The organism is Kocuria cellulosilytica, assembly GCF_040981245.1.
Lineage (GTDB): Bacteria > Actinomycetota > Actinomycetes > Actinomycetales > Micrococcaceae > Kocuria > Kocuria cellulosilytica.
In genome coordinates, this window is the sequence record NZ_JAVFWZ010000004.1 from 282,346 (window position 1) to 339,273 (window position 56,928).

Annotated in this window: 52 protein-coding genes (2 of these 52 cut by a window edge); 39 read left to right on the forward strand and 13 right to left on the reverse strand. The window is 75.1% G+C overall.

Translation table 11 applies throughout. The annotated features are described in order from the left end of the window. The 5 genes from RCG67_RS08875 to RCG67_RS08895 form a co-directional block, all read left to right on the forward strand. Window positions 1-287: the 3' portion of a carboxylate-amine ligase gene (locus RCG67_RS08875; protein ID WP_368825774.1), read on the forward strand. It extends 859 nt beyond the left edge of the window; the window shows 287 of its 1,146 coding nt (coding positions 860-1,146); its start codon lies off the left edge, out of view; the stop codon is at window positions 285-287. Next, window positions 284-1,075 (forward strand): alpha/beta fold hydrolase, encoded by a 792-nt coding sequence (locus RCG67_RS08880; RefSeq protein WP_368825775.1) that lies wholly within the window; start codon window positions 284-286, stop codon window positions 1,073-1,075. Before RCG67_RS08875 ends, RCG67_RS08880 begins: the two co-directional genes overlap by 4 nt. Beyond that, on the forward strand, window positions 1,072-1,776 hold the full coding sequence (locus RCG67_RS08885; protein WP_368825776.1) for an esterase/lipase family protein: 705 nt from the start codon (window positions 1,072-1,074) through the stop codon (window positions 1,774-1,776). The genes RCG67_RS08880 and RCG67_RS08885 overlap by 4 nt, the downstream gene beginning before the upstream one ends. Before the next feature lie 144 nt (window positions 1,777-1,920). Continuing rightward, window positions 1,921-2,196 (forward strand): SHOCT domain-containing protein, encoded by a 276-nt coding sequence (locus RCG67_RS08890; RefSeq protein WP_368825777.1) that lies wholly within the window; start codon window positions 1,921-1,923, stop codon window positions 2,194-2,196. A 130-nt stretch (window positions 2,197-2,326) separates the two neighbouring features. Beyond that, entirely contained in the window at window positions 2,327-2,521 is a 195-nt protein-coding gene (locus RCG67_RS08895) for a DUF2795 domain-containing protein (protein WP_058874655.1), read from the forward strand. 134 nt (window positions 2,522-2,655) lie between these two features. Here the strand turns inward: RCG67_RS08895 and RCG67_RS08900 are convergent, their stop codons facing one another. Together RCG67_RS08900 and RCG67_RS08905 are read right to left on the reverse strand one after the other, a co-directional pair. Beyond that, entirely contained in the window at window positions 2,656-3,198 is a 543-nt protein-coding gene (locus RCG67_RS08900) for a DUF421 domain-containing protein (protein ID WP_368825778.1), read from the reverse strand. Between the two features lie 36 nt (window positions 3,199-3,234). Next, window positions 3,235-4,482, reverse strand: coding sequence for a cation:proton antiporter domain-containing protein (locus RCG67_RS08905; RefSeq protein WP_368825779.1), 1,248 nt, complete (start codon window positions 4,480-4,482; stop codon window positions 3,235-3,237). Between the two features lie 153 nt (window positions 4,483-4,635). Between RCG67_RS08905 and RCG67_RS08910 the strand changes: the two genes are divergently transcribed. From RCG67_RS08910 to RCG67_RS08925, 4 genes are read left to right on the forward strand one after another with little or no spacing between them, the layout of a single operon-like run. Then, a complete protein-coding gene (locus tag RCG67_RS08910; protein ID WP_368825780.1) occupies window positions 4,636-5,511 on the forward strand; it encodes a potassium channel family protein in 876 nt (291 codons plus the stop codon). A 45-nt stretch (window positions 5,512-5,556) separates the two neighbouring features. Further along, on the forward strand, window positions 5,557-6,477 hold the full coding sequence (locus RCG67_RS08915) for an NADP-dependent oxidoreductase (protein ID WP_368825781.1): 921 nt from the start codon (window positions 5,557-5,559) through the stop codon (window positions 6,475-6,477). A 56-nt stretch (window positions 6,478-6,533) separates the two neighbouring features. After that, on the forward strand, window positions 6,534-8,297 hold the full coding sequence (locus RCG67_RS08920; RefSeq protein WP_368825782.1) for a dynamin family protein: 1,764 nt from the start codon (window positions 6,534-6,536) through the stop codon (window positions 8,295-8,297). After that, on the forward strand, window positions 8,294-9,982 hold the full coding sequence (locus RCG67_RS08925; protein ID WP_368825783.1) for a dynamin family protein: 1,689 nt from the start codon (window positions 8,294-8,296) through the stop codon (window positions 9,980-9,982). The genes RCG67_RS08920 and RCG67_RS08925 overlap by 4 nt, the downstream gene beginning before the upstream one ends. 89 nt (window positions 9,983-10,071) lie before the next feature. Here RCG67_RS08925 and RCG67_RS08930 read toward each other — a convergent pair whose 3' ends face one another. Further along, window positions 10,072-10,884, reverse strand: a complete 813-nt coding sequence (locus RCG67_RS08930) for an IclR family transcriptional regulator (protein ID WP_368825784.1) — start codon at window positions 10,882-10,884, stop codon at window positions 10,072-10,074. Window positions 10,885-10,998: 114 nt separating this feature from the next. Here RCG67_RS08930 and leuC point away from each other — a divergent pair, with 114 nt between their 5' ends. The 6 genes from leuC (at window position 10,999) to RCG67_RS08960 (ending at window position 17,603) form a co-directional block, all read left to right on the forward strand. Continuing rightward, the gene (gene leuC / locus RCG67_RS08935) at window positions 10,999-12,489 is read left to right on the forward strand and encodes a 3-isopropylmalate dehydratase large subunit (protein ID WP_368825785.1); all 1,491 of its coding nucleotides are present in this window, start codon (window positions 10,999-11,001) and stop codon (window positions 12,487-12,489) included. A gap of 29 nt (window positions 12,490-12,518) precedes the next feature. Further along, window positions 12,519-13,118: a 3-isopropylmalate dehydratase small subunit gene (gene leuD / locus RCG67_RS08940; RefSeq protein ID WP_368825786.1), complete on the forward strand. Its 600-nt coding sequence runs from the start codon at window positions 12,519-12,521 to the stop codon at window positions 13,116-13,118. A gap of 172 nt (window positions 13,119-13,290) precedes the next feature. Beyond that, complete coding sequence (murA, locus tag RCG67_RS08945) at window positions 13,291-14,607, forward strand: UDP-N-acetylglucosamine 1-carboxyvinyltransferase (RefSeq protein ID WP_058874647.1); 1,317 nt, start codon at window positions 13,291-13,293, stop codon at window positions 14,605-14,607. A gap of 13 nt (window positions 14,608-14,620) precedes the next feature. Beyond that, window positions 14,621-15,370 (forward strand): lysophospholipid acyltransferase family protein, encoded by a 750-nt coding sequence (locus RCG67_RS08950; RefSeq protein WP_368825787.1) that lies wholly within the window; start codon window positions 14,621-14,623, stop codon window positions 15,368-15,370. After that, entirely contained in the window at window positions 15,367-16,488 is a 1,122-nt protein-coding gene (locus RCG67_RS08955) for an NAD(P)H-dependent glycerol-3-phosphate dehydrogenase (RefSeq protein ID WP_368825788.1), read from the forward strand. The genes RCG67_RS08950 and RCG67_RS08955 overlap by 4 nt, the downstream gene beginning before the upstream one ends. Then, complete coding sequence (locus RCG67_RS08960; protein WP_368825789.1) at window positions 16,485-17,603, forward strand: D-alanine--D-alanine ligase family protein; 1,119 nt, start codon at window positions 16,485-16,487, stop codon at window positions 17,601-17,603. The genes RCG67_RS08955 and RCG67_RS08960 overlap by 4 nt, the downstream gene beginning before the upstream one ends. Before the next feature lie 37 nt (window positions 17,604-17,640). On the opposite strand, the gene RCG67_RS08965 is transcribed toward RCG67_RS08960, so the two are convergent. Beyond that, window positions 17,641-18,237 (reverse strand): class F sortase, encoded by a 597-nt coding sequence (locus RCG67_RS08965; protein ID WP_368825790.1) that lies wholly within the window; start codon window positions 18,235-18,237, stop codon window positions 17,641-17,643. A gap of 141 nt (window positions 18,238-18,378) precedes the next feature. Next, window positions 18,379-19,092, reverse strand: coding sequence for a hypothetical protein (locus tag RCG67_RS08970; protein WP_368825791.1), 714 nt, complete (start codon window positions 19,090-19,092; stop codon window positions 18,379-18,381). A gap of 467 nt (window positions 19,093-19,559) precedes the next feature. Between RCG67_RS08970 and RCG67_RS08975 the strand changes: the two genes are divergently transcribed. Both RCG67_RS08975 and RCG67_RS08980 read left to right on the forward strand, forming a co-directional pair. After that, the gene (locus RCG67_RS08975; protein WP_368825792.1) at window positions 19,560-20,300 is read left to right on the forward strand and encodes an ABC transporter ATP-binding protein; all 741 of its coding nucleotides are present in this window, start codon (window positions 19,560-19,562) and stop codon (window positions 20,298-20,300) included. Continuing rightward, window positions 20,297-21,577, forward strand: coding sequence for an ABC transporter permease (locus tag RCG67_RS08980; RefSeq protein WP_368825793.1), 1,281 nt, complete (start codon window positions 20,297-20,299; stop codon window positions 21,575-21,577). Before RCG67_RS08975 ends, RCG67_RS08980 begins: the two co-directional genes overlap by 4 nt. Before the next feature lie 24 nt (window positions 21,578-21,601). Here the strand turns inward: RCG67_RS08980 and RCG67_RS08985 are convergent, their stop codons facing one another. Together RCG67_RS08985 and RCG67_RS08990 are read right to left on the reverse strand one after the other, a co-directional pair. After that, complete coding sequence (locus tag RCG67_RS08985; protein ID WP_058874639.1) at window positions 21,602-21,907, reverse strand: DUF4193 domain-containing protein; 306 nt, start codon at window positions 21,905-21,907, stop codon at window positions 21,602-21,604. A 131-nt stretch (window positions 21,908-22,038) separates the two neighbouring features. Then, window positions 22,039-22,530: a DUF3515 domain-containing protein gene (locus RCG67_RS08990; RefSeq protein ID WP_368825794.1), complete on the reverse strand. Its 492-nt coding sequence runs from the start codon at window positions 22,528-22,530 to the stop codon at window positions 22,039-22,041. A 64-nt stretch (window positions 22,531-22,594) separates the two neighbouring features. Here RCG67_RS08990 and thiL point away from each other — a divergent pair, with 64 nt between their 5' ends. The 5 genes from thiL to RCG67_RS09015 all read left to right on the forward strand — a co-directional run bounded on the left by thiL (window position 22,595) and on the right by RCG67_RS09015 (window position 29,040). Further along, a complete protein-coding gene (thiL, locus tag RCG67_RS08995) occupies window positions 22,595-23,701 on the forward strand; it encodes a thiamine-phosphate kinase (protein WP_368825795.1) in 1,107 nt (368 codons plus the stop codon). 22 nt (window positions 23,702-23,723) lie between these two features. Beyond that, on the forward strand, window positions 23,724-24,650 hold the full coding sequence (locus RCG67_RS09000) for a DAK2 domain-containing protein (protein WP_438612657.1): 927 nt from the start codon (window positions 23,724-23,726) through the stop codon (window positions 24,648-24,650). 12 nt (window positions 24,651-24,662) lie between these two features. Beyond that, window positions 24,663-26,960 (forward strand): ATP-dependent DNA helicase RecG, encoded by a 2,298-nt coding sequence (locus RCG67_RS09005; protein ID WP_368825797.1) that lies wholly within the window; start codon window positions 24,663-24,665, stop codon window positions 26,958-26,960. 64 nt (window positions 26,961-27,024) lie between these two features. Then, window positions 27,025-27,624 carry a 16S rRNA (guanine(966)-N(2))-methyltransferase RsmD gene (gene rsmD, locus RCG67_RS09010; protein WP_368825798.1) on the forward strand — a complete coding sequence of 200 codons (600 nt, stop codon included), beginning with the start codon at window positions 27,025-27,027 and terminating at the stop codon, window positions 27,622-27,624. 90 nt (window positions 27,625-27,714) lie between these two features. Further along, on the forward strand, window positions 27,715-29,040 hold the full coding sequence (locus RCG67_RS09015) for a UDP-glucose dehydrogenase family protein (RefSeq protein WP_368825799.1): 1,326 nt from the start codon (window positions 27,715-27,717) through the stop codon (window positions 29,038-29,040). A 28-nt stretch (window positions 29,041-29,068) separates the two neighbouring features. Here the strand turns inward: RCG67_RS09015 and RCG67_RS09020 are convergent, their stop codons facing one another. Continuing rightward, window positions 29,069-30,295: an aminotransferase class I/II-fold pyridoxal phosphate-dependent enzyme gene (locus tag RCG67_RS09020; protein ID WP_368825800.1), complete on the reverse strand. Its 1,227-nt coding sequence runs from the start codon at window positions 30,293-30,295 to the stop codon at window positions 29,069-29,071. 10 nt (window positions 30,296-30,305) lie between these two features. Beyond that, complete coding sequence (locus RCG67_RS09025) at window positions 30,306-31,667, reverse strand: wax ester/triacylglycerol synthase domain-containing protein (protein WP_368825801.1); 1,362 nt, start codon at window positions 31,665-31,667, stop codon at window positions 30,306-30,308. Between the two features lie 83 nt (window positions 31,668-31,750). Here RCG67_RS09025 and coaD point away from each other — a divergent pair, with 83 nt between their 5' ends. The 5 genes from coaD (at window position 31,751) to mutM (ending at window position 34,773) form a co-directional block, all read left to right on the forward strand. Further along, complete coding sequence (coaD, locus tag RCG67_RS09030; RefSeq protein ID WP_368825802.1) at window positions 31,751-32,218, forward strand: pantetheine-phosphate adenylyltransferase; 468 nt, start codon at window positions 31,751-31,753, stop codon at window positions 32,216-32,218. 170 nt (window positions 32,219-32,388) lie between these two features. Continuing rightward, on the forward strand, window positions 32,389-32,901 hold the full coding sequence (locus tag RCG67_RS09035) for a YceD family protein (protein ID WP_368825803.1): 513 nt from the start codon (window positions 32,389-32,391) through the stop codon (window positions 32,899-32,901). Window positions 32,902-32,903: 2 nt separating this feature from the next. Further along, complete coding sequence (rpmF, locus tag RCG67_RS09040) at window positions 32,904-33,107, forward strand: 50S ribosomal protein L32 (protein WP_058874629.1); 204 nt, start codon at window positions 32,904-32,906, stop codon at window positions 33,105-33,107. Window positions 33,108-33,112: 5 nt separating this feature from the next. After that, a complete protein-coding gene (rnc, locus tag RCG67_RS09045; protein ID WP_058874628.1) occupies window positions 33,113-33,811 on the forward strand; it encodes a ribonuclease III in 699 nt (232 codons plus the stop codon). A gap of 20 nt (window positions 33,812-33,831) precedes the next feature. Beyond that, the gene (mutM, locus tag RCG67_RS09050; RefSeq protein ID WP_368825804.1) at window positions 33,832-34,773 is read left to right on the forward strand and encodes a bifunctional DNA-formamidopyrimidine glycosylase/DNA-(apurinic or apyrimidinic site) lyase; all 942 of its coding nucleotides are present in this window, start codon (window positions 33,832-33,834) and stop codon (window positions 34,771-34,773) included. Window positions 34,774-34,794: 21 nt separating this feature from the next. On the opposite strand, the gene RCG67_RS09055 is transcribed toward mutM, so the two are convergent. The 3 genes from RCG67_RS09055 to RCG67_RS09065 all read right to left on the reverse strand — a co-directional run bounded on the left by RCG67_RS09055 (window position 34,795) and on the right by RCG67_RS09065 (window position 39,822). Further along, entirely contained in the window at window positions 34,795-35,976 is a 1,182-nt protein-coding gene (locus RCG67_RS09055) for an NAD-dependent epimerase/dehydratase family protein (protein WP_368825805.1), read from the reverse strand. Further along, a complete protein-coding gene (locus tag RCG67_RS09060; protein ID WP_368825837.1) occupies window positions 35,973-38,660 on the reverse strand; it encodes an alpha/beta fold hydrolase in 2,688 nt (895 codons plus the stop codon). Before RCG67_RS09060 ends, RCG67_RS09055 begins: the two co-directional genes overlap by 4 nt. A 136-nt stretch (window positions 38,661-38,796) precedes the next feature. After that, the gene (locus RCG67_RS09065) at window positions 38,797-39,822 is read right to left on the reverse strand and encodes a 3-oxoacyl-ACP synthase III (RefSeq protein ID WP_368825806.1); all 1,026 of its coding nucleotides are present in this window, start codon (window positions 39,820-39,822) and stop codon (window positions 38,797-38,799) included. A 372-nt stretch (window positions 39,823-40,194) separates the two neighbouring features. On the opposite strand from RCG67_RS09065, the gene smc reads away from it, so the two are divergent. Then, the gene (gene smc / locus RCG67_RS09070; protein ID WP_368825807.1) at window positions 40,195-43,872 is read left to right on the forward strand and encodes a chromosome segregation protein SMC; all 3,678 of its coding nucleotides are present in this window, start codon (window positions 40,195-40,197) and stop codon (window positions 43,870-43,872) included. A 33-nt stretch (window positions 43,873-43,905) separates the two neighbouring features. Here smc and RCG67_RS09075 read toward each other — a convergent pair whose 3' ends face one another. Then, a complete protein-coding gene (locus tag RCG67_RS09075; RefSeq protein WP_368825808.1) occupies window positions 43,906-45,141 on the reverse strand; it encodes an MFS transporter in 1,236 nt (411 codons plus the stop codon). Between the two features lie 81 nt (window positions 45,142-45,222). Here RCG67_RS09075 and ftsY point away from each other — a divergent pair, with 81 nt between their 5' ends. The 11 genes from ftsY to rpsP all read left to right on the forward strand — a co-directional run. Next, complete coding sequence (gene ftsY / locus RCG67_RS09080) at window positions 45,223-46,368, forward strand: signal recognition particle-docking protein FtsY (protein WP_368825809.1); 1,146 nt, start codon at window positions 45,223-45,225, stop codon at window positions 46,366-46,368. Between the two features lie 209 nt (window positions 46,369-46,577). Further along, window positions 46,578-47,891, forward strand: a complete 1,314-nt coding sequence (locus tag RCG67_RS09085) for an ammonium transporter (RefSeq protein ID WP_368825810.1) — start codon at window positions 46,578-46,580, stop codon at window positions 47,889-47,891. Between the two features lie 51 nt (window positions 47,892-47,942). Next, window positions 47,943-48,281, forward strand: a complete 339-nt coding sequence (locus RCG67_RS09090; protein ID WP_058874620.1) for a P-II family nitrogen regulator — start codon at window positions 47,943-47,945, stop codon at window positions 48,279-48,281. A 198-nt stretch (window positions 48,282-48,479) separates the two neighbouring features. Continuing rightward, entirely contained in the window at window positions 48,480-50,063 is a 1,584-nt protein-coding gene (gene ffh / locus RCG67_RS09095; RefSeq protein WP_058874619.1) for a signal recognition particle protein, read from the forward strand. Window positions 50,064-50,070: 7 nt separating this feature from the next. Further along, window positions 50,071-50,556: an NUDIX domain-containing protein gene (locus RCG67_RS09100; protein WP_368825811.1), complete on the forward strand. Its 486-nt coding sequence runs from the start codon at window positions 50,071-50,073 to the stop codon at window positions 50,554-50,556. Between the two features lie 70 nt (window positions 50,557-50,626). Further along, window positions 50,627-51,934 (forward strand): hypothetical protein, encoded by a 1,308-nt coding sequence (locus RCG67_RS09105; protein WP_368825812.1) that lies wholly within the window; start codon window positions 50,627-50,629, stop codon window positions 51,932-51,934. Between the two features lie 67 nt (window positions 51,935-52,001). Further along, a complete protein-coding gene (locus tag RCG67_RS09110) occupies window positions 52,002-53,513 on the forward strand; it encodes a sensor histidine kinase (RefSeq protein ID WP_368825813.1) in 1,512 nt (503 codons plus the stop codon). Further along, window positions 53,510-54,190: a response regulator gene (locus RCG67_RS09115; RefSeq protein WP_368825814.1), complete on the forward strand. Its 681-nt coding sequence runs from the start codon at window positions 53,510-53,512 to the stop codon at window positions 54,188-54,190. Before RCG67_RS09110 ends, RCG67_RS09115 begins: the two co-directional genes overlap by 4 nt. Before the next feature lie 157 nt (window positions 54,191-54,347). Continuing rightward, a complete protein-coding gene (locus RCG67_RS09120) occupies window positions 54,348-55,289 on the forward strand; it encodes an ABC transporter ATP-binding protein (protein WP_368825815.1) in 942 nt (313 codons plus the stop codon). Continuing rightward, the gene (locus RCG67_RS09125; RefSeq protein WP_368825816.1) at window positions 55,286-56,467 is read left to right on the forward strand and encodes an ABC transporter permease; all 1,182 of its coding nucleotides are present in this window, start codon (window positions 55,286-55,288) and stop codon (window positions 56,465-56,467) included. The genes RCG67_RS09120 and RCG67_RS09125 overlap by 4 nt, the downstream gene beginning before the upstream one ends. 180 nt (window positions 56,468-56,647) lie before the next feature. Continuing rightward, a protein-coding gene (rpsP, locus tag RCG67_RS09130) for a 30S ribosomal protein S16 (protein ID WP_058874613.1) crosses the window boundary here: on the forward strand, window positions 56,648-56,928 show its 5' portion. Its footprint extends 154 nt past the window's final position; only the first 281 of its 435 coding nucleotides appear in the window; the start codon lies at window positions 56,648-56,650; its stop codon lies off the right edge, out of view.

Sequence of the window (56,928 nt, forward strand, 5' to 3'; positions counted from 1 at the left end):
TGGGGCAGCTGCGCGCGTGGTCCTGGCAGGCCGGCGCCGCCGGGGTCGAGGGCGCGCTGGTCAGCCCGGGCTCCGGCGCGCCCGCGCCCGCCGCGGAGGTCGTGGCGGAGCTGCTCGACCTCGTGCGGCCCGTGCTCGCGCAGTGGGGCGAGGCCGGGCAGGTGGAGGCGGTGGTGGCCGGCATCCTGCGCGACGGCTCCGGGGCGCGGCGGCAGCGCGCGGCCTTCGCCGCCCGGCAGGACCCGCGCGACGTCGTGCGGGCGGCGCTCGAGGCGACCCACCGGTGAGGGCCCGGCGGCACCCCGCCCTCGAGCGGCGGCGTCTCGACGTCGGTGCCTGCACCGTGGTCGTGCGGGGGACCTTCCACCGGGGGCTGCCCCCGGTGGTCCTCGTGCACGGCATCGGGATGTCGGGGGCGTACTTCCTGCGCCTGGCGGACGTGCTCGCGGCCACGCACGACGTCTACGCCCTCGACCTGCCGGGCTACGGGGCGGCGCCGCGCCCGGACCGGCCCCTCACGGTGCCCGAGCTCGGCCGCGTGGTCGCGGGAGCGGTCGGGGAGCTCGGGCTGCAGGCCCCCGTCGTCCTCGGCCACTCCATGGGGTGCCAGATCGTCGTGGACACCGTCAAGGACCATCCCGGTCTGTGCGCCGGCTACGTGCTGGTGGGTCCGACCGTGGACGACTCCGCCCGCACCCTGCTCCGGCAGGCGTGGCGGCTGCTGCGGGACAGCCTGCGCGAACCGCCGCGGACCAACGCCGTGGTCGTGCGCGAGTACCTGCGGATGGGTCCGCTGCGCTATCTGCGCACTGCCCGGCACATGCTCCGCGACCGGATCGAGCAGGACATCCGGGCCTGCACGCCGCCCGGCCTGGTCGTGCGCGGGACCCGCGACCCCATCGCCAGGCGGGACTGGGTCCGCCGGCTGGCCCGGGCCGCTCCCGACGCCCGTCTCGTGGAGATCCCCGGTGCCCCGCACAACGTCCAGCACACCGGCCCGCGCGAGCTCGCCGCCGCCTGCGCCCCCTTCCTCGCCGCCTGCCGGCCCGGTGCCCGTCCCGGGAGCCCGTCGTGAGCCCGCGCCGGCCGGGCGGCGCGGGCGCCGATCTCGCGGTCTGGGCCCTGGACTACGTCTACGCGCTCCGCTGGCAGGCCGCCGGTCTCCTCGGCCGCTGGGACCCCGCCCACTACCGGGGCCCGGGAGCGCCCGGCAGGCCGCCCGTCGTGCTCATCCCCGGCATCTACGAGTCGTGGACCTTCATGCTCCCGGTCGCCGGGGTCCTGCGGGAGCACGGGCACGACGTCCACGTCGTCGAGGACCTGCGGTTCAACACCGGGACCATCGAGGAGATGGCGGCGCTGGTCGACGAGCACATCCGTCGGGAGGAGCTCGAGCGGTGCGTGCTGGTGGCGCACAGCAAGGGCGGGCTGATCGGCAAGCACCTGCTGGCCCACCACAACGCCCGCACCGTCATCCAGGGCCTCGTGGCCGTCAACACCCCCTTCTCCGGCTCGAAGCTCGCCCGTCTGCTGCCCCTCCCGGCCATCCGGGTGTTCCTGCCGCACTCCCCGGAGCTCACGGCGCTGACCACCCGCCGGGAGGTCAACCAGCGGATCGTCTCCGTCTACGGCCTGTTCGACCCCCACATCCCGGGGGGCAGCCGGCTCGAGGGCGCGCGCAACGTCCAGCTGGGAACGCGCGGGCACTTCCTGCCGCTGAGCGACCCGCGCGTGCACCGGGCGATCGTGGAGGGGGTCAGCGGGCTCGCGCGCTGACCCGCCGGGGAGCGGGCACCGGGCGGGGCCGGAACGGGTCCGGCCCGGCGTCGGAGCCGACTGCTACGCTTCCGCCACCGGGCGGCCCCGAGCAGGACGCCGGGGCAGGCACGACGGACGACGTCGGAGGGACGGGTGGGGACCGTGGTCGTACTGGGACTGACGCCCTTCCAGGGCTGGGAGGTGATCTCCTGGGCCCTGCTGCTCGCCGCCGCGGCCTGGACCGCGGCGCGGGGCGTCCGGTGGATCGTGCGCCGCTACGGGCAGAACACCCGCTGGGGCCGCAGGGCGCGCACCCGGCTCGGCCTGCGCCGGGCCCGCGACGGTCTGCTGGAGCGCCATGCGGCCGGGGAGCTCACCGAGGACGAGTACCGGGAGCGGCTGCGGCTGCTCGAGCAGGAGGGCCGTCCCGGTCCGTGACCGCCCGGCGGCGGGCCGGGCGCACGGGCGCCGCAGGGGGCTGACGGACGGCAAGCAGGCTGACAGACTGGAGGCGTTCGGGTCCCGCCGCGTGCGGCGGGACGAGACCAGGCGACGACAAGGAGTTCCCATGTCCGAGAAGCCCAACCCCATCGAGCTGCAGAAGCACCTCAGCGGCCTGGACTACCCGGTCGGCAAGGACGAGATCGTGCGGAGGGCCCAGGACTCCGGCGCGGACGACTCCGTCCTGGAGGCCCTGCGCGGCCTGCCGGACCGGCAGTACGAGAAGCCCACGCACGTGACCGAGGCGGTCTTCGGCGAGTAGGCCGCGCGGCCCGCGGCGGCGGGGGAGAGCGGCGCACCGGCGCGCGCCCCCGCCGCGCCGGTGCGCCGCCAGGTCCCCGGTGATCCCGCCGGGCTCGGCGCCCCGGCCGGCACCGCCCGGATCGAGCGCCCCGGTCAGTCCTCCCGGCCGCCGTGCTCCAGGTCCGCGATCCCGCGGATGTCCCGGAGCGCGGACCCGTCCCCGTACTTGCTCGACGTGATCACGCTGAACGTGCCGTTGGTCTCGAGCACGACCGCCTCCACCTGGGAGAGGTCCCCGGTGCCCTGCATCCGCACGGCCTGGCGCAGCTCGGACTCGGTCAGCCGGTTGCGGTGGAGCGCCTCGTGCCGGATCCTCCCCCCGGCCAGCAGCAGCGCCGGCTCGGCGGTGAAGACGCCGCGCATGCGCGGCCAGCGCGCGGAGATCCAGGCCACCAGCAGCTGCAGGGCGGCGAGCAGGGCGAGGGCGGTGATCCCCTCGCTCCAGGAGACGTCCGTGCTGAGGAAGATCGTGGCGAGGGTCGAGCCGAGGGCGACCGTGACCACGAAGTCGAAGACGTTGAGCTGCCCGAGGGTGCGCTTCCCGGACAGCCGCAGGATCAGCACGAGCGTCGTGTAGGAGGCGGCGCCCACGAGGAGGATGCGCAGGACGGCGGCCCAGGAGTCAAACCACACCACGACCACCTCCTGGGCCGGGGACGGTGCGCGACGGGGTCATGCGGAGGCCTCCTCCTTCTCCTTGAGCTCCGGTTCGCGGCGCTGCAGCCAGGCGCTCAGCGGCGCCGAGGTGAGCCCGTGGACGACCACGGAGGCGGTGATGGCCAGGGTGGCGTAGACGAAGATCTCGTGGTGGCCGGTGTGGCGCTCGGCCAGGGTGGCGTAGAACAGCGCCGAGACGCCCACGGGGGCGAACCAGCTCAGGAACGCGGTCTCGGAGCGGTCGTGAACGTCCTTCAGCAGCGGCCGCAGCGCCCACAGGGTCACCAGGCGGCGCACCAGCACGGCGGCGGCCACGACCAGGGGGACGATCCAGCCCAGGGCGGCCCACTCGCCGAAGGGCAGGGCGATGCCCAGCAGCAGGAACACCGGCAGCAGGAACAGGCGGGCCACGGCGTCGTGCACCTTGTCCTCCTGGGCCTCCTCCCGCTGCGGGATGACCTGGCCGAACACGGCCACCCCGACGAAGACCACCAGGATCGCGTCGGTGCCCAGCAGCTTGCCGGTCCCCAGCAGCAGCAGGGCCAGCGGGACGATGAACGCCAGGTAGGAGCTCTCCTCCATCAGCCCGTGCTTCCGCACGAGGACGAAGAGCCTCCCCAGCAGGTACCCGGCCACCGCGCCGATGACGGCGCCGGCGAGCACCTCCCACAGCAGCACCTTCGTGAGCAGCTCGTACCAGGCCCGGTCCGGTGCCGTCAGCAGCAGCACGGGCAGCATGACGAAGAGGTAGCCCAGCCCGTCGTTGATCCCGCTCTCGGCCGAGAGGTTGTGCCGGACCCGCTCGGTGACCTTCTCCTCGGCCATCGACCCCGTGACGATCGGGGTGGTGACCACCGGGTCGGTCGGGGTGATGATCGCCCCGACCAGCAGCGCGATCAGGAACGGGACGCCCAGGCCCCACCACAGCACGCCGGTGGCGACCACGAGCATCAGGGCCATGCCCGCCCCGATGATCACCACGATCCACCGGGCGTTGTCCCGCCAGTAGCCGTGCGGCAGGCGCAGGGCGACCCCGGCCAGCCCCACGGCCAGGGTGATCCGTGCGGCCTGCTCGAGCAGCGTGCCCTCGGGGATCCCGAAGTCCTCCATCCGCAGCAGGCCCAGGGCGTGCGGGCCGATCAGGGCCCCGAAGGCCAGGCACAGCAGGGGACCGGGCAGGCTGGCCCGCTGCAGCACGGTCGAGAACGACGCGAACACGAGGAGGGCACCGGCGAACAGCGCCAGCAGCAGGTTGATGTCCATGTGGCTCCTTCCGCTGTCGCCCCGGGCCGGGGACGGTGTCCGGCTCCTACGGTAACCCTGCTGATGGTGTCCGGAGCAAGAGCGGTTCCGGGCACGGGCCACCGGGTAGGGTCGCCGGACAGGGAGACGGGCCAACGGGAACGGAGCGAGGACGTGGACGTGCTGCTGACGGTGACGGGGATCGCGATCGTCGTGGTCGGGCTGTGGGACATCTACCACAGCCTGCTGCACCCGAGCGGCACGGGAGCCATCGGCGGGAGGGTGCAGGCGGGCGTCTGGTGGATCTCCCGCCGCACCGGGCACCGCTTCGGCTCCGCCGTGGGCCCGGGGTCGATGATCACGGTGGTGCTCGTGTGGGTGCTCCTGCAGGGGATCGGCTGGGCCCTGGTCTACCTGCCGCACGTGCCCGGCGGCTTCACGTACTCACCCGGCGTGGACGCGGCCGACTACCCCGACTTCGTGGAGGCGCTCTACATCTCCCTCGTGACGCTGGCGACGCTGGGCTTCGGGGACGTCGTGGCCACCGACCCGTGGATCCGGCTGGCCTCCCCGCTGGAGGCGCTGACCGGCTTCGCCCTGCTCACCGCGGCCCTGACGTGGTTCACCCAGATCTACCCGCCCCTGTCCCGCCGGCGGTCCCTGGCGCTCGAGCTGAAGTCCCTCGCCGAGGTGGGCTACGCGGACGTCCTCGCGGAGGAGGACCCGGTGACGGCGACCCGGGTGCTCGACGGACTGGCCGCGGAGGTGGCCAAGGCCCGGATCGACTTCACGCAGCACGGGGAGACGTACTACTTCCAGGAGGAGGACCCGGACCTCTCCCTGGCCCGGCACCTGCCCTACGCGCTCGAGCTGCGCGACCGCGCCGCCGCGTGCTCGGCACCGCGGGTGCGCACGAGCGCACGCCGCCTGGGCCTGGCCCTGGAGCAGCTCGGGCAGAAGCTGCGGGAGGACTTCCTCGGCACGGGGGAGGCCCCCGAGGAGGTCTTCGCCGCCTACGCCGAGGACCACGGGCGGGAGGCCCGCCGCTGAGCCGGCACGGGGAACAATCCTCCGCCGCCCCCGGTTGCGCCGGACATGAAGGCATTGACGTACGCCCGCTACGGCGGCCCCGAAGTCCTCGAGCTCACCGACCTCCCCGAGCCCAAGGTGCCTCCGGGCTGGGTGCTCGTGAAGGTGCGCAGCGCCGCGATCAACCCCGTGGACCGGATGATCATGTCCGGTGGCCTCGATCCGCTCATGGAGGTCCAGTTCCCCGTGGTGCCCGGATGGGACGTGTCCGGGGTCGTGGAGAGGGTCGGCATCGACGTGCCGGAGTGGGCCCCCGGGGACGAGGTGGTCTCCTACGCCCGCACGGACTGGGTGCACGGCGGGACGATGGCCGAGTACGTCGCCCTGCCCGCCCGCCTGCTGGCGCCGAAGCCCGCCTCCGTGGACTGGGACCGGGCGGCGTCCCTCCCGCTGGCCGGGCTCACGGCCTACCAGGTCCTCGGCCGTCTCGACGTCGCCGCGGCGGAGACCGTGCTCGTCCACAACGCCTCCGGCGGCGTGGGCGGCTGCGCCGTGCAGCTCGCCGTCGCCCGGGGCGCCCGGGTGATCGGCACGGCGTCGGAGGCCAACCACGACTACCTGCGCGGTCTCGGCGCGGAGCCCGTGGCCTACGGGGACGGGCTGCCCGAGCGGGTCCGGGAGCTGGCGCCCGAGGGCGTGGACGTGGTGGTCGACCTCGTGGGCGGGGTCGTCGAGCAGACGCTCGCCGTGCTCAAGGACGGCGGGCGGCACGCCTCCGTTGCCGACGACGCCGTCGAGGCCCACGGCGGGACGTGGATGTGGGTGCGCCCCTCCGCCGAGGACCTCACCGAGCTGGGCCGGCTGGTGGACCGGGGCGTGCTCCGGATCGAGCTCGCCCGCAGCGTGCCCCTGGCCGAGGCCGTGGAGGCCTACCGGCTCAGCCAGGAGGGCCACGTCCGGGGCAAGATCGCCGTCCGCATGGCGTGAGCGGCGGCGCCCGGCGCCCCGTAGGTGCACAGCAGGCTGACTGGCACAATGGCCCTGTGACCGACCAGACAGAGATCCTGAGCGCCCTCGAGGACGCGCGGGCGCTGCTCGCGGCGTCCGACCTCCCGCTGTCCACGACGGACGTGCTGGGCCGGCGCGAGGACATCGACCGCGCCGTCGCCCAGCTCGACGACTACGTCCTGCCCCGGGTGCGCTCCCTCGACGCGCCGCTGCTCGCGGTGGTCGGCGGCTCCACGGGCGCCGGCAAGTCGACCCTGGTCAACGCGCTCGTGGGCCACCCCGTGACCCGCTCCGGGGCCATCCGCCCCACCACCCGGCAGCCCATCCTGATCCACCACCCGCGCGACGCCGAGGCGTTCTCGACCCAGCGGGTGCTCCCGCACCTGAGCCGGATCCACGCGCAGAAGGTCACCCCTGCTGGCTCGACCGCCGCGGACACCGCCTCCCCGGCCGCGCTGCCCGGCACCGCGGACGGACAGGCGCTCGTGCTGCTGGCCGAGCCGCGCATCCCCGAGGGGGTCGCCCTGCTCGACGCCCCCGACGTCGACTCGATCTCCGACGAGAACCGCCGGCTCGCGGGGCAGCTGCTCGCCGCCGCCGACCTGTGGCTGTTCGTGACCACCGCGAACCGCTACGCCGACGCGGTGCCGTGGCGGCTGCTCGTCGAGGCCGCCCAGCGGGACATCACGGTGGCCGTGGTCCTCGACCGGGTCCCGCACGGGCTCGAGGCCGAGATCGAGGAGGACCTCCGCAGGATGCTCGCGGAGCAGGGCCTCGGGAACGCCCCGGTCTTCACGGTCCCGGAGTCGCCCCTCAACGAGACCGGCATGCTCCCGCCGCACGTCGTCGCCCCCGTCGCGGACTTCCTCGCCGAGCTGGGGCGCAGCGCGGCCTCCCGCTCGGAGATCGCCCGCCGGACCCTCGGCGGAGCGGTGCGCTCCATCGCCGAGCGCACCGGCGCGGCCGGGACCGCGGTGCTCGCCCAGCAGCGCGTGGCGGCACAGCTGCGCAACGACGTGGACCGCGCCTTCGACGAGGCGCTGGCCGCCGTCGTCGAGTCGACCCGCGACGGGACCCTGCTGCGGGGGGAGGTGCTCGCCCGGTGGCAGGACTTCGTGGGCACCGGAGAGTTCTTCCGCGGCCTCGAGGCCGGGATCGGGCGGATGCGGGACCGGATCACGGCCTTCTTCAGCGGGAGGCCGGCGCCCGAGGTCGAGGTCGAGGAGGCCATCGAGACCGGGCTACAGACCGTGATCGTGGAGGAGGCCGCGCGCGCCTCGGAGACCGCGGAGCGCCGCTGGCAGGACGAGCCGGCCGGCCGGGTGCTCCTCGGCGGGTCCGACCTCGGCTCGCTGCCGCCGGACTTCCGCGAGCGCACCGCCGAGCAGGTGCGCGCGTGGCAGGGCGACCTCATGGCGCTGATCCAGCGCGAGGGCGCGGACAAGCGGACCAAGGCGCGGGCGATGTCCCTGGGCGTCAACGCCCTGACCGTGATCCTGATGATCGGCGTGTTCTCCATGACCGGCGGGCTCACCGGGCTGGAGGTCGGGATCGCCGGCGGCTCCGGCGTGGTCGGCACCAAGCTGCTCGAGGCGGTCTTCGGGGAGGACGCCGTGCGGCGGATGGCCGAGGACGCCCGCAAGAACCTCGAGTCCCGGATCTCCACGCTCATGGACCAGCAGGCGTCCGTGTTCCTGCGGCGCCTCGACGTCCTGGACGGGCACCCGGAGGCCGACGAGCTGGCCGCCGCGGCCGAGCGCATCCGCAGCGCGGGACGGTCGCTGGGGGAGGGCCGGTGAGCCCCGCCAACCAGGCGGCCCCCACCCTCTCCGAGCGGCTCACGGCGCTCGCGCGCGCCACGGACCTGGCCTCCGGACGGCTCGACGAGGAGGTCGTGGCGGCGTCCCGCACCGTCCTGGACCGTGCGGCCGAGCGGCGCTCCCTGTCCGCCGACCACACCGTGGTGGGCTTCTTCGGGGCGACCGGGTCCGGGAAGTCCACCCTGTTCAACGCCGTCGTGGGACGGGACATCGCCCGGGCCGCGGCCCGCCGCCCCACCACCGCGGAGCCGCTGGCCGCCGTCTGGGGGGAGCAGGGCAGCGAGGCCCTGCTGGACTGGCTCGACGTCTCCCAGCGCCACCACGTCGACACGCCCCTGCCCGCGGCGCACGAGGACACCGGCCGGTGGACCCGCGTCAAGGAGCGGTTCACGGGCGGGTCCGCCGCGGAGGGGCCCGGCGGGCTGATCCTCCTCGACCTGCCGGACTTCGACTCCGTGAGCCTGCACCACCGCACCATCGTGCAGCGCCTGGTCGGGATGGTGGACGTCGTGGTGTGGGTCGTGGACCCGCAGAAGTACGCCGACGCGGTCATCCACCAGGACTTCATCGCGCCGCTGGCCCGCCACGGGGCCGTGACCATGGTGGTGATGAACCAGGTGGACCGGCTGCCGGCGGCGGAGGTGCCCGCCGTGATGGCCTCCCTCGAGGAGCTCGTGGCCCAGGACGGGCTGCCCACCACGGGCCTGTCCAAGCCGGTGGCCGTCTCCGCGGTGACCGGGGAGGGCGTCGGGGCGCTGCGCGCCCGGATCCGTGCGGTGGCCGACTCCAAGGCCGCCGCCGGCGCCCGGCTCGACGCCGACGTCGACGACGCCGCCGCGCGGCTCGCCGAGGCCTCCGGGGAGGGGGAGCCGGCCGGGATCACCGAGCCGGCGCAGGAGCGGCTCACGGACGGCCTGGCGCAGGCCGCCAACGTGCCCGGCATCGCCCGGGCCGCCGGGAGGTCCTACGCCCTGCACGCCGCCGGGCACACCGGGTGGATCGCCACCCGGTGGCTGCTGAGGTTCCGCAAGGACCCGATGCGGCGGCTGAACCTCGACCGGGGCCGGACCGTGAACCCGGAGGTCAACCGCACGTCCCTGCCCCCCATGGGCGCCGCCCAGCGGGCGGCGGCCGACTCCGCCGTGCGCACGTTCGCCCACGACGCCGCGGACGGGGCCGCGGAGCCGTGGACCCGGTCGGTCCGCCAGGCCGCCCGCACCCACGAGCAGAAGCTCCCGGACGCGATCGACCAGGCCGTCGCCCGCACCGACTTCCGGGCCGGGCGGAACTCCTGGTGGTGGATCGCCTTCGACGTCGTCCAGTGGCTCGCGATGCTCGCGGTGGTGGCGGGCCTGGTCTGGCTGCTGGGGCTGTTCCTGCTGGAGTGGTTCCAGATCCCCGTCCCGCCGCCCCCGTCCGTCGAGGGCTTCCCGCTGCCGGTGCCCACGCTGCTGGTCCTCGCCGGGGTGGTGCTCGGGATCTTCACGGCCCTGACCGGCCGGATCCTCGCGGGCTTCGGGGCCCGGATGCGGGAGCGCTCGGTGCGGCGCCGGCTGCGCGCGTCGGTGGCCGAGGCCGGCCGCCGCACCGTCGTGGAGCCCGTGCGGGCGGAGCTCGACGCCTTCGCCGCCTTCCGGCAGGCCCTCGCCGTCCTGCGCCGCTGAGGTCCTGCGCCGCCGAGGTCCTGTGCCGGGGGACCCAGCGCCGCTGAGCAGGGCAGGGGGCCGCCCCGCCACGAGGGCGGCGGGGTCGGCTACGGGGCGGTGGCCCGGACGGCCTCCGTGAGCCGGCGCGCGGCCTGCACCACGACCTCGGCGTGCAGCCGCCCCGGCTGGCGGGTGAGCCGCTCGATCGGCCCCGAGATCGAGACCGCGGCGATCACCCGGCCCGAGGGCCCGCGCACCGGCGCCGAGACGGAGGCGATGCCCGGCTCCCGCTCACCCAGCGACTGCGCCCAGCCCCGGCGGCGCACCCCGGCCAGCACGGTCGCGGAGAACCGCGCGTGCCGCAGGCCCTCGAGCAGCCGGTCGTGGTCCTCCCACGCGACGAGCACCTGCGCGGCGGAACCGGCCTTCATGGACAGCTGCGTGCCCACGGGGATCGTGTCCCGCAGCCCGATGGGCCGCTCGGCCGAGGCCACGCACACGCGCCAGTCGCCCTGCCGGCGGAAGATCTGGGCGGACTCCCCGGTGGCGTCCCGCAGGTTCACCAGGACGGGGCCGGCGGAGGCGATCAGACGGTCCTCGCCGGCCGCGGAGGCCAGCTCCACGAGCCGGGAGCCGAGCACGAACCGGCCCTGGACGTCCCGGCCCACGAACCGGTGGTGGGCCAGCGCCACGGCCAGCCGGTGCACGGTGGGGCGGGCGAGCCCCGTGGCGCTCACCAGCTGCGCGAGGGTCGCCGGCCCCGCCTCGAGCGCGTCGAGGATCATCGCGGCCTTGTCGACCACCCCCACCCCGCTGGGCGCGGTGGTCGAGGCCAGCGCCAGCGCCTCGCCGGTGCCGTGCCCGCCGAGCGGCGTGCCGAGCGGGGCGCCGGACGGGTCCATGTGTCCAGATGTGTCCATGCACTGATACTGCCGTCTCAGAATGTGAGAAGCAAGCCGCAGGGCTGGCCCACCGCGGCGCGGGCGCCGACCATGGAGGAAACACGTTGCACAGGCAGCACGGAAGGATCCGCCATGCCGGACTACCAGTCCTCGACCCCCACCACGGCCTCCGCCACGCCCTCCGGGGCCCCGGGTGGCCGCACCCTCGCCGAGAAGGTCTGGGCGGACCACCTCGTGCGCAAGGGCGAGGACGGCCGGCCGGACCTGCTCTACATCGACCTGCACCTGCTGCACGAGGTCACCTCGCCGCAGGCCTTCGAAGGGCTGCGGCTGGCGGGGCGCCCGCTGCGCCGCCCGGATCTGACGATCGCCACGGAGGACCACAACACGCCCACGCAGGACATCTTCTCCCGCATCGCCGACGACACCTCCCGCAAGCAGATCGAGACGCTGCGCACCAACTGCGCCGAGTTCGGGGTGCGCCTGCACCCGCTCGGGGACGCCGAGCAGGGCATCGTGCACGTGGTGGGTCCCCAGCTGGGCCTCACGCAGCCCGGCATGACCGTGGTCTGCGGCGACTCCCACACCTCCACCCACGGCGCGTTCGGCGCGCTCGCCTTCGGCATCGGCACCTCCGAGGTCGAGCACGTCATGGCCACCCAGACGCTGCCCCTGGCCCCGTTCCGGACCATGGCCGTCAACGTCGAGGGCACGCTGCGCCCGGGCGTCTCCGCCAAGGACATCATCCTGGCCGTGATCGCGAAGATCGGCACCGGCGGCGGACAGGGCTACGTCCTGGAGTACCGGGGCTCGGCCATCCGGGCGCTGTCCATGGAGGCCCGGATGACCATCTGCAACATGTCGATCGAGGCGGGGGCCCGGGCCGGCATGATCGCCCCGGACGAGACGACCTTCGACTACGTCAAGGGCCGCCCCCACGCGCCGGAGGGCGCCGAGTGGGACGCGGCGGTCGAGTACTGGCGGACCCTGCGCACCGACGAGGACGCCGTCTACGACGCCGAGGTGTTCCTGGACGCGGACGAGCTGGAGCCGTTCGTCACCTGGGGCACCAACCCCGGCCAGGGCGTCCCCCTGTCCCAGTCGGTGCCCGATCCCGAGGACATCGGGGACGAGAACGACAAGGCCAACGCCCGCCGGGCCCTGGAGTACATGGGCCTGGCCGCCGGCACCCCGATGAAGGAGATCCCGGTGGACACCGTCTTCCTGGGCTCCTGCACCAACTCCCGGATCGAGGACCTGCGGGCCGCGGCCGAGATCGTCAAGGGCCGCACCAAGGCCGAGAACGTCCGGATGATGGTGGTGCCCGGCTCCGCCAAGGTGCGGCTGCAGGCGGAGGCCGAGGGCCTGGACCGGGTGTTCACGGAGTTCGGCGCCGACTGGCGCTTCGCGGGCTGCTCGATGTGCCTGGGCATGAACCCGGACCAGCTGGCCCCCGGCGAGCGGTGCGCCTCGACGTCGAACCGCAACTTCGAGGGCCGGCAGGGCAAGGGCGGGCGCACCCACCTCGTCTCGCCCGTGGTGGCCGCGGCCACCGCGGTGCGCGGCACGCTGTCCTCCCCGTCCGACCTCGACGCCCCCGGCGACGTCGCCGCCGCGGCCTGACCGCCGCCCGAACCCAGGAAGGCCCTGCCATGGAGAAGTTCAGCACCCACCGGGGGATCGGCGTCCCGCTGCGCCAGTCCAACGTGGACACCGACCAGATCATCCCGGCCGTCTACCTCAAGCGGATCACCAAGACCGGGTTCGAGGACGCCCTGTTCGCCGCCTGGCGGAAGAACGAGGACTTCGTGCTCAACCGGGAGCCCTACCGCCACGGCTCCGTGCTGGTGGCCGGGCCCGACTTCGGCACCGGCTCCTCGCGCGAGCACGCGGTGTGGGCGCTGCGCGACTACGGCTTCCAGGCTGTGATCTCCTCCCGGTTCGCGGACATCTTCCGCGGCAACTCGGGCAAGCAGGGCCTGCTGGCCGCGCAGGTGGACCAGGCCGACGTCGAGCTGCTGTGGAAGCTGATCGAGGAGCACCCCGGCACCGAGATCGAGGTCGACCTCGAGTCCCGGACCGTGACCTGCGACACGGTCACCGTCCCGTTCTCCATCGACGACTACACGCGCTGGCGCCTCATGGAGGGCCTGGACGACATCGGCCTGACCCTCCAGCGCGAGGAGGACATCGTCGCGTTCGAGGCCGGGCGCCCCGCGTTCAAGCCGACCACGCTGCCCGCCCGCACCTGAGCGCGCCACGCCCGGCACGGCCCGGCGGAGCCCACCGGGCCCCGCCGGGCCGTCGCGCTGTCCCGGACACGCACGACGGCGGCCCTGGTGCGAGGGCCCGCGCCGGGGAACCTACACTGTACGGGTGCCGCTCCCGCTCGGGGGTGGCCCGGCAACAGCAGATCGGAAGGTCATGAGCAGCGCACTGCACATCACGGGCGGCGTCCCCCTGTCCGGGCAGGTCACCGTGCGAGGTGCCAAGAACCTCGTCCCCAAGGCCATGGTGGCCGCCCTCCTGGGCTCCACGCCGTCCGTCCTGGCGAACGTGCCCGAGATCAAGGACGTCCAGGTCGTCACCAACCTGCTGGCGCTGCACGGGGTCGACGTGGCGCGCGAGGACGGCCGGCTGTCCCTGGACCCGTGCAACGTCACCACGGCGCGGCACGCGGACATCGACGCCCACGCCGGGGACTCCCGGATCCCGATCCTGCTGTGCGGGCCCCTCCTGCACGCCATCGGCGAGGCCTTCATCCCCGACCTCGGCGGGTGCAAGATCGGCGACCGGCCCATCAACTACCACCTCGACGTGCTGCGCCACTTCGGCGCCCGGGTCGAGAAGCTGGAGTCCGGGATCCGGATGAGCGCGCCGCACGGGCTGCACGGCGCCAAGGTCGAGCTGCCCTACCCCTCGGTCGGCGCGACCGAGCAGGTGCTGCTCACCGCCACCCGGGCCGACGGCCACACCGAGCTGCGCGGCGCGGCCACCGAGCCCGAGATCATGGACCTCATCGCGATCCTGCAGAAGATGGGCGCCATCATCACGGTCCAGACCGACCGGGTGATCCGCATCGAGGGCGTCCCCGAGCTCACCGGCTACCGGCACCGGGCCATGCCCGACCGGATCGAGGCGGCGTCCTGGGGCTCCGCGGCGCTCGCCACCGGCGGCGACATCTTCGTGGCCGGCGCCCGGCAGTCCGACATGATGACCTTCCTCAACACCTTCCGCAAGATCGGCGGCGGCCTCGACATCACGGAGGACGGCATCCGCTTCTACCACCCCGGCGGGGACCTCAACCCGCTCATCGTGGAGACCGACGTGCACCCCGGGTTCATGACCGACTGGCAGCAACCGCTGGTGGTCGCCCTGACCCAGGCCTCGGGCGTGTCCATCGTGCACGAGACCGTGTACGAGAACCGCTTCGGCTTCACCGCCGCCCTCAACCGGATGGGGGCCACGATCCAGCTGCACCGCGAGTGCCTGGGCTCCGTGCCCTGCCGCTTCGGGCAGCGCAACTTCGTGCACTCGGCCGTGATCTCCGGGGCCACCCCGCTGCAGGCCTCGGAGATCAACATCCCCGACCTGCGCGGCGGCTTCTCGCACCTCATCGCCGCGATGGCCGCCGAGGGCACCTCCCACGTCACGGGCGTGGAGCTCATCGAGCGCGGCTACGAGCACTTCACCCACAAGCTGGCGGGGCTCGGGGCGTCCTTCGAGCTCGACGGCGAGTGAGCCGGGCCCGCCGATGAGCCGCACCTCGAAGCGCAGCCTGTTCCGCGTGCTCGCGGGCGTCGTGAAACCGGCCTACGGGCTGGCGGCCCGGCTGAGCTGGACGGGGGAGGAGCACCTGCCCGCCGAGGGCGGGTTCATCGTGGTGCCCAACCACCTCACCGAGCTCGATCCCCTGACGGTCGCCATCACGCTCTACGACAACGGGATCATGCCCCGCTTCCTGGCGAAGGAGTCGCTGTTCCGCGCCCCCGTGGTCGGGGCGGTGCTCCGGGCCACGGGCCAGGTCCCCGTGCTGCGGGGCACGGCCGACGCCGCGGCGGCGCTCACGGCCGCCCGCGCCGAGCTGGCCTCCGGCGGCGCCGTGGTGATCTACCCCGAGGGGACCCTCACCCGCGACCCCGGCCGCTGGCCGATGACCGGGCACACGGGCGCCGCACGCCTCGCCCTCGCCACCGGTGCCCCCGTGGTCCCGGTGGCGCACTGGGGGGACCAGGAGGTCCTCGACCTCGACCGCTCCACCGGCCGGCGCAGGATCAGCCTCTTCCCCCGGAAGGACGTGCGCGTGCGGATCGGGCCGCCCGTGGACCTCACGCCGTGGCGGGACGACGTCCCCGACCTGACCCACCCGGTGGGCCGCCACGCCGCCCGGCTCGAGGACGCCACCGACGCCGTCATGCGCGCCGTCACCCGGGAGCTCGCGCAGCTGCGGGGGACGGACGCGCCGGCCGCCCTCTGGGACCGCCGCAGGGGAGGCCGCCTGTGACGCAGCCCGACCCTGCCACGCCGCGCCCCCGCGGACTGCCCGCCGCCGGGCCGCGGCGGATCGCCGTCCTCGGCGCCGGGTCGTGGGGCACGACCTTCGCCAAGATCCTCGCCGACAGCGCCCGGGAGGCCGCGCACGACCGCCACGAGCCGCCCGGGAGGACCGTGGCGCTGTGGGGGCGCAGCGCCGACGCGATGGGCCACGCCGCGCGCACCCGCGTCAACGACCGCTACGTCCCCGGCATCCGGCTGCCCGGGCGCCTGGAGATCACCGCCGACCTCCCCGCGGCCGTGCACGGGGCGGACCTCGTGGTGCTCGCGGTGCCCGCCCAGTCCCTGCGGGCCCAGCTGGCCGCCGCGGCCGGGCACCTCGAGCCGGACGCCGTGGTGCTGTCCCTGGCCAAGGGGCTCGAGCGGGACACGGGCCTGCGGATGAGCGAGGTGGTCGCCGAGGAGCTGGGGCGGGCCACCGGCCTGGGCCCCGAGCACTGGCGCGCCCGCACGTGCGTGCTCTCCGGGCCCAACCTGGCCATGGAGATCGCGGAGGAGCAGCCCACGGCCTCCGTCGTGGCCGCCCCCACCACGGAACTGGCCAGCTGGGTGGCGCACGCCTGCCGGACCCGCTACTTCCGCCCCTACACGAACACGGACGTGGTGGGCACCGAGATCGGCGGCGTCGTGAAGAACGTCATCGCCCTCGGCGTGGGCATCGCCGACGGCCGCCACTTCGGGGAGAACTCCAAGGCCTCCATCATCACCCGCGGGCTGGCCGAGACCACCCGGCTCGCGCTGGCCCTGGGCGGACGGCTGGAGACCCTCTCCGGGCTCGCCGGCCTGGGGGACCTCGTGGCCACTTGCTCCTCGCCGCTGTCCCGCAACCGCACCGCCGGCCGGCTCCTCGGCCTGGGCCTGACGCCCGAGGAGGTGCAGGAGGAGATGACCCAGACCGCCGAGGGCATCAAGTCCGCCCCCGCCGTGCTCGCCCTCGCCCGCCGGCACGGCGTCGACATGCCCATCACCGACGCCGTCGTGGCCATCCTCCGCGAGGAGATCACCATCGACGACGTAGCTCAGCTGCTGCTGGGCCGAGAGATCAAATCCGAAGGGACCGCCCCATGACCCCCCGCCCCTGCGTCGCCGTGCTGTTCGGCGGGCGCTCCAGCGAGCACTCCATCTCCCTCATCACGGCCCGCGGCGTCCTGCGCGCCGTCGACCGCGAGAAGTGGGACGTGGTGACCGTCGGCATCGCCACCTCCGGGGAGTGGTTCCTCTGCCCGCAGGAGCAGCTTGAGGCCCTCCTCGACGCGGACCCGATCGCCGAGCTGCCCGTGGGCGACGAGCTCGTGAGCCTTCCCCTGAAGGTCGGGGAGAGCGAGCTCATCGTCCGCCAGGACGGCCCCTGCGGGCAGACCGTGAGCCGGGACCGGCACATCGACGTGGTCCTGCCCCTGCTGCACGGGCCCTTCGGCGAGGACGGCACCCTGCAGGGCCTGCTCGAGCTCGCCGACCTGCGCTACGTGGGCTGCGGGGTCACGGCCTCCGCGGTGGGGATGGACAAGCACTTCATGAAGCTCGCCTTCGAGGCGGCGGGCCTGGAGGTGGGCCCCTACACGGTGGTGACCGACCGGCAGTGGGCCGTGGACCCCGACGGTGTGCGCGAGCGCATCGCGCAGCTGGGCTTCCCCGTGTTCGTCAAGCCGGCCCGTGCCGGGTCCTCCTTCGGCATCACCAAGGTGGACCGTGCCGAGGAGCTGGACACGGCGATCGCCGCCGCCCGCGAGCACGACCGCAAGCTGGTGGTCGAGGCGGGGATCGTGGGGCGGGAGATCGAGTGCGCCGTGCTCGAGGGCCGCGGCAACGCGGCCGCCCGGACCTCCATGCCGGGCGAGATCGAGATCGTCGACGAGCACGCGTTCTACGACTTCGAGGCCAAGTACGTCTCGCAGGCCTCCGCGCGGCTCAGCTGCCCGGCGGACCTGCCGGAGGAGGCCATCGAGACGATCCGCCGCCGCGCCGTCACCGCCTTCGAGTCGCTGGACGGGGAGGGCCTGTGCCGCGCCGACTTCTTCTACACCCCGGACGGCCGGGTGGTCATCAACGAGATCAACACGATGCCCGGGTTCACGCCGATCTCGATGTACCCGCGGATGTGGGCCGCCTCGGGGCTCGACTACGCCGAGCTCATCGACGAGCTCCTGGGCCTCGCCCTGGAACGGCCGGTGGGGCTGCGCTGAGCCGTCGCCGTACGGCTCGGGCAGCGGCGCCCCCGCCTCACGGTGCCGGCGACGCGGTGACGACGACGTTCTTGCCGACCGCGTCCTGGGTGTAGCAGCTGATCAGGACGATGCGGTTCGGGACGACCCGCCAGATCTCGCTGTCCTTCAGCGTGTCCTTCTCGTAGGTGGTCACCGAGTCCACGACGTAGTCGAGGGTCCCGTCCACGGTCTCGACCTCGAGCTCCTTCCCGACGAGCGACGGGTCGCTCAGCTTGTTGAAGGGCAGCTCGATCTTCTCGAAGCTGTGCCCGGCGATGTACGTGGTGTTCGTCGACCCCGCACCGGGCATCCCGTACGGGGTGAGCCGGTAGCCGCTGTAGGTCTGCGGCGGCACGAGCGAGCCGTCCGAGAGGTCCTCGTCCGTCGGGTCGTAGGGGAGCACGTCCGCGTCGAAGCCGACGGCGTCGATGCTCAGGCGCAGCGGGGACGCCGCGGCCGGCACGTGCCCCAGGAAGGTCTGGGCGAGGAACCACTGGTTCATCAGCGCCACCCACAGCACGGCGGCGCACAGCGTCACCACCGCCGCCCGGCGGGCCCGCGGGTCCTTCTCCCGCACCGGAGGCGCCGGCGCGGCCGCGGTGCTGGTGGCCATCCTGTCCCGTCCTGTCGTCTCGTGTGCTGTCGCTGTCGCTGCCCCTGTTGCTGTCGCTGCCCGGGCCGGGGGTGCCGGCGGCCGGGCGGGGTGCGTGCCGTGCCGGCGCCGCCCCGCGGGCGCCGCCGGCACGGCACGCGCTCAGGCGCCGCTGCGCCCGAGCCGCCGTGCCCGGTACGCGAGCGCCCCGGGAAGGGCCACCGCGGCCGCGAGCAGCGCCGTGAGCAGGCCGGCACCGGCCGACTGCTCCAGCGGTGCCGCGGTGAGGCGGGTGTCCACGTTGAGGCCCGGGTTCGCGGCCACGGCCTCCTGGGGCGCGAGCTCCGGGAGGGCGGCCGGCTCGACCGCCGCGGCGGCCGGTGCGGCGGGCGGCGCGTCGGGCAGCGCCGGTGGCGCGTCGGCGAGGATCGGTCCCGGCTCGGGCGCCGCGGGCGCCGCCGGCTCGGCGGCTGCCGGTGCCGGGGCCTCCGCCGCTGCGGGCGGGCCCGCCTCGGCGACGGCCGGGACGTCCGCGACCGCGGGGGCCGGGACGTCCACCGGTGCGGCCGGCGCCGCGGGTTCGGCGGCGGCCGGTGCCGGTGCCGGGGCCTCCGCCGCTGCGGGCGGGCCCGCCTCGGCGACGGCCGGAACGTCCGCGACCGCGGGGGCCGGGACGTCCACCGGTGCGGCCGGCGCCGCGGGCGGCAGCTCCACCACGGCCGCGGCGACCTCGGAGGATGTGGCCCCGCCCGGCGGGGCACCGCCGGGCGGGGCGTCGCCCGGTGCGGCGACGGCTGCGGGGGCGCCCAGGAACAGGCCCCCCGCCAGCACGGTCGCCGAGGCACCGGCGACAGCCAGTCTTCTCGTCGTAGTCATGTCGATGTGTCTCCTGTATCCCGTCGTCGGCCCGGGCCCACCCCAGGACCGCCAGCGCACGGCACGAGCCCAGCGGGCCCGGTCCCGCGCCCCCGCGCGGACGGCCCCCGTCACGTCGTGCCGCTCGTCGTTCGGCCCGGACGGACCGTTCGCCCGTCCCGCGGAGCCGGAACCCCTGCCGAAGAACAGCTGTGCTGTTAACTATCGTCCACATCCTGGCATTAGCAAGGGCGAACGGGTTCGTGACGGGAGGAGTCCGGGCCGCCGCACCGGAAGCGTCGTCCCCGCCGCCCCCGGCCCACCGGGGCGTCCTCGCCGGCGGCCCCGGAGCCGCACCGGCACCGGACTGCACTAGTGGGGACACGGCTCGGCTCGCCCCCGCCATTAACCTGTGCACATGATGGGGGGCGGGACGTGGTCCCACGGCGGCCGTCCGGGGGGACGGACGCTCCGACAGGGGGGATCCGATGACGTCCGCGGTGCTCGAGGCCGAGAGCCTGGTCAAGATCTACGGCCGGGGGGACACCCGGTTCGCCGCGCTGCGCGGCGTGGACCTGCGGATCCGGCACGGGGAGTCCGTGGCCGTCGTCGGGAAGTCCGGCTCGGGCAAGTCGACCCTGATGCACCTGCTCGCGCTGCTCGACGCCCCGACCCACGGCACGGTGGCCTTCGACGGCAGGCCGGCGGCGTCGATGACGGCCCGCGAGCTCAACGAGACGCGCAACGCCGCGTTCGGCTTCGTGTTCCAGCAGTTCTACCTCACCGCGGACCAGACGGTCCTGGAGAACGTGGTGCTGCCCCTGCGGATCGCGGGGGTCCGCCCGGGCGCGCGCCGGCGCCGCGCCCTGGACGTGCTGGAGCGCCTGGACGTGGCGGAGAAGGCCTCCTGCCGCGCCGCCGACCTGTCCGGCGGGCAGAAGCAGCGCGTGGCCCTCGCCCGCGCCCTGGTCAACGAGCCCTCCGTGATCTTCGCCGACGAGCCCACCGGCAACCTCGACTCGGCCACCGGCGCGGTGGTCCAGGACCTCCTGTTCGACCTCCACCGGGAGCAGGGCATCACCCTCGTCGTCGTCACCCACGACGACGACCTCGCGCGGCGCTGCGGCCGTCAGGTGCACCTGCACGACGGTCTCGTCGTGGCCGGCGCCGCCCCGGCCGCCGCGGCGGGCGCCGAGGTCGTCCTCGGAGCGGCCGGGGGCGCCCGGTGAGGTGGTCCGACCTGCTCGGCTCCGCGGTCGCCAACACCCGGCGCGCGCGGATCCGCACGGCCCTCACCGTGCTCGCCGTCTTCATCGGGGCGTTCGCCCTGACTCTCACCTCGGGCATGGGCACCGGGGTGAACCGGTACATCGACGACACCGTGGCCGCGTTCGGCGACGCCGACGCCCTCTACGTGCAGAAGTCGCAGCCGCTGATCGAGCTGTCCTCGACCTCCGGCCCCCGTGAGTACGACCCGGACACCACCCGGATCCGGACGGGGTTCGGCGTCTCCTTCGAGGGACTGACCGCCGAGGACATCGCGGTCATCGAGGACATCGACGGGGTGCGCTCCGTGAAGCCGATGTACTCCGTGGCGCCCACCTACCTGGAGGCCGCCGACGGGAGCCGGTTCCAGCTCTCCCCGGGGATCCCGGTGGACGCCGTGGGCCTGCAGATGGTGGCCGGCGGAGCCCCGGCCACCGGCCGGGACGAGATCGCGGTCCCCGACAGCTGGGTCGCCGACCTGGGCTTCTCCTCCGCCCGGGACGCCGTGGGCGGGCGCGTCGACGTGGTCATGACGAACATGGCGGAGCAGGACCGGGCGTTCCCGGCCACGATCTCCGGCGTCACCCAGGCCAGCCTCGTCGGGACGTCCCTGAACCCCATCCCGTCGGACTCCTTCAACGAACGGCTCTACGACTACCAGGTCAGCGGCGTCCCGGAGGAGGTGCCGGAGAGCTTCGCGATGGCCACGGTCACGGTCGAGGACATGTCCCGGGCCCCCGGGATCCAGGCGCGGCTGGAGGACCACGACATGCTCGGGCTCACCGTGGAGGACCAGCTCGGGATGTTCCGCGCCGTGATCAACGCCATCGTCTGGATCCTCAACGCCTGCGCCGTCATCGCGCTCGTGGCCGCCGGCCTCGGCATCGTGAACACCCTGCTGATGTCGGTGCAGGAGCGGACCCGCGAGATCGGGCTCATGAAGGCCATGGGGATGAGCGGGGGCCGGGTCTTCGGCCTGTTCTCCCTCGAGGCCGTCGTGATCGGCTTCCTCGGGGCGGTGGTCGGTGCGGTCACGGGGGTCGCCGGCGGCTCCGCGCTGAGCCGCGCGCTGGCCGACGGGTTCCTGTCCGGGCTGCCCGGGCTGGCCCTGTTCGCGTTCGAGCCGTGGCGGGTGGCGCTGATCGTGCTCTCCGTCATGGGGATCGCGTTCCTGGCCGGGACGATCCCCGCGGTGCGGGCCGCCCGGAAGGACCCCATCGCCTCCCTGCGCCACGAGTGACCGGTCAGGGCCCGGCCGGGCCCGTCAGCCCTCGCACTCGATGCAGTACCGGGCGCCGTCCTTCTCGCGGGCGAGCTGGCTGCGGTGGCGGACGAGGAAGCAGGACATGCAGGTGAACTCGTCGTCCTGCTCGGGCACCACCTGGATGAGCAGCTCCTCCTGGGACAGGTCAGCCCCCGGCAGGTCGATGCCCTCGGCCGTGTCCGCGTCGTCGACGTCGATCGCCGGGCTCTGCGCGGTGGCGCTGCGCTGCGCCTGGATCACCTCGAGGGACTCGTTGGCGGGCTCGTCCTCGGGCTTGACGCGGGGCTCGTCGTAATCGGTGGCCACGGGTGTGCCTCCTTCTGGGCGTGGTGCGGTCGGGTGCATGTCCACGCCACAACCCGGCGGGGCATGGGCCTATTCCCGGCGGTCCGGCACGCCCCGGGGACGCGGCGGCCGCGGTCGCCGCGTCCCGCCGGTCACAGGCCCTCCACGGTGTCCTGCAGGTCCAGGCACCGGCGCTCCGCGGGGATCTGCTCCACCGCGGAGCCCAGCTCCACGAGCAGGGTCGAGGACGCCACGGCGGTGCTGTCGAAGACGACCTCGACCGCCGGGTCCCGGCCGTAGGTCGTGGCGGTCCACGTGCTCCCGTCCTCGTCCTGGCGGATCAGCCAGTCGACCTCGTTGACGGAGGAGCAGGGGTCCGTGGTGGGCCCGGGCGGGGTCACGCCGCAGCGCACCACCGCGGCCGTGGGCTCGCCGTAGGCCGTGGTGGCCTGGCTCGTGGTCTCGCGCCGGTCGTGCTCGCCGACGGTCTCCGGCATGGCCAGCATCGCCGGGGCGCACCCCGGGTCGGCGGCGTTCTCGGCGGGATCCACGGTCACGGCGGGGGAGCACCCCGACAGGACCGCTGCCAGGGCGCCCGCCCCCAGCACGGCGCGGGCGGATCGGGACAGGAGGAACGAGGGCATGCCCCCAGCGTAATCCTCGGGGAGCCCCGTTCCCGCGTCCGGGGCCGTCGTTAGGATGAGCGCCATGACCCGACCCCCAGCGGAGCAGCCCCTCGTGCCCCACGCGCCGCCCGGCACCGGGCCGACCGTCGGGGAGCTGTCCGAGGCGGAGCTGCTCGAGCGGGTGCTCCCCCTGCTCCTGCGTCCCGCCGCCCCGGGTCCCGGAGCGGACCGGGTGCTGGTCGGCCCCGGCGACGACTGCGCCGTGGTCGCGGCTCCGGACGGGCGGTACGTGATCACCACGGACACCCAGGTGCAGGACCAGGACTTCCGGCTCGCCTGGGCCGGCGGCACGGTCACCACCGGCTACGACACCGGGATGAAGTGCGCCGCGCAGAACCTCGCCGACGTCGCCGCGATGGGCGCCGTCCCGTCCGCCGTCGTCGTCTCGCTCACCCTCCCCCCGGAGACGCCCCTGTCCTGGCCCCTGGACTTCGCCCGCGGCCTCGTGGCCGGGCTGGAGGCCATGGGCGCGGACCGCTGCGCCGTGGTCGGCGGGGACCTGGGCGCGGGCCGGGAGCTGTCGGTCACGGCCACGGTGACGGGCGACCTCGAGGGCCGGGACCCGGTGCTCCGGTCCGGGGCGGGGCGGGGCGGCACGGTGGCGCTCGCCGGGACCACCGGGCGCGCCGCCGCGGGCGTGGCCCTGCTCGAGGACCGCCGCTACCGGCCCGGGCGGGACGAGGCCCTGGACGCGCTCGCCGCGGCGCAGCTGCGGCCGTGCGCCCCCGTGCCCGCCGGCCCCGCCGCCGCCCGCGCCGGGGCCACCGCGATGATCGACCTCTCCGACGGCCTGCTCCGCGACGCCGGCAGGGTAGCGGCCGCCAGCGGCGTCGTCGTCGACCTCGACGCCGCGGCCGTGGCCGGACTGGCCGGACCCCTGCGCCCGGCCGCCCGGCTGCTCGGGACGGACCCCCGCGACTGGGTGCTGACCGGCGGCGAGGACCACGGGCTGCTCGCGGTCTTCCCGCCGGACGTGCCGCTGCCGGAGATGTTCCGTGCGATAGGCTCGTGTGCGCCCGCGCCCCCCGCGCACGACGACACCCTTCCCCGGGTGCTGCTCGACGGACGAGCGCCGCACCACGCTCTCGGGCACCCGGTCGGCGAAGGATGGGATCACTTTGAACCATAGGATCGGATCGAACGCGGCCGTCATGCGGCGGTGGCTCGACCTGGCCCACCGTGATCTCGTGCGCCACAGCCCCGTCCTGAACGCCCTCAACGTCTTCCCGGTCGCGGACGCCGACACCGGGACCAACCTCGCGACCACGGTGCGCGCGGCGGCCGAGGCCGCCGCGGTGCTCGAGACCGGCGACGTCGGGGAGCTGCTCTCCCTCGCCGGCCAGGCCGCCCTCGAGGAGGCCCGCGGCAACTCGGGCACCCTGTTCTCCGTGTTCCTCACGGCCGTGGGGCACTCCCTGGAGGGCAGCACGAGGATGACCGCGGAGTCCGTGCGGCTCGCCCTGCACGCCGGCCACGTGCGCGCCTGGAGCGTGCTGACGGACCCCGTGGAGGGGACCATGCTCTCGGTCCTGGAGGCGGCCGCCGCCGTCCCCGTGCCGCAGGAGGTGGAGGACGGGTCCAACCAGCAGCTCAAGGAGCTCCTGGCCGGGGTCAGCACCGCCGCCCGCGCCGCGGTGCTCGTGACCCCGGACCAGCTCCCGGTCCTGCGGGAGACCGGCACGGTCGACGCCGGCGCGCTGGGCATGCTCGTCGTCTTCGACGCGCTCGCCCGCACCGTGGGCGGGGACGACGCCGGCGACGAGAACGCGCTCGACGCCCTGATCGACGCCGCCGCGGCCCGGGCCGCCGGCGCCGGGGACGCGGGGCACGCCGTGCACGGCGGCGTGGAGGTGATGTGCACCGTGGAGCTGACCCCGCTGGACGCCGCGGAGCTGCGCCACGAGCTCAGCGAGGTGGGCACCAGCGTGATCATGAGTGCGGTGACCGAGACGGGGGACGGCTACCGGTGGCGCGTGCACGTCCACGTGCCGCGGCCGGAGGACGCCCTCACGGTGATCGGCGCCCGCGGCCAGGCCGTGAACCTCACGGTGACCTCCCTGTCGGAGGCGGACGGATGAGGCGTCCCTGAGATGACCCGACCCCACGGCGGCGGGGCGTTCCCCGACCCGGTCCCCGAGCTCGACCAGCCGCTGGCCCGGCTGCTGGGCAAAACCACGGCCGACCAGCTGGCCCGCCAGCTCTCGGTGTCCACGATCGGGCAGCTGCTCGACCACTTCCCCCGCCGGTACATGCCGCGGGGCGAGCTCACGCCGTTCTCGGAGCTGCGCATCGACCAGCAGGTGACCATCGTGGCCGAGGTGGTGCACGCCTCCACCCGCCGGATGCGCTCCCGGCGCGGGTCCATCACGGACGTGGTGATCACGGACCGCGTCTCCACCGACCCCCAGCGGCTGTTCGCGGACGGGGACCCCGGCCCGGGGCGGACGATGCGGCTCAGCTTCTTCAACGCCTGGACCGCGGCCCGGGACCTGCCCCCGGGCACGCACGCCCTGTTCTCCGGGCGGGTCGGGCTGTACAACGGCGCCGTGACCATGACCAACCCGCACTACGCGATCCTCGACCCGGACGCCCCGGAGGCGGGGGAGACCGCCGAGGAGCGCGCGGGCCGGCCCATCCCCATCTACCCGGCCACGGCGAAGCTCACCACGGACAAGATCGCCCGCGCCGTGCACTCGCTGCTGCCGATCGTGGACTTCGGGGCCGTCCCGGAGCCGCTGCCGGACGGGATCCTGGAGCGGGAGGGCCTCATGGGGCTCGAGGAGGCGTACTGGCAGGTCCACCGCCCCCGGGACACCCGCGCCCACGGGGAGGCCCGCCGGCGGTTCCGCTACCAGGAGGCGTTCCTGCTCCAGTGCGCGCTGGCCCGCCGCCGCGCCGAGCTCGCCGCGCATCCCACCACCGCCCGCCCGGGCGTCCCCGGAGGCATCCTCGCCCGGTTCGACGCCGGGCTGCCGTTCGAGCTGACCGCCGGTCAGCGCGCCGTGGGGGAGGAGCTCGCGGCGGAGCTCGCCGGCACCCGCCCCATGAACCGGCTGCTCCAGGGGGACGTCGGCTCCGGCAAGACCCTCGTGGCACTGCGGGCGATGCTGCAGGTCGTCGACTCCGGCGCGCAGGCCGCGCTGCTGGCCCCCACCGAGGTGCTCGCCGCCCAGCACCACAACTCCGTGGTCCGCTCCCTCGGCCCGCTCGCGCAGGCCGGCCTGCTCGGCGGGGACCCGGACGGCACGCAGGTCGTGCTGCTCACCGGGTCCATGGGCGCCGCGGCGCGCAAGCGGGCCCTGCTGCGGATCGCGTCGGGGGAGGCCGGGATCGTCATCGGCACGCACGCCCTGCTCTCGGAGGTCGTGCAGTTCGCCGACCTCGGGCTGGTCGTGGTGGACGAGCAGCACCGCTTCGGCGTGGAGCAGCGCGACCGGCTGCGGGACAAGGCCGGGCGGCCCCCGCACCTGCTGGTGATGACCGCGACCCCCATCCCCCGCACCGTGGCGATGACCGTCTTCGGGGACCTGGACGTCTCCGTCCTCGACCAGCTCCCGGCGGGCCGGCAGCCGATCGCCACCCACACCGTGGGCCTCGTGGAGCACCCGGGCTGGGAGCGGCGCCTGTGGCGGCGGGCCCGGGAGGAGATCGACGCGGGCCGCCAGGTCTACGTCGTCGCCCCCAAGATCGGCGACGACGAGGAGCCGCCGCCGCACGCCTCCCTCGCGGAGTCGGCGCTCGCGGCGGCCGCGGCGGACGAGGAGTCCGAGGCGGCGATGGCGTCCGTCACCTGGCTGGCGGAGCTCGTGGCCGCCGAGCCCGTGCTGGCCGGCGTGCGCGCCGAGGTGCTGCACGGCCGGCTCGACCCGGACCGCAAGTCCCGTCTCATGGAGGAGTTCGCGGCGGGGGACGTGCAGCTGCTCGTGTGCACCACCGTGGTCGAGGTCGGCGTGGACGTGCCCAACGCCACGCTGATGATCATCGTGGACGCCGACCGGTTCGGCATCTCCCAGCTGCACCAGCTGCGCGGCCGGATCGGGCGCGGCGGGCACGCCGGGACGTGCCTGCTCGTCACCCGGCGCCCCGCCGAGCACCCGTCGCGGGAGCGGATCGAGGTGGTCGCGGCCTCCACGGACGGCTTCGAGCTCGCGCGGGCGGACCTCGAGCTGCGCCGGGAGGGCGACATCCTGGGCGCCGCCCAGTCCGGGGGCCGCTCGACCCTGCGCCTGCTGCGGGCCCTGGACGACGCCGAGCTCATCGAGCGCGCCCGCCGGGACGCCGTGAGCGTCCTGGGCGAGGACCCCCAGCTGCTCGAGCACCCCGAGCTGGCCGAGGCCATCGAGCGCTACCTCGACCCGGACGCCGAGGCGTTCCTGGACCGGGGCTGAGCGCCGTGCCGCAGCACCACGGGCCGCAGCGCCACGGACGGCGCAGGACAGGAGAGGAGCACGCGTGAGCAGGATCATCGCCGGGGCCGCCGGAGGGCTGCGCCTGCGCTCCGTGCCGGGCCGGGACACCCGGCCCACGACCGACCGGGTCAAGGAGTCGCTCTTCGCCCGGCTCGAGGCCTGGGGCATGCTCCGGGACGCACTGGTCCTGGACCTGTTCGCGGGCTCGGGGGCCCTCGGCTGCGAGGCCGCGAGCCGCGGCGCGGCCGCCGTGACGCTCGTGGAGCGGCACGCGGGGGCGGCGCGGGTCTGCCGCGCCAACGCCGGGACGGTCCACGGGGCCCTCGGGCGCGACGACGTCGTCACGGTCCGGCACGGGGCGGTCGGCGCCTACCTCGCGGATCCCGCCGAGGGGCCGTGGGACCTGGTCCTCGTCGACCCGCCCTACCCCCTCCCGGAGGCCGAGCTCAGCGCGGCCCTCGCCCCGCTGGCGGGCCGGCTGCGGGAGGGAGGGGTGGTCGTGGTCGAGCGCTCCTCCCGGTCCCCGGAGCCCGGCTGGCCGCAGGGTCTGCGCCGCTTCGAGCAGAAGCGGCACGGGGAGACCACCGTGTGGTACGCCGAGACGGACGTCACATCGCCGTCCCCGCCCGGCGCGTCGCACTGAGCACCTGCGCCGCTGGGCGCACCCGCTTTGACAGGATTCGACAGGCAGCAACGAGCACGGGCCCCGGCCCGGGAGTAACGGAGGACGTCCATGAGGATCACGGTTCTGGGAACGGGATACCTGGGGGCCACGCACGCCGCGTCGATGGCGGAGATGGGCTTCGAGGTGCTGGGGGTGGACGTCGACCCGGAGAAGGTCGACGCCCTGTCCCGCGGCGAGCTGCCCTTCCACGAGCCGGGCCTGGGCGAGCTGCTGCGCGAGCACGTCAGCACGGGCCGGCTGCGCTTCACCACGAGCTACGAGGAGGCCGGCGCCTTCGGCGACGTGCACTTCGTCGGCGTGGGCACCCCGCAGCGGGCGGGCAGCTTCGCGGCGGACATGCGCTACGTCGACGCCGCGGTCGGCTCGATCGCCGCGGCCGCCACGAAGGACTGCGTCATCGCGGGCAAGTCCACGGTCCCCGTCGGCTCCGCCCGCCGCCTGGCCGACCTGGCGAAGGCCTCCGCCCGCGACGGGGTGGACGTGTCCCTCGTGTGGAACCCCGAGTTCCTGCGCGAGGGCTACGCCGTGGAGGACACCCTGACCCCGGACCGGATGGTGCTCGGCGCCGAGGACCCGGCCGCCGAAGCCGTGATGCGCCGGGTCTACGCCCGGCAGCTGGAGGCCGGCGTCCCCCTGATCGTCACCGACTTCGAGACCGCCGAGCTCGTGAAGGTCGCGGCCAACGCCTTCCTGGCCACCAAGATCTCCTTCATCAACGCCCTGTCCGAGCTCACCGAGGTGGTCGGCGGGGACATCCGCACCCTCGCCGACGCGATCGGGCTCGACGAGCGCATCGGGCGGAAGTTCCTCAACGCCGGGGTCGGCTTCGGCGGGGGCTGCCTGCCGAAGGACATCCGGGCGCTGCGGGCCCGTGCCGCGGAGCTCGGGGTGGAGCAGTCGGTGCGCTTCCTCGCCGAGGTGGACGACATCAACGTCCGCCGCCGCGGCCACACGGTGGAGACGGTCACCCAGATGCTGGGCGGCTCCGTGGTGGGCCGGCAGGTCGCCGTGCTCGGGGCGGCCTTCAAGCCGGACTCCGACGACGTGCGCGACTCCCCGGCCCTGGACATCGCGGCCCGGTTGCACTCGATCGGCGCCGAGGTCGCCGTCTACGACCCCGAGGCCAACGCCAACGCCGCCAAGCGCTATCCCCGCCTGGACTACGTGGACTCCCTCGAGGCCGCCGTCACAGGCGCCGAGGTCGTGGTGCTGCTCACCGAGTGGGCCGAGTTCAAGGCGATGACCCCGGAGCAGCTCGACCCGCTGGTCGCCGTCCCGCAGATCCTCGACGGGCGCAACGTGCTCGACCCCGACCGCTGGACCGCGGCCGGCTTCTGCTACCGGTCCCTCGGCCGCCGGGCGGCCGCCGTCTGAGCCCGTCCCGGCGCGCCGGGGCGGGCCCTCAGCCCGCCAGGCGCCGCCCCGCCTGCTCCAGGACGTCCAGGCGCTTGCCGAACGAGAAGCGCATCCACGAGGCGTACAGTCCCCGGTGCTCCGCGGAGGCGAGGGCCGGCACGGGCACGCCCACCACGCCCGCCCGCTCAGCCAGCACCGGGGCCAGGTGCTCGGCGTCCTCGACCCCGTGCCGCTCGCACAGCGCGCGCACGTCCGCCACGACGAAGAACGTGCCCTGCGGCTCGAACGGCTCCGCGCCCGCCGCGGCCAGGCCCCGCACGAGCACGTCCCGGCGGCGACGGAAGTCCTCGGTGAGCCGGGCATAGAAGTCGTCGGGCCCGCGCAGGGCGGTGGCCGCCCCGATCTGCAGCGGCGTGGCGGCGCTGTGCGTGAGGTAGGCCTTCGTGGCGCGCACGGGACCCACGAGGTGCGCGGGCCCGCTGACCCAGCCCACGCGCCACCCCGTGGCCGAGAAGGACTTCCCCACGGAGGAGACGGTGAGGGTCCGCCCGAAGGCCTCCGGCAGCGCCGCGAGCGGGCGGTGCCCGCCCGCGTAGCGCAGGTGCTCGTAGACCTCGTCGGTCACCACCACGCAGTCGTGCTCGGCGGCGAGGCCGGCCAGGCGGGACAGGACGTCGTCGTCGAACACGGTCCCGGTGGGGTTGTGCGGGTCGTTGAGGATCACCATGCGGGTGCGGGGCCCGAAGGCCGCGGCGAGGCGGTCGAGGTCCGGGGCGAAGCGCGGCGGCTCGAGGGGGACCGTGACCAGCCGTGCGCCCGCGAACTCCACGACGGCGCCGTAGAGGTCGTAGTGCGGCTCGAACACCACGACCTCGTCCCCGGGCCGCAGGAACGCGAGCAGGCTCGCCGCCAGGCCCTCGGACGCGCCCACGGTGACGACGACGCCGGAGGCCGGGTCCAGCTCGATCCCGTAGAACCGGCGCTGGTGCTCGGCGACGGCCTCCTGCAGCAGCGGCAGCCCCGCCACCGGGGAGTACTGGTTGCCGCCGCCGTGCAGTGCGCCGGCGGCGGCCTCGAGCATCTCCTGCGGCCCGTCGACGTCCGGGAAGCCCTGCCCCAGGTTGATGGCGCCCGTCCGTGCGGCCAGCCGCGACATCTCCTCGAAGACGGTTCCGGAGAGCTCCCCGGTGCCGGTGAGCAGACCGCCTCCGCGGGCCATGCGCTCCCAGGGGGGACCGGTCGGGGACGGGGCGGCGGCGTCGGTGGCATCCATGGCCGCCAGTCTAGGGTCCCGTGCCGGCTCCCGGGGGCGGGCCGGCGCCGAGCCGCTCGAGGGTCTCCGCCAGCCCCTCGACGAACACCGGGAGGTCGGGCACCACGTCGGCGTCGGCCACCACGTCGACGCCCAGGGCGCCCGCGTAGGAGACCACCCCCACCGCGAGGGCCAGGTTGCCCTGCACGGCGCCGAGCTGGAAGAGCTCGCGCACCGGCGCCCCCGCGAAGCGCAGCGGGGCCGAGGGGCCGCGCACGTTGCTGAGCAGGAGGTTGACGAGCCGCTGCCGGTCCATGACGCGGACCGTCCAGCGCTGGGCGAGCCGGCCGCCGGGCCGGTACGGCGGGCGGGCCCGCTGCGCGGCGGTCGTCGCCGCGATCCGCCGCAGCCGCGCGGCGGGGTCGGGCTCGTCCACGGGCACGGCCACCACGCGCACGCCCGTCCGGTTGCCGCCCACGGGGTCCCCCGGACCGCGCACGGAGGCGACGACCGAGACCTTCAGCTCCGGCACGCCGGCCAGCTCCCCGCGTGCGGCCAGCAGCCGCCGGGCGCCGCCCGCGACGGCGGTGAGCACCACGTCGTTGACCGTCCCGCCGTGCCGGTGGGCCAGCTCCCGGACCGCCTCGAGGTCCGCGCGCACGAGCGCGGCGCCGCGCCGCGGTCCCACGGGGCGGTTGATGGACAGCGCCGGGGCGCGGCCCTCCGCGAGCGCGCCGCGCAGCTGGGCGGCCCGCCCGCGCAGACGGGCCGCGGCGCGGACCGGGGCCCGTGCCGGACCGCCGTCCGCCCGCCCGCGGGCCGGCGCGCCCGGTCCGCCCGGTCCGCCCGGTCCGCCCGGTGCGCCCGTCCCGCCGCCGGGGACGGCCGCCGGGTCGAACAGGGGCGCGAGCAGGTTCAGCGCCGCCAGACCGTCGGCGAGCACGTGGTGCCACCGGATCAGCAGACCGAGCCGGCCCTCGGCGAGCCCGGGGAGCAGCCACAGCTCCCACAGGGGCCGGTCCCGGGGCAGCGGGGTCGCGTCGATCCCCGCGCCCACCCGGAGCAGGGCCTCCTCGTCCCCGGGCGGCGGCACCGGGCGGCTGCGCACGTGCCGGGAGACGTCGAAGACGGGGTCGTCGAGCCACACGGGCCGTCCGCCGCCGGGTCGTGCGAGCACCTGGCGGAGCCGCCGGACGTCCCGGGTGCGCCGCTCGACGTGCTCCCGGACGGTGTCGAGGCGCACCTGCCCGGCGGGACCGAGGAGCGGGGCGGGCTCCAGGAGGGCCAGGGCCGCGGCGTGCATGGGCACCCCGTGCCGTTCCACCCGCAGGTTGGCCTCGTCCAGGGCGCTGATCCGCTGCCCGGGCCGCACCCGGCGGCGCTGGTGGCTCATGGCGGTGCTCCGCTCTCGCAGGACGGGTCCTCCGCCCTCCACGGTACGCCGCCGGGGCGCGGCGCGCCCCTAGGATGGCACCCATGCACCGAGTGATCTGCCCCGGCTCCTTCGACCCCCTCCACAACGGCCACGTGGAGGTCGTCGCGCGCGCCGCGGCCCTCTTCGACGAGGTCGTCGTCGCGGTGTCCACCAACCCGCACAAGCGCTACCGCTTCGACGCGGAGCGGCGGCTGGCCCTGGCGCAGGAGAGCTTCGAGGGCATCGCCGGCGTCGTCGTCGAGCCCATGGGCGCCGGCCTGCTCGCGGAGTACGCGGCGCAGCGCGGGGCGGTGGCCCTGGTCAAGGGGCTGCGCTCGGGTGAGGACTACGAGTACGAGGTGCCGATGGCCACCATGAACCGGCACCTCACGGGGGTGGAGACGGTCTTCCTGCCCGGCGACCCCCGCTTCCTGCACCTGTCCTCGACGCTCGTGAAGGAGGTCCAGGGCCTCGGCGGGGACGTCTCCGGGTTCGTGCCGGCGCCCGTGCTGCGGGCCCTGAAGGGCTGAGCGGGACGGCCCCGTCCCGGCGCGCCGGGAGCCGCCCCGTTTGAGAACGCGCGGCACGGCACGCTAACATGGTCTGTCGGTCAGAATTTCACCAGGAGTCAGTCATCAGTCGCGAGAACAGTTCGCCCCTCACCATCGGTGTCCGGGACCTCGAGCACCGCCCGGGGACGATGCGACGCCTGGAGGAAGTTGTGCCCGCGCCGGAGAACTTCGGCAACGCACTCATCGGCGCCCCGGAGGGCTCGGACATCGACCTTGACCTCCGGCTGGAATCCGTCCACGACGGGATCCTGGTGTCCGGCACCGCCGTCGTGGCCATCCACGGCGAGTGCAGCCGGTGCCTCGACCCGATCGACTACGATCTGGACGTCGACGTGCAGGAGCTCTACGTCTTCGACGCCGCCACCGACGGTGGGGAGGAGTCCGAGGACGACCAGATGTATGAAGTTCAGGACGAGAGCATCGACCTCGAACCCATGCTTCGGGACGCAGTGATCACACAGCTGCCGTTCCAACCGGTGTGCCGGGAGGACTGCCAGGGGTTGTGCGCCCAGTGCGGCGCGCGCCTGGAGGACGACCCGGATCACCACCACGAGGTGCTCGATCCTCGCTGGAGCGCCCTGTCGGGGCTGCTCGAGCAGGACACCTCGACCCAGACGACCGAACCGAGAGAAGAGAGATAGCCGTGGCTGTTCCCAAGCGGAAAATGTCCCGTGCGAATACCCGTGCACGCCGTTCCCAGTGGAAGGCGACCGCGCCGAAGCTGGTCAAGACCGTCGAGAACGGCAAGGTCAGCTACAGCCTGCCGCACCAGGCGAAGGTCGTGACCGACTCCGCCGGGACCGCGTTGTTCCTGGAGTACAAGGGCCGCAAGGTGGCCGACGCCTGACCACGGTGAACTCCACCGCGACATCTCAGGACCTGCTGGAGCGTCTCGGCGTCGACATCGACGCCGGGACGCTCCGTCTTGCCCTGACCCACCGCTCCTACGCGTACGAGCACGAGGGGCAGGGCCACAACGAGCGGCTCGAGTTCCTCGGGGACTCCGTACTGGGACTCGCGGTCACCGACGAGATCTTCCACCGCTATCCCGACGACTCCGAGGGCAACCTCGCGAAGATCCGCTCGGCGGTGGTGAGCACCCGCACGCTGGCCGAGCTCGCCCGGTCCCTGGACGTGGGTCCCCACATCCGCCTGGGCAAGGGGGAGGTGCGGACCAACGGGCACGAGAAGGCCTCGATCCTCGCCGACACCATGGAGGCGCTGATCGGTGCCGTCTACGTGAGCTCCGGGCTCGCGGCGGCCCGGGCGTTCGTGCTGCGGCTCGTGGTGCCCCTGCTGGAGGACGGCTTCGTGATGAGCGAGGGCCGGGACTGGAAGACCGAGATCCAGGAGCTCGCGGCGGCGCGCGGCCTGGGTCCCGTCCGCTACGCCGTGGAGGGCACGGGCCCCGACCACGACCGCCGCTACGAGGCGCACGTGCTCGTCGGCGGTCAGGACCACGGCACGGGGACCGGCACCACCAAGAAGGAGGCCGAGCGCTCCGCCGCGGCGCAGGCCTGCGCGACCCTGGTCGCCCGCCGGGGCGGCTGAGCGCGTGCCCCGGAGCCCCCGTGCCTGAGCTGCCCGAGGTCGAGGTCGTCCGCCGCGGCGTGGAGCGCTGGGTGGTCGGCCGCCGGATCGAGTCCGTGCAGGTCCTGGACGCCCGCTCGGTGCGCCGCCACGAGGCCGGCCCCGTCTCCTTCGCGCACGAGCTGGACGGCGCCGTCGTCGCCGACGCCGTGCGCCGCGGCAAGTTCCTGTGGCTGCCCCTGACCGGCACGCACGGCGCGCCGCCGCAGGAGGCGCTGCTGGTCCACCTGGGGATGAGCGGGCAGCTGCTGGTCAAGGACGCCGGGCTGCCCGACGAGAAGCACCTCAAGGTGCGGCTGGGCCTGTCCGAGCGCCCCGGCACCCCGGCGGAGCTGCGCTTCGTGGACCAGCGGATCTTCGGCGGCATGCTCATCGACCGGCTCGTGCCCACCGGCGACGGCGCCCCGGGCGGGCGCTCGGCCACGGGCGCGCCACTGGTGCCCGCCCGGGCCGCCCACATCGGCCGGGACCCTCTGGACCCCGCCTTCGACGCGGAGCGCTTCCACGACCGGCTCCGCCGGCGCCGGACCGGGCTCAAGCGCTCGCTGCTGGACCAGTCCCTCGTCTCCGGGATCGGCAACATCTACGCGGACGAGGCGCTGTGGCAGGCCCGCCTGCACTGGGCCCGGCCCACGGACACGCTCCGGCGGCCCGAGACCCTGTGCCTGCTCGGGGCCGTGCGCGAGGTCATGGACCGCGCCCTGGCGGCGGGCGGGACGAGCTTCGACTCCCTCTACGTGAACGTCAACGGGGAGTCCGGGTACTTCGCCCGCTCCCTCAACGCCTACGGCAGGGCCTCCCTGCCCTGCCCGCGCTGCGCGGACGAGGGACGGAGCGCCCTGATCGTGCGGGAGCAGTTCATGAACCGCTCCTCCTACCGGTGCCCGGTCTGCCAGCGCACGCCCCGCAACGCCCGGTTCTGAGGGGCGCCCCGCCGCGTCTGCTCAGGAGTCCCCGGCGGCCGTGGACCCGGTGGCGGGCATCGGGGCGTCGTGGGCGCCCAGCGGATGGGTCCGGTAGTACGCGCGCAGCCGCTCCATGCCCTCCTCGACCGTCACGGACGGCGTCCAGTCGAGGACATCGCGGGTGCTCTCCTGCTCGAACCAGTGGGCGGTGGACATCTGCTCGGCCAGGAAGGCCGTCATCGGCGGCTCGTCGGCCCCCGGGCGCAGCGCCCACACCTTCTCGATGACCCGGCCGGCCAGGCGGGCCACGGCGCCCGGGACCCGGCGCGCCGGCGGCTCCACCCCGGCCGCCCGGCAGAAGCCCGCCACGAGCTCGCCCACGGTGCGGGGCTGGCCGTTCGTGACCACCAGCGCCTGCCCGTGCGCCCACTCGATCCGCTCCAGGGCCCGCACGATCGCCTCGGCCGCGTTGTCGATGTAGGTGGTGTCGATCAGCGCCGCGCCGTGGTCGAGCAGCGGCAGCCGCCCCCGCGCCGCGCGGTCGACGATCCGCTCGACGAGCTGGGTGTCGCCGGGGCCCCATACGATGTGCGGGCGCACGGCCGTGACGCGCAGCCCGCGGCCGTCGGCCTCGAGGGCGAGCAGCTCGGCCGCGGCCTTGGACCGGGCGTAGTCGCCGCGGGCGTGCACCGGGTCGGCCGGCCGGGCGGACTCGCCCACGATGGAGCTGCCCGTGTGGGCGACCGACGGGGAGGACACGAACACCACGTTGTCCACGCCCGCCGTCCGGGCGGTCTCCAGGACCACGCGGGTGCCGGTCACGTTGGTCCGCACGAACTCGTCCCAGTCCCCGGCGAAGGAGACCTTCGCGGCGAGGTGGACGACGTCGTCGACCCCTTCCACGGCCCGCGCGACGGCGTCCGGGTCCGCGACGGAGCCCAGGACCTCCTCGACGTTCGGCTGGTCGGCCAGCGGCGCGTGCCCGCGCTGGAGCAGCCGGACCGTCCACCCGCGGGCCGCGAGCAGCCGCGCCACGTGCTCCCCGAGCATCCCCGAGGCGCCGGTGACGAGCACGGTCCGCCCCTCCCCGGTCAGCTCCTGCCGCCCGCGCTCCACCTCGTGGCTGCCGGTGCCGGCCGGTGGGGCGCTCTCCGCCACGGAGGCGTCGTAGGCGGGGACCTTGTCGTCGTGCGTGCCGTCCTGGCGGTGCTTGCCGTTCACGGGTTCCTGATCCTTCCTCCGGCCAGGGCGGAGTCCGCCCAGCGGGCCAGCAGGGCTCGGTCGATCTTGGAGTTGTGCCGGATGTCGGTGGGGTGCTCGGTGAGCACGAGCACGGCCGCGAGGTCCAGGCCCGTGGCCTCGCGCACCGCGGCGCGCACGGCGCCGGAGAGCAGCGGGTCCGCGGGACCCGGGCGGGACGCCGGCGGGACGGTCTCCACGACGGCCACGGGCACCTGCGTGCCCGCCGGCCCGACCCCGACCACGGCGGTGCGGCCGACCCCGGGCACGGTCTGCGCCGCGTGCTCCGCGGCGACCGGCGTCAGCACGCCGCCGGCGGCGACGATCACGTGGGCGAGGCGGCCCTCGACCCACAGCCGGCCGGCGGCGTCGAAGTGCCCGACGTCCCCGGTGCGGTGCCAGCCGGGCAGCTGGGTGCTCAGGTGCTCCGTGTACCACAGCAGGTCGTAGCGGTCCTTGACGTGCGGGGCCCGGACGACGATCTCGCCGGTGACCCCGGGCTCCGTGGTGATCTCGTCCGCGGGGACGCCGTCCGGGCGCAGGGCGGTGACCCCGAGCTCGGCGCCGTGCACGGCGGTGCCCACGCACACGCCGTTGCCGGCGCCGGCCACGGCGGAGCCCCGGCTGTCCCGGTCCGCCTGCCGGATGGTCCCGAGGGTCACGTCCGTGAGGGGCAGCCCCTCGGTCATGCCGTAGGGGGTGTGCAGCGTCGCCGCGGGCACGAGCTCCTGCAGCTGCGCCAGCAGCGGCTCCGGCAGGGGCGCCCCGGCCGAGAGCACGAGCTCCACGAGCTCCAGGGCCCGCCGCTGCCCCTCGTCCAGCTCGTGCCGGGTGGCCAGGACGTTGGCGATCGCCGCGGGGGAGAGGAACACCGCCGTGGCCTGGATGGCCGAGGCGGCGTCGGCCAGGGCGCGGGCCGTGAGGGTCTTCGGCGCGGTCACGTCCATGTCCGGGGTCACCGAGGTGGTCCCCATCGCGGGCCCGAGCAGCGCGAACGGCGCGAAGCCCGCCACGAGCCCCGTGCCGGCAGTGAGCCCGTAGGTGCCCCGGACGGCGTCCCGCATGGCGGACAGCTGCCGGTGGGTGTAGACGACGCCCTTGGCCGGGCCCGTGGACCCGGAGGTGAACAGCACCGCGGCGTCCGCGTCCGGGTCCGGGGCGGGCAGCTCCGGCCGCGGGGCGGACGCCAGCAGCCCGGGGACGTCGTGCGCCACGCCGAGGGCTCGGCGGGACACGGGGTCGAGGGCCTCGAGGGAGATCCGGGTGCCCGGCCAGCCGAGGGCCCGGCCGGCGACGAGCGCCCTGCGGATGCCCACGAGCCAGGCCGGGGCGGCCCCCCGCAGCGCCCGGGTGAGGCCCTTGGGTCCCAGGCCGGAGTCCGCCACGACGACGACGGCGCCGATGCGCAGGCACGCGTAGAGCAGCGCGGTGAGGTCCGAGCCCGGCGGCACCATGAGGCTCACGCGGTCCCCGGGGCGCACGCCGATGCCGGTCAGCCCGGCGGCGAGGCGGTCCACGCGATCGGCCAGCTCCGCCCAGCTCAGGCTCGCCCGCACCGGCGGGACACGGGCCCCCGCGTGGGGGTCGCCCGGGGTGGGCGCCATGTCCACGACGGCGAGGCCGAGGTCGGCCCGCCGCGCGTCGAGCTCCGCCGGGAAGGGGACGTGCTCGGCGCGCGCGGTGGCGCGGCGCCGCAGGTGCAGCTCGCGGCGGCCGGGGCCGGGGCCGAAGCGGTCGGCGAGCCAGGCCATGATCGGGGTCGCGACGTCCCGGTCCTCCGGCAGCAGGTGCAGGGCGCCCTCGAAGCGGTGGACGTCGGCGTGCGGCATGCGGCGCACGAGGTCGTGCAGGTAGCGCTCCTGGAACACGGGGTCCCCGGTGCCCCAGAGCAGCAGGGCGGGGACGTCGCGCTCGGCCACTCCGGCGGCGATCTGCTCGTAGCGGGCGTGGGAGGGGTGGTCCGCGGCGGCGGGGATGTCGGCCACGAAGTTGCGGATCGCCTCGCGCCGGGCGCGCGTGGCGTACGGGGCCCGGTAGGCCGCCCGGACCTCGCGGGACAGGGCGGGCTCCGCGAGCGCGAGGGCCACGTCGAGGAAGCTCGTGGTCCGCTCCGTGAGCAGCCCGTGCGCGGCCGGGGCCAGCGCCAGCCGCAGGGACGCGGGGATCTGCTCGGCGTTGTCGTGGTGCACGGCGGTGTTGGTGAGGATCGTGGCGCGGTGGACGTCCGGGTGCTCCAGGGCCCAGCCGGAGGAGACGAGCCCGCCCCAGTCGTGGGCGAGGGTCACCACGGGGCCGGGACCCGCGTCCAGGCCGAGCTCGGCCGTGAGGTCGCCCAGGTCGCGGACCCGGTCGTCGAGGCGGCGGAAGAGCCCGGTCCGCTCGGAGAAGCCCATGTCGAGCTGGTCCACGGCCACGACGCGCCAGGGGTTCGCGGGGTCGGTCCCGGCGGCCAGCACGTCGCGCCACAGGTAGGACCAGGTGGGGTTGCCGTGCACGGCCAGGACCGTGCCCCGCGGGGTGAGTCCCGCGGCCTCGAGGGAGGCCGCGTTGTCGAGGACGTGCCAGCGGCGCCGCCGGCCGGGGACGGGCTCCACGGGGGCGTTCGAGGCGACCGTGACCGTGCGGGACCACGCCGGGTCCACCCCGGGCAGGGGCACCTCCGTCATGGGCAGCCGCGCCGCGTCCGGCCCTCCGGTCTGCGGGGTCGTGGACGGTCGTCTGCGTGCCATGGTCGTGGGGCTCCTCGAAGGGTCTCTCGTGCGGGGGCGTCTCGGGCGGGGCGCCGGCGTCAGCGCCGGCGGGTCACCAGTCGATCTCCATGTAGGTCGCGTTGAGCCCGGAGCCCACGCCGAGCAGCAGCACCCGCTCGTCCGGCCGGAGCCGCTCGGCCTCCAGCGCGAGGGTCATGGGCAGCGCGGCGGCCGCGACGTTGCCCCAGAACGGGAACGTCAGCGGGAACTTCTCCGGGTCGATCCCGACGTCCTGGAACAGCTTGTTGGTGTGGGACATGGACACCTGGTGGCCGATGTAGCGGTCCATGTCCGCCCAGTCCCAGCCGTCCTCGTGCGCGTCCTGCCAGGCGTCCGCGAGCAGCCCCACGCCGTGCTTGAGCAACCCCGTGGCGTCGGTGTACATGCCGTCGAAGCCGCCGATGCACAGCCCGTGGTGCTCGGTCGCGGAGCGGGTCACGGAGCCCGCGATGCGGTGGCCCTCCGGGTGCCGGTCGGCGGGGCCGACCACGGCGGCCGCCGCGCCGCAGCCCAGGGTCAGGGTCGCGAACTCGCGCACCACGTCCGCCCGGGTCACGTCCGGTCCCTGCAGCCGCTCGTACGTCTCGCGGTGCCAGGGGGTCGGGTCCTCGCCGGCGACGACGACGGCGTAGTCGATCGCGCCCGAGTCGATCATCGTGGCGGCGATCGTGAGCCCGTTGACGAAGCCGAGGCAGGCGTTGGTGACGTCGAAGTTCAGGGCGGAGGGGGCCAGGCCGAGCCGGTGGTGCACGGACACCGAGACCGCCGGCTCGTAGCCGTCGCGGGTCACAGAGGCGTTGATGAGCAGCCCCACCTGGTCCGGGCGCACGCCGGCGCGCTCCAGGGCCGCCTCGCCCGCCTCCACGGCGCCGTCGGTGAAGTGCCGCCCGTCGGCCCAGACGCGCCGTTCGTTGACGCCCGCGAGCCGCTCCAGCAGGCCCTTCGGCATCTTCAGCCGCGCGAACGTGTCCGCCAGGACCTCGTCGGCGTGGGACGAGGGCACGGCCACGTCGGCCTCGACCTTGGTGATGGCCAGGAGGGCGGCGTTGCGGTGACGGATCGAGGAATTACCGGTCAAGGTCTCTGGCTTTCGTTAGGGTCTCGCCGACGCCCCGGCCCGCCCGGGAGAGGCGCGGTCGCAGGGAGGGCAGGTCGTGCTGGTCGCGGTCAGTCTACCGGCCGGTTCCGCGGCCGCGGCCCGGGCCCGGCCGTTTCTCTGTAGGCTGATCATCCGCCGGGCCCGTCGTCCGCGCCGGCCCCGTCGCCCGTCCCCTCCGCCGGCCCCGTCCTCCATCCCCTCCGCCGGCCCCGTCGCCCGTCCCCTCCGCCGGCCCCGTCCTCCGTCCCCTGCGCAGTCCCGGACGCCGCCCTCGTCGCCGCGGCGCCGTCCGGGCGCCCGAGTACAGTGGTGGCGACCCCCGACGCGCCCACCCCAGGAGACCGGACACCCGTGCACCTGAAGACCCTGACCGTGCGGGGGTTCAAGTCCTTCGCCTCGGCCACCACCTTCGAGTTCGAGCCCGGGGTCACCGCCGTCGTCGGCCCCAACGGCTCGGGCAAGTCCAACGTGGTCGACGCCCTGGCATGGGTGATGGGGGAGCAGGGCGCCAAGTCCCTGCGCGGCGGGAAGATGGAGGACGTCATCTTCGCCGGCACCGCCGGCCGGGCCCCGCTCGGGCGCGCCCACGTGTCGCTGACCATCGACAACGCCGACGGCGCACTGCCCATCGAGTACGCCGAGGTCACGATCTCGCGCACGCTGTTCCGCTCCGGGGGCTCCGAGTACGCGATCAACGGCCGGCCGTGCCGGCTGCTCGACATCCAGGAGCTGCTCTCCGACTCGGGGCTCGGCCGCGAGATGCACGTCATCGTGGGCCAGGGCCAGCTCGACCGCATCCTGCAGGCCACCCCGGAGGAGCGCCGGGGCTTCGTCGAGGAGGCCTCGGGCATCCTCAAGCACCGCCGCCGCAAGGAGCGGACGCTGCGCAAGCTCGAGGCGATGCAGGCGAACCTCGACCGGCTCGAGGACCTCACCGGCGAGATCCGCCGCCAGCTCACCCCGCTGGGCCGCCAGGCCAGGACGGCCCGCCGGGCCCAGCGGATCCAGCACGACGTCCGCGACGCCCGGGCCCGGCTGCTGGCCGACGACCTCGTGCAGGCCCGCACGAGCCTCGCCGTCGACGAGGACGCCGAGCGCCGGCTGCGCGCCGAGCGCGCCGACGCCGAGCAGGCCCTCGACGCCGGCCGCGCCCGCCAGGCCGACGTCGAAACCCGCGCCGCCCAGTCGACGCCCGCCCTCAACGCCGCCCGGGACACCTGGTACCAGCTCACCGCCGTGCAGGAGCGCTACCGCTCCCTGGCCTCGCTCGCCGCCGAACGGCGCCGGCTGCTCGGCTCCGCCGCCGAGCCGGCGGAACCGGCACGCGACCCGGACCGGCTCGACGCCCAGGCGGCCCGCACCCGGGAGGAGCAGCACCGGCTCCTCGAGCAGGTCGAGGACGCCGTCGACGCCCTCGCCGAGGCCATCCAGGGGCGCGAGGACGCGGAGGCCGCCGCGCGGGACCAGGACGCCGTGGTCACGGGCCTGCTCCGGGCCGCCGCCGACCGGCGGGAGGGCGCGGCCCGGCTCACCGGCGCGGTCGCGGCGGCCCGCTCCCGGGTGGAGGCCGCCGAGAACGAGCTCTCCCGCCTGCACACCACCCACGCGGACGCCGGACGGCGCCGGGTCCGGGCCGCCGCCGAGGCCGACAGCCTGGCGCTCGCGGCCCAGGACGCGGCCGGCGCCGCCGAGCAGGCCCGCGCCCGGCACGAGGAGGACGCCGCGGCCGCCGCCGGGGCCCGCGCCGCGGCGCGGGAGGCCGAGGCCGCCGCCCAGGAGCTGCTGCGCGCCCACGACGCCCAGCGCGCCCGTGCCGAGACCCTGCGCGCCGCCCTGCGCCAGCCCGACGGCTCCGCGGCCGTCCGGGAGCGGCACGCCGGCGCCGTGCTCGGCGCCGTCGTGGACCTCGTCGACGTCGAGCCCGGCTGGGAGCGGGCGGTCACCGCCGCCATGGGCCCCTTCGCCGAGGCCCTCGCCGTGCGCTCGCACGGCGCGGCCGTCTCCGTCTTCGAGTCCTTGCGCGCCGACGGCGTGGGCCGGGTGCACCTGCTGGTGGCGGGGGCCGCCGCCGAGCGCTCCGGCCCGGCCCCGGCGGTCCCGGACCGCCCGGGGGTCCGGCCCGCCGCGGTCGTGCTGCGTGCCGGCACCGCGGCGCGCGACGACGCCGACGACGACGCCCGGCGCGGCGCGGCCGCCGTCCGGGCCCTGCTCGCCGCGACCGTGCTCACCGAGGACGCCGCCACGGCGGCCCGGGTCGTCGCCGACGCGCCCGGGCTCACGGCCGTCACCCGGGGCGGGGACGTGTTCACCGGCACCAGCGCCTGGGGCGGGGCCGCGGAGGCGGCCGGCGCGCTCGAGACCCGCGCCGCGGCTGAGGCCGCCGAGGCGGAGCGGGCCGAGCTCGCCACGGCCCTCGAGGAGGCGCGGGCCGCGTCCCGCGCGGCGGCCGGGGCCCGGGACACCGCCCGCCGGGCCGCCGAGGAGACCGCGGGGCTCCTGCGCGCCGCCGAGCGCGCGGCGGACCGGGCGGCATCCGAGCTCTCCCGGGTCCGGGCCGTGCTGGACTCCGCCGAGGCGGAGACCCGCCGCTTCGACGAGCAGGTCGCCGCCGCGCGGGAGCACCTGGCCCGGGAGCAGGAGCGGCTGCGCGAGGCCGCCGAGCGGCTCGAGGCCGCGGAGGAGCACGGCGCGGAGGACACCGAGACCGCCCACCTCGAGGCCGTCGCCCGCCGCGACGAGCTGCACCGGGCCGCCACGGCGGCCCGCACCGCGGAGACGGAGGCCCGGCTGGCCCTGCGCTCCCTGGAGGAGCAGGCCCGCGCCCTCGGCAACCGGGCCGCGTCCCAGGAGCGGGCCGCTGCGTCCGAGCGCCGGGCACGGGAGGAGGCGGAGCGCCGGGCGCGCCGCCGCCGGCTGCAGGCCCGCAACGCCGAGGCGGTGCTCGCCGGGGCCGAGCAGCTGCTCGGGCTCGTGGCGGCGTCCGTGGCGGCCGCCGCCGCGCAGCGGGACCGGGCCGAGGCGGTCCGGGCCGGGCTGGACGCGGAGCTCACGGACCTGCGCGCCGCGAACGACCGGCTCGCCGCGCGGCTCGCCGAGCTCACCGACTCCGTGCACCGGGACGAGCTGGCCCGCACCCAGCAGCGCGCCCGGGTCCAGGCGCTCGAGGACCGCTCCCTCGAGGAGCTGGGACTCACCCCGGACACGCTCGTGGAGCACTACGGGCCGCACCTGCCGGTCCCCGGGCCCGAGACGGCGCAGGACCCCGAGGCGGCGCAGGACCCCGGGCCCGCGGGCTCCGCGCCCCCGGCGGCCGGCGACGGCCAGGAGGCGCTGTTCGGCGCCGGGCCCGGCGCCGTGGAGGGCGCTCCCTACGTGCGCGCCGAGCAGGAGCGGCGGCTGCGCCGGGCCGAGAAGGAGCTCGCCTCCCTGGGGCGGGTGAACCCGCTGGCGCTGGAGGAGTTCGCGGCCCTCGAGGAGCGCCACCGCTTCCTGGCCGAGCAGCTCGAGGACCTCAAGCGGTCCCGGCAGGACCTGCGCAGCATCATCCGGGACGTCGACGAGCACGTGGAGCGCGTCTTCACGGAGGCCTACGCCGACACCGCGCGGCAGTTCGAGGGCGTCTTCGCCACCCTGTTCCCCGGCGGGGAGGGCCGGCTGCGCCTGACCGATCCCACGGACATGCTCAGCACCGGCATCGACGTCGAGGCCCGTCCGGCCGGGAAGAAGATCAAGCGGCTGTCCCTGCTCTCCGGCGGGGAGCGCTCGCTCACGGCGATCGCGCTGCTCGTGGCGATCTTCAAGGCCCGGCCTTCGCCCTTCTACGTCATGGACGAGGTCGAGGCGGCCCTCGACGACCGCAACCTCGGGCGCCTGCTGAGCATCTTCCGCCAGCTCCAGGAGACCTCGCAGCTGATCATCATCACCCACCAGAAGCGGACCATGGAGATCGCCGACGCCCTCTACGGGGTGGCGATGCGCGGGGACGGCGTGACCACCGTCATCGGCCAGCGGCTCGCCGAGCTGCGCTGAGCCCACCGCGGCGCGGTCCCGTGCCGGCGCCCGCTACTGCTCCGCGCCCCGCACGGACGTCGTGCCGGGCCGCTCCATCGTGTCCCGCACCGGCAGCCACGCCCCGGCGGCCAGCAGCATGATCGCCCCGGAGACGCCGAAGGCCCAGCCGAAGCCGGCGGCGTCGGCCAGCGCCCCGGCCACCACGGGCCCCAGGATCTGCCCGGCGTCGGCGCTCATCTGGAACCGGGCCAGCACGGGACCGCCGGCCCGGTCCGGTCCGATGACGTCCGCCACGGTCGCCTGCTGGCCCGGGTTCAGCGTCCCGGAGCCCATGCCGGCCACGAGCGAGAGCACCACGAACCACGGGACGTCCTGCACCAGGCCCAGCGCCATGGTCGCGGTCCCGTTGAGCACCAGGCCGCTGAGCACGAGCGGCCTGCGCCCGAACCGGTCCGTGAGCCGGCCCGTGACCGGCAGGGCCATCGCGTTGCCCGCGGCGTACACGGCCAGGGCCAGTCCGGCCACGGCCGGGCCGGCCCCGAGCACGGCGACCGCGAACAGGGGCACGAGGGCCACCCGGATCCCGTGGGCGGTCCACCCGTTGGCGAAGCTGGAGACCAGGGCGGAGCGGTAGGCCCCCACCCGGCGGGCCTCCGCCACGGTCATGACCGGCTGGTTCCGGCGGTCCTTGCCGCCGCCGAGGACCTCGTCCCGGAGCCGGAAGTGCACGACGGCCACCGCGACCAGCAGGGCCACCGCGTAGATGAGGAACGGCACCTGCATGCCGAAGCCGGCGAGCAGACCGCCGACCACCGGGCCGAGCACCCCGCCCACCAGGAACGCGGAGGCGTAGTAGCCCGAGACCCGCCCGCGCATCCGCGGCGGGGCCAGCCGCACGATCAGGCCCATCGCCGAGATCGTGAACATCACCGAGCCGATCCCGCCGAGGCCCCGGAACAGCAGCAGCTGCCAGTAGGTCTGGGCGAACGCCGTGGCCGCCGAGGACAGCGCGACGATGAGCACGCCCGTCACGTAGGTGGGGCGCTCGCCGATCCGGTTCAGGATCCGCCCGCCCGCCGGGGCGAAGAGGAGGCGGGCCACGGCGAAGACGCTCACCACGGCCGACGCGGCCGCCACGCCGACCCCGAAGGTCGTGGCGAACTGGGGGAGCACCGGGGCCACGATGCCGTAGCCGATCGCGATGACGAAGGCGGCGGCGATGAGCACCGTGATCTGCTGGGGGACGCGGTCGCGGCCGGGGGCGGCGGCTGGGGGCTGAACAGGCACCCGTCGAGTCTAGGACCCCGGGCGGCGCCCCCGGCCCCCGGTCACCGGCCCGCGGCCGGGCGGTGTGAGAAGCTGGGAGGCGTGGATTCGATACCCGTTCTCGCCTACGTCCTCATCGCCGTCGTGGTCCTCGGGCTGCTCGGTCTGGTCCTGCTGCGGGGCCCCAAGGCGCCCCGCGGCGGCTACCCCTCCACCCGGGACCCCGACGACCTCGAGAGCGGTCCGGTCGCCGCCCCGGGCGACCTGGAGCCCGGCACCGCCCCGGTCCCGCCGGAGGCCACCCGCCCGGCCCTCGACCGCCCCGAGTCGGCGGCGTCCCGGATGGCGCGGCTGCGCGGACGGCTGGCCAAGTCCAACAACGTCTTCGGGAAGGGCCTGCTGGCCCTGCTCTCGCGCGACCGCATCGACCAGGACGTGTGGGACGAGATCGAGGAGACGCTGCTGCTCGCCGACCTCGGCACGGACGCGTCCCTGGACCTCGTCGAGGCCCTCCAGCGCCGGGTCAAGGTCGAGGGCACCCACGACCCCGCCCACGTGAAGGCCATGCTCCGGGAGGAGCTGGTCGCCCTGGTGGACCCGTCCATGGACCGGTCCCTGGCCGTGCACCGCAAGGGGCCGATCCCCGCCGTCGTCCTCGTGGTGGGCGTCAACGGCGTCGGCAAGACCACCACCGTGGGCAAGCTCGCCCGCGTGCTCGTCGCCGAGGACAAGGACGTCGTCCTCGGCGCCGCGGACACCTTCCGCGCCGCGGCCGCCGACCAGCTCTCCACCTGGGGCGCCCGGGTGGGCGTGCCCACCGTGCGCTCGCAGGTCGAGGGCGCCGACCCCGCCTCCGTGGCCTACGACGCCGTGACCACCGGCATCGAGCACGAGGTGGACGTCGTGATGATCGACACCGCCGGCCGGCTGCAGAACAAGGCGGGCCTGATGGACCAGCTCGGGAAGATCAAGCGGGTCGTGGAGAAGGCCGCGACCGTCGACGAGGTGCTGCTCGTCATCGACGCCACCACCGGGCAGAACGGGATGACCCAGGCGCGGGTCTTCGCCGAGGTCGTCGACGTCACCGGCATCGTCCTCACCAAGCTGGACGGCACCGCCAAGGGCGGCATCGTGGTGGCGATCCAGAAGAGCCTCGGGGTGCCGGTCAAGCTCATCGGCCTCGGCGAGGGGCCGGACGACCTGGCGCCCTTCGAGCCGGAGAGCTTCGTGGACGCCCTGCTCGACTGATCCGTCCCCCTTTCCCCCCACACGCCCGCCGCAGTTCACGTACGCGTAACCATTGCGGCGGGCGTGAAACATGTCCGCAACGCCGCGCGGCGGCGGACGAAACATCTCTCTCGGAGACTCGACAGGGAACGGTGAGCACCGGACGGCCCCACGGGGAACGGGCCAGTGGCACCGGTGACCGAACCAACCTTCAGAGAGAGGTGCACATCGTGGATATCACCGCTGGACACGTGTGGACGATCGTCGCGGCAGCCATGGTCTTCTTCATGACCCCGGGACTGGCCCTGTTCTACGGAGGGATGACCCGCGCCAAGGGCGTCCTGAACATGATGATGATGAGCTTCATCTCCATCGCGTTCGTCTCCGTGGTGTGGGTGCTGTGGGGCTACTCCATGAGCGGCGGGGACCCGCTGCTGGGCGGGCTCACGGGCAGCCCCGTGCCGTCCTTCGCCCTGGGCGACGTGCTGGGCAGCGAGGACCTCCTCGGCGCCGCCTACGGCGGGACCTTCGCCATCATCACCGTCGCCCTGATCTCCGGGGCGATCGCCGACCGCGCCCGCTTCGGCGCCTGGGCCGTGTTCGTGCCCGTCTGGGCCACGCTGGTCTACGCCCCCCTGGCGTACATGGTGTGGGGCGGCGGGCTGCTCACCGAGGACGGGGCCGTGGGCTCCGCGATCGGCGAGGCCATCGACTTCGCCGGCGGCCTCGTGGTGCACATCAACGCCGGCGTGGCCGCGCTCATCCTCATCCTGATCGTCGGCGCCCGCCAGGGCTTCGGCAAGGACCCGAGCCAGCGCCCCCACAACCTGCCGCTCGTGATGCTCGGCGCCGCGATCCTGTGGTTCGGCTGGTTCGGCTTCAACGCCGGCGCCGCCGGCACCGCGGAGCAGGCCGGGCTCATCTGGATCAACACCCTCGTGGCCCCCTCCGCCGCGATGCTGGGCTGGCTGCTCACCGAGCGGATCCGCGACAAGCACGCCACGTCCCTGGGCGCCGCGTCCGGCGCCGTGGCCGGGCTCGTGGCCATCACCCCGGCCTGCGCCAACGTCTCCCCGGTCTGGGCGATCGGGATCGGCTTCGTGGCCGGCATCTGCTCGGCGCTCGCCGTGGGGCTCAAGTACCGGATGCGCATGGACGACTCCCTGGACGTGATCGGCGTGCACCTGGTCTCCGGCGTCGTCGGCACCGTGGCCCTGGGCTTCGTGGCCCTGCCCTCCGAGGGCACGGCGGGCCTGTTCTACGGCGGCGGCTCCGGCCTGCTGCTCACCCAGGTCGTGGCGGTGCTCGTCTCGGTGCTCTACTGCGCGGTGCTCACCTTCGTCATCGCCTTCGTGATCGACCGGACCATCGGCTTCCGGATCCCCGTGCGGGACGAGATCGACGGCATCGACATCACCCAGCACGCCGAGTCCGGCTACGCGCTGGCCGGCGACGCCACGGGCTCCTTCACCCCGGGCCGGCACACCGCCGGCGGGGACGCCACGTCCTTCGAGCCCGGCCGCTCCGAGCCCGTGCACAGCTGAGCCGTGCGGCGACCGCCGGCACGTCCCATCCTCACGAAAGGCACCCCTCCCATGAAACTCGTCACCGCGATCGTGCGCCCGGAGAAGTTCAAGGACATCAAGTCCGCGCTCGAGTCCTACGGCGTCCAGGGCATGACCGTCCAGAACGTGCACGGCTACGGGCAGCAGCGCGGGCACACCGAGGTCTACCGGGGCGCGGAGTACACGGTGGACCTGCTCGAGAAGGTCCGGGTGGAGATCCTCGTGGACGACCACCAGGCCACCGACATCGTGGACGTCATCGTCTCCTCCGCCAACACCGGCCGCGCCGGTGACGGCAAGGTCTGGGTCACCGACGTGCACCAGGCCGTGCGCGTGCGCACCGGCGAGCGCGACGAGACGGCGCTCTGAGCCCACCGGGCCCGACGGCCGGTCCCCTCCACCGGGAGGGGACCGGCCGTCGTCGTCGCCGCGGCGAGGGCGGAGGGCCCCGCACCGCCCGGAGTTGCTAACCTTGGACACTGACCCGCCACACCGGGCCGGGCCGCGGCCCGCGGCGCAGACCGCGGCGCACCGGCCGCCTCCCTCGACGAAAGCAGCTTTCGACCCGTGTTCAATTCACTGTCCGACCGGTTGACCGCCACCTTCAAGAACCTCAAAGGCAAGGGCCGCCTGACCGAGGCGGACGTCGACGCCACCGTGCGGGAGATCCGCCGCGCCCTGCTCGACGCCGACGTCGCCGTGCCGGTCGTGCGCGAGTTCACCGCCGCGGTCAAGGAGCGGGCCCTGGGGCTCGAGGTCTCCGAGGCGCTGAACCCCGGCCAGCAGGTCGTGAAGATCGTCAACGAGGAGCTGCAGAACATCCTCGGCGGGCAGACCCGCCGGATCCGGATGGCCAAGACCGGCCCCACGATCATCATGCTCGCCGGCCTCCAGGGCGCCGGCAAGACGACCCTGGCCGGCAAGCTCGGCAAGTGGCTCAAGGGCCAGGGGCACCGGCCCCTGCTCGTGGCCTCCGACCTGCAGCGGCCCAACGCGGTCACCCAGCTGCAGGTCGTGGGCGAGCGCGCCGGGGTGCCGGTCTACGCCCCGCACCCGGGCACCACCTCGGAGTTCGACGACCCCACGGGCGATCCCGTGCAGGTCGCCCGCGACGGCGTGGCCCAGGCCCGAGCGCGCCTGCACGACGTGGTCATCGTGGACACCGCCGGCCGGCTCGGCATCGACGAGGCCCTCATGGAGCAGGCCCGCGACATCCGCGACGCCGTGCGCCCCGACGAGGTGCTCTTCGTCATCGACGCGATGATCGGCCAGGACGCCGTGAACACGGCCCAGGCCTTCAACGAGGGCGTCGACTTCACGGGCGTGGTCCTGTCCAAGCTCGACGGCGACGCCCGCGGCGGCGCCGCGCTGTCGGTGGCCTCCGTGACCGGCAAGCCCATCATGTTCGCCTCCACCGGCGAGAACGTCGACGACTTCGAGCAGTTCCACCCGGACCGCATGGCGTCCCGCATCCTCGACATGGGCGACGTCCTCACGCTGATCGAGCAGGCAGAGAAGCAGTGGGACCGCGACGAGGCCGAGAAGATGGCCCGGAAGTTCACCGACCAGGAGGACTTCACCTTCGAGGACTTCCTCGCCCAGATGCAGCAGCTGCGCAAGATGGGGTCGATGAAGAAGATGCTCATGATGATGCCGGGCGCCGCCGGCATGCGCGAGCAGCTGGAGAACTTCGACGAGCGCGAGATCGACCGCGTGGAGGCCATTGTCCGGTCCATGACCCCGCACGAGCGGGTGGCCCCGAAGATCATCAACGGCTCCCGCCGCGCCCGCATCGCCAAGGGCTCCGGCGTCACCGTCTCCGAGGTGAACCAGCTCATGGAGCGCTTCGCCCAGGCCCAGAAGATGATGAAGCGCCTGGCCCAGGGCAAGAGCGTGCCCGGCATGCCCGGCGGAATCCCCGGGATGCCCGGGGCGGGCGGCGGCCCGAAGAAGGGCAAGGGCAAGGGCTCCGCGAAGAAGGGCGGGTCCCGCTCCGGCAACCCCGCCAAGCGGGCGCAGGAGAACGCGGCCCTCGAGCAGCAGCGCAAGCAGAAGGCCCCGGCCGGGTCGGCGTTCGGCGCCGCCCAGGGGCAGCCGGAGCCCGCGGACCTGAACCTGCCCAAGGGCTTCGAGAAGTTCCTGGGGCAGTGATCGCGCCGTGAGCTCCTACCTGTCCGAGAGCGAGCTGAAGCAGTTCGTGGACTCCCTGCCGACCCGCCGCCTCGCCGCGGAGGCCCTCATCCGCGACCCCGCGGGCCGGGTGCTGATCGTCGAGCCCAACTACAAGTCGGACTGGACCGTGCCCGGCGGCACCGTCGAGGCGGGGGAGGACCCGCGGACCGGGTGCTTCCGCGAGGTCGTCGAGGAGGTCGGCCTGCACCTGCCCGAGGGCCGGCTGCTCGTCGTCCACCACGGCGTGGCCATGGGGCTGTGGGGGGACTCGGTCTCCTTCGTCTACGACGGCGGCGTCATCGGCGCCGACACGCCCATCACGGTCCAGGAGGAGGAGCTGCTCAGCCACCGCTGGACCGCCCCCGCGGAGCTGGACCGGTACCTGCGGCCCGGGCTGGCCCGCCGGCTGCGGGCGGGGCTGGCGGCCCTCGAGGACGGGACCACGGCCGAGCTCGTCGACGGGCCCGGCTGAGCGGATCCGCGCCGCCGGGGACGCTCCCCGGACCCGTGGGGCGCCCCCGGCGACGGCGTAGCATGGGGCCATGACCTCACTCCCCGCCGACGACATCGCATCCCCCGCCTCCACGTGGGACCTGGTGCCCGCCACGGTGCTGTGCGCGACGGAGGCCACCGCGTCCGACGGCTCCGGGCTGCGGCCCACCTGCGAGGGGATGCGCAGGATCATCGCCCACCACCGCCTGATCAGCGCCTACGCCGAGGGCCCCCGCGCCACGCAGCTGATGTTCCTCGCCGACGCCGAGGGCCGGCTGGCGCAGGCCGCCGAGGACGGCTCCGTGGCGGCCGGGTGCACCCTCGACGAGTTCTCCGCGACGCTCGCGCGGATGACCGGCCAGCAGCTCCGGCCCGAGCACCCCGGGCTGCGCCGGGTGCTGCTCGTGCGCCTGGACGCGCCCGAGCTGCCCGTGCTGGCGGCCCTGTCCGGCACCGGGTTCACCGCGGTGTCCCGGCACGGCTGGTCCGTGGTGGTCTTCGACGCGGAGGTCGACTTCTGGGCCGTGCGCACCGGCCTCGCCGAGACCGCCGTGGCGCTGTCCTCGGACGGGGCCACCCGCTCCTTCGAGGTCCTGCTCGCCGGGGAGGACCCCGCGTCCGTCACCGAGCTCGAGGCCGCCGACGCCGTGTGCGCCCTCGAGTGGGGCCCCGAGTGGCTCCCCGCCGGCGGGGTGTCCGTCGAGGCCGAGGAGACGCCCGCCGCACGCTTCGAGCGCGATCTCGTCCGGCTGTGCTCCGGCGGCACCTCGGACCTGCAGATCGAGTCCGTGGCCTCCGTCTTCGACCTCGACCCGGCCGAGACCAACCGGCTGCGCAACTACGTGCTGGGGGAGTCCACCGACCTGGTCCTGGAGTCCGTCCTGCAGCTGCTGGGCCTGCCCGTGCTGGCCGCCAAGGTCGTGGAGGGCCGCCGGGAGCTCGCGGGGACCGAGGGCGCCGAGCACTACGAGCCCGCGGGCGTGGGCTCGGCCCTGCTGCGGGGGATGACCATCGAGCCCACCGGGGACGGGCTCCTCGCGCGGTACCAGCGGGCCCTCGTCCGCCGCCCGGAGCTCCTGCTGGCCGTCGCGGGCACCGAGACCGCCCTCGGGGTGGGGCTCGCCGGGGCGGCCCGGCGCGGCGGGGCCGGGGCGCGCGTGCTCGGCACCCTCTCCGCGGCGCTGCTCGCGGACGCCGCCGCGGAGAGCGCCTACTACGCCGCCCTGCGCGGCGCGCGCCGCCGCCGGAGCGAGGAGCAGCTCCCGGCCGCCGGGACGGCGGAGCGGCTCCCGGAGGCGCCCCCCGCCCCGGGCTCGCGAGCACGGCTGCGCCGCTTCTTCGGCCTGCACCGCGGCTGAGCCCCCGGCGCGGGATCCCCCGCGGGGCGGAGTTCCGCGCCCGCGGCCGCGGGCTACCGTGGGTGGCGTGCACATCCCACCCGCCACGGACCCGGACGACGGGCCGGAGACCACCCCGGCCGCCGGCCGGCGCGCCCCGCTCGCGTCCCGCGTCACGGCCTGGCTGAACGACCCCGAGGACCCGTTCTGGTCCCGGCCCGCGCCCACGGCGGCCCAGCGGCGCAACGACGTGCTGGCCGCCCTGGGCTTCCTGCTGGTCGCGCTGCTGGCCTCCGTGCTGGTGCACAGCTACGCGGGGCTCGCGGACGGGGACGAGCCCTGGCGGTTCTACCTCAGCACCGTGCTCATCGTGGTGCCCCTCGCCCTGCGCCGGCGCTTCCCGCTGCCGGTCGTGGTCGCGTCCTCCGCGCTGTTCCTGGGCCTGACCTACGCCAGCCCCACGGCGGCCATGACGCTGTCCTTCCAGGGCGCCTACTTCGCGGCCCTCTACGCCGCCGTCGCCTGGTCGCGCGACCGCCAGGCCCTGTGGGTCGCGATGTCCGTGGTCGTGGGGACCATGGGCCTGTGGCTGCTCGGCGCCTTCACCGTCACCAACGCCTACGCGGACTTCCTCACCGGCCTGGGCGAGGTCGACGGGCCGCTGCCCCAGCTGCCGTCCTACGCGGTGTTCACGCTGCTCGTGAACGCCGTGTACTTCGGCGGGGCGGTGCTCGCCGGGCGCGCGTCCTGGCGGGCCGCGCTGCAGCAGCACCGCCTCGCCGCGCAGGCGCAGCGGATCCGGGAGCAGTCCCAGGAGATCGCCCGCCGCGCCGTCGTCGACGAGCGGCTGCGCATCGCCCGGGAGCTGCACGACGTCGTCGCCCACCACGTGTCCGTGATCGGCATCCAGGCCGGTGCCGCGCGCAAGGTCCTGAGCCGTGACCCGGCCGCCGCCACCACCGCGCTGCGCACCATCGAGGCGTCCAGCCGGACCGCGGTGGGGGAGATGCGCCAGCTGCTCGGGGTGCTGCGCGCCGAGGGCGAGGACGGCCCCCCGGGGCCAGGCCGGGGCACGTCCGCCGCGGCGCGGCGGCCCGACCCCGGCCTGGCCGACATCGCCGCCCTCGCCCGGCTGCACGCCGACAACGGGCTCGCGGTGGACGTCCGGCTGGTCGAGGACGTCCCCGGTGACCTGGACCGGATCCCGCCGGCCCTCGGCCTGTCGGCCTTCCGGTGCGCCCAGGAGTCCCTGTCCAACGTGATCCGCCACTCGACGGCCACCACGGCGTCCGTCACCCTGCGCACCGGCCGCGGCCCGCAGGGGCCGTGGTTCGAGCTCGAGGTGCTCGACGACGGCTCGGCCCGCCCCGGCACCGCCGGCACCGGCTTCGGCCTCCAGGGGCTGCGCGAGCGCGTCCGCCTGCACGGCGGGGAGGCGGAGATCGGGCCGCGGACGGGCCGGCCCGGCTGGCGGGTCCGCACCCGGTGCCCCCTGCCCCCCGGCGGCACCGGCACGGGAGCCGCCGAGCCCGACGTCCGCGCCCCCGTCCGCGCCGCTGCCCGGGACACCGGCGGAAGTCTGCGAGGATCGGGGGCATGATCCGCGTCCTGCTCGCCGACGACCACGCCCTCGTGCGCTCCGGCTTCGCCATGGTCCTGTCCGTGGAGGACGACATCGAGGTCGTCGCCCAGGCCTCCGACGGCGCGGAGGCCGTCGCCGCCGCCCGCGACGAGGCCGTGGACGTCGCCCTGCTCGACGTGCAGATGCCCGTCATGGACGGCATCGAGGCCACCCGCCGGATCGTCGGAACGGGGTGCGCCAAGGTCGTGATCGTCACCACGTTCGACCGCGAGGACTACCTCTTCGACGCGCTCGCCGCGGGGGCCAGCGGGTTCCTGCTCAAGAACGCGGACCCGGACGACCTGGTGGAGGCCGTGCGTGCCGTCGCGGGGGGCCACGCGCTGCTCGCCCCCGAGGCCACGCTGCGCGTGATCCGGGCCCTGACCACGGACGCGCCGGCCCCGGCGCCCGTCCCGGAGGCCGCTCCCGCACCGCCCGGCCCCGCGCAGCGGCGGATCCTCGACTCCCTCACCGAGCGGGAGCACGAGGTGCTGCTGCTCGTCTCGGACGGGCTCTCCAACGCCGAGATCGCCCAGCGGCTGTACCTCGGGCCCGCCACCGTCAAGACCCACGTGTCCAACATCCTCGCCAAGACGGGCTCCCGGGACCGGGTCCAGGCCGTCGTCTTCGCCCACCGGGCGGGCCTGGTCGGCTGAGCCGGCTCCGCCCCGCGGCGGAGGCCACCGGGCGGAGCCCGGCCCCGGGGGCGCACGCCCTCCGCCCGGGTGGGGATTCCCCGGGGCCCCGGCCTTCGTAGGCTGGAGGACGAGCCACCCGCCGGGCGGCCGCGCCGGCCGAGAGGACCCCGGGCCCATGAGCACCAGCACCGCACCCGCGGCGACCACCACCCGCTTCCGGGGCCGCCCCGGGGGACACGTCCTGGAGGCGCGGGGGCTGAGCCGGTCCTTCGGGGGCCGGGCCGTGGTCCAGGACGTCTCCTTCCGGGTGGAGCCCGGCCGGATGACCGGATTCGTCGGCGCGAACGGCGCGGGCAAGACCACGACCCTGCGGATGCTGATGGGCGTGCTGCGGGTCTCCTCGGGTGAGGTCCTGTGGGACGGTCGACCGGCCACCGCGGCGGACCGGGCCGGCTTCGGCTACATGCCCGAGGAGCGGGGGCTCTACCCCAAGCAGCCCGTCCTCGACCAGCTCGGCTACCTCGGCCGGCTCCACGGGATGGACCGCGGCGACGCCCTCGCGCAGGCCGGACGGCTGCTGGAGCGCTTCGGCCTGGCCGCGCGCGGAAAGGACAGGCTGGAGTCCCTCTCGCTCGGCAACCAGCAGCGGGTGCAGGTCGCCGCCGCGCTCCTGCACGGGCCCGCCGCCCTGATGCTGGACGAGCCGTTCTCCGGCCTGGACCCCGTGGCCGTGGACTCCATGGTCGAGCTGCTGCGCGAGCACACGGCCCAGGGGGTGCCCGTGCTCTTCTCGAGCCACCAGCTCGACCTCGTCGACCGGCTCTGCGACTCCCTGGTCGTGCTCTCCGGCGGCCGGGTCCTGGCCGCCGGCCCGGCCGACGAGCTGCGCCGCACCGGCACGCGCCGGCACCGGCTGCGCTGCGAGCAGGACGCCGGCTGGGTGCGGGACGTGCGGGGCGTGCGCGTGGTCGACGTCGACGGCCCGGCCGCGGTGCTCGAGCTCGAGGACGCGGATGCCCGCCGCCGCGTGCTCGAGGCGGCCGTGCCCCGCGGACTCCTGGAGTTCGCCGAGATCGTCCCCTCCCTGGCCGACGTCTACCGCGAGGTCACCCGATGAGCCCCCGCCCGCCCGCGGCCCGCCCGTGGTGGATCGTCACGGCCCGCGAGATCTCCGTGAAGCTGCACGACCGGTCCTTCCTGCTCTCCACGGTGGTCACGGTGCTCCTCGTGGCCGGCTCGATCGCCGGCTCCGCCCTGCTCGGCGGCCGCGCCGCCGACCACGTGCTGGCCACTGCGGCCCCCGAGGCCGGGCCCGTCGCGGCACGGGCCGCGCAGGCGCTCGCCGACAGTGGGGACGACACCCTCACGGTGCACTCTGCGCACTCCCGGGACGCGGCCCGCCGGGCGGTGGCCGACGAGTCCGCCGACGCCGCGCTGCTGCGGGGCCTCGACGGGTGGACGGTGGTCGGCAAGGACGACGTCGACCCCGGGCTCGCCCGGGCGCTCGAGCAGGCGGTGGCCGAGGAGACCCTCGCGGCCAACGCCCGGGCGGCGGGGACGACCGCCGAGGAGCTGACCGCGGGCGCCGAGGTGCGCACCGAGCTGCTCTCCGGCGGGCAGGACCGCGGCCCCGTGCGGCTCGTCATGGGCTTCGTCTTCGCCTTCCTGTTCTACCTGGCCGCGATCCTGTTCGGCATGGCCATCGCCAACTCGGTGCTCGAGGAGAAGCAGAACCGGGTCGTCGAGATCCTGGCCACCGCCGTCCCGGTCCGGCAGCTGCTCTACGGCAAGGTGCTCGGCAGCTGCCTGCTCGCCTTCGGGCAGCTCGGGCTCTACGCCGCGGTCGGCCTCGTCGGGGTCAACGTCACGGGGGCCGCCGCGGACGTCGGCTGGGTCCTCGCCGCCTCCGGCTGGTTCGTCGCCTTCTTCGTGGCGGGCTTCGCCGCGCAGGCCTGCGTCTGGGCCGTCCTCGGCTCGCTGGCCTCCCGCTCCGAGGACCTCCAGACGAGCAGCGGGCCGATCCTGACCGTGCTCGTCGGCGCCCTCCTCGTCGGCCTCTACGCCGAGGGGGCGTGGCTCACGGCCGCGTCCTTCGTGCCCGTCGTCTCCTCGGTGGCCATGCCCGTCCGGATGCTGGCCGGCGGCGTGGCCTGGTGGCAGCCCGTGCTGTCCCTCGCGCTCGCCCTCGCCGCGGCCTGGGTGCTGCTGCGCCTGGGGGAGCGGATCTACCGGCGTGCCGTGTTCCAGGGCGGGCGCTCCCTCACGTGGCGGGAGGCCTCGCGGCTCGAGCAGTGACCGGGTGCGCGCCGTGGTGCCCCGGACTTGACGGCGTCTGGCATACTGGATGGGTACTCGATGCGTGCGGTCCCTCTCGCCGCACGTTTCTCGTGTCCACAGAACCCCTGTGACCGGCCCGCCCCACGGGAGCGAGACCAGGGCGTTCACCTCATCCAAGAACCAGGAGAGTCCACACCAGTGGCTGTTAAGATCCGTCTCAAGCGCATGGGCAAGATGCGCGATCCCCGTTACCGCGTCGTCGTCGTCGACTCCCGCAAGAAGCGCGACGGCCGCGTCATCGAGGAGATCGGCAAGTACCACCCGACCGAGCACCCCTCCTACATCGAGGTCGTCTCGGACCGGGCCCAGTACTGGCTCGGCGTCGGCGCCCAGCCGTCCGAGGCCGTCGCCGCGATCCTGAAGGTGACCGGCGACCTGCAGCGGTTCAAGGGCGAGGAGGGCGCCGAGGGCACCCTCCG

Coding starts and splice junctions, on each gene's coding strand:
- RCG67_RS09015 (WP_368825799.1), top strand. CDS start 27,715: ATGAGGATCACGGTTCTGGGAACGGGATACCTGGGGGCCACGCACGCC.
- RCG67_RS08905 (WP_368825779.1), bottom strand. CDS start 4,482: ATGGACATCAACCTGCTGCTGGCGCTGTTCGCCGGTGCCCTCCTCGTG.
- RCG67_RS09090 (WP_058874620.1), top strand. CDS start 47,943: ATGAAACTCGTCACCGCGATCGTGCGCCCGGAGAAGTTCAAGGACATC.
- RCG67_RS08975 (WP_368825792.1), top strand. CDS start 19,560: ATGACGTCCGCGGTGCTCGAGGCCGAGAGCCTGGTCAAGATCTACGGC.
- RCG67_RS09120 (WP_368825815.1), top strand. CDS start 54,348: ATGAGCACCAGCACCGCACCCGCGGCGACCACCACCCGCTTCCGGGGC.
- RCG67_RS08895 (WP_058874655.1), top strand. CDS start 2,327: ATGTCCGAGAAGCCCAACCCCATCGAGCTGCAGAAGCACCTCAGCGGC.
- RCG67_RS09060 (WP_368825837.1), bottom strand. CDS start 38,660: ATGACGGAGGTGCCCCTGCCCGGGGTGGACCCGGCGTGGTCCCGCACG.
- RCG67_RS09125 (WP_368825816.1), top strand. CDS start 55,286: ATGAGCCCCCGCCCGCCCGCGGCCCGCCCGTGGTGGATCGTCACGGCC.
- RCG67_RS09025 (WP_368825801.1), bottom strand. CDS start 31,667: ATGAGCCACCAGCGCCGCCGGGTGCGGCCCGGGCAGCGGATCAGCGCC.
- leuC (WP_368825785.1), top strand. CDS start 10,999: ATGCCGGACTACCAGTCCTCGACCCCCACCACGGCCTCCGCCACGCCC.
- RCG67_RS08930 (WP_368825784.1), bottom strand. CDS start 10,884: ATGGACACATCTGGACACATGGACCCGTCCGGCGCCCCGCTCGGCACG.
- RCG67_RS09005 (WP_368825797.1), top strand. CDS start 24,663: ATGACCCGACCCCACGGCGGCGGGGCGTTCCCCGACCCGGTCCCCGAG.
- leuD (WP_368825786.1), top strand. CDS start 12,519: ATGGAGAAGTTCAGCACCCACCGGGGGATCGGCGTCCCGCTGCGCCAG.
- RCG67_RS08950 (WP_368825787.1), top strand. CDS start 14,621: ATGAGCCGCACCTCGAAGCGCAGCCTGTTCCGCGTGCTCGCGGGCGTC.
- RCG67_RS09020 (WP_368825800.1), bottom strand. CDS start 30,295: ATGGATGCCACCGACGCCGCCGCCCCGTCCCCGACCGGTCCCCCCTGG.
- RCG67_RS08970 (WP_368825791.1), bottom strand. CDS start 19,092: ATGACTACGACGAGAAGACTGGCTGTCGCCGGTGCCTCGGCGACCGTG.
- coaD (WP_368825802.1), top strand. CDS start 31,751: ATGCACCGAGTGATCTGCCCCGGCTCCTTCGACCCCCTCCACAACGGC.
- RCG67_RS08915 (WP_368825781.1), top strand. CDS start 5,557: ATGAAGGCATTGACGTACGCCCGCTACGGCGGCCCCGAAGTCCTCGAG.
- RCG67_RS09115 (WP_368825814.1), top strand. CDS start 53,510: ATGATCCGCGTCCTGCTCGCCGACGACCACGCCCTCGTGCGCTCCGGC.
- RCG67_RS09035 (WP_368825803.1), top strand. CDS start 32,389: ATGCGACGCCTGGAGGAAGTTGTGCCCGCGCCGGAGAACTTCGGCAAC.
- RCG67_RS08990 (WP_368825794.1), bottom strand. CDS start 22,530: ATGCCCTCGTTCCTCCTGTCCCGATCCGCCCGCGCCGTGCTGGGGGCG.
- RCG67_RS09000 (WP_438612657.1), top strand. CDS start 23,724: ATGCGGCGGTGGCTCGACCTGGCCCACCGTGATCTCGTGCGCCACAGC.
- murA (WP_058874647.1), top strand. CDS start 13,291: ATGAGCAGCGCACTGCACATCACGGGCGGCGTCCCCCTGTCCGGGCAG.
- RCG67_RS09105 (WP_368825812.1), top strand. CDS start 50,627: ATGACCTCACTCCCCGCCGACGACATCGCATCCCCCGCCTCCACGTGG.
- thiL (WP_368825795.1), top strand. CDS start 22,595: ATGACCCGACCCCCAGCGGAGCAGCCCCTCGTGCCCCACGCGCCGCCC.
- RCG67_RS08960 (WP_368825789.1), top strand. CDS start 16,485: ATGACCCCCCGCCCCTGCGTCGCCGTGCTGTTCGGCGGGCGCTCCAGC.
- RCG67_RS08965 (WP_368825790.1), bottom strand. CDS start 18,237: ATGGCCACCAGCACCGCGGCCGCGCCGGCGCCTCCGGTGCGGGAGAAG.